Origin of the sequence: Stenotrophomonas sp. FR010, assembly GCF_047520755.2 — a bacterium.
Taxonomy (GTDB): Bacteria; Pseudomonadota; Gammaproteobacteria; order Xanthomonadales; family Xanthomonadaceae; genus Stenotrophomonas; species Stenotrophomonas sepilia.
The window spans coordinates 1-54303 of the sequence record NZ_JAXBQT020000005.1 but is presented as its reverse complement, the minus strand read 5'-3'; the positions used below and the strand labels follow the sequence as shown (position 1 = coordinate 54303).

Genomic DNA, 54303 nt, shown 5'->3' with positions numbered 1-54303 from the left:
CGACCATGCCCAGGTCGAAGATCGCCAGCCGGCCATCGGGCATCACCCGCAGGTTGCCCGGGTGCGGGTCGGCATGGATCTCGCCATGCACGAAGATCTGGTCCAGGTAGCCGCGGATCAGCGCCGCTGCCAGCGGATCCATGTCCTGCTCGGTGCGGCGCACGCCAGAGATCGCATCCACGCGCACGCCGGTGGCGAGCTCCATGGTCAACACGCGCTGGCTGCTGTAGTCCCAGATCGGCTGCGGTACCCACAGGCGGCGGAAGGGCCGCAGATGCCGTCCGAAGCGGGCCAGGTTCTCGGCCTCGGTGTGGTAGTCCAGCTCCTGCATCAGGGTCTTGGCGAACTCGTTGAGCCAGTCGCGCAGGCGCACGCGGCGGCCCACCTGGGTCAGATGATCGGCGGCCAGCGCAAAGCTGCGCAGCGCTTCCAGGTCCGAGCGCAGCTGCGCGGCCACTTCAGGCTTCTGCACTTTCACTGCCACCTGGCGGCCATCGTGCAGCACCGCGCGATGTACCTGCGCGATCGACGCACAACCCAACGGCTCGGGATCGAACGAGGCAAACAGCTTGTTCACCCCCACCCCCAGCTCCTGCTCGATGATGGCGTGGATGCGCTCGACCGGGATCGGCGCCACCTTTTCCTGCATGCGTTCCAGGGCGGTGGCGAACTCCACCGGCACCATGTCCGGGCGGGTGGACAGCATCTGGCCCAGCTTGACGAAGGTCGGCCCCAGGGCCTCCAGGTCACTGACGAACTGTTCCGGGTTGCCATCGGCGGGCACGTCGGCCTGGTTGCTGGCGGCGTCCAGGTTCATGCCGGAGAACACGCCCGAATGGCGGTAGCGCAGCAGCAGGCGCAGGATCTGGCTGCGCCGGTTCATGCCTGTGACCAGCGGAGGATTGCCATTGGCGGTGGGCGGATTGCTCAAGCGGAACTCCCATGCGGCAAGGACGGTAGTGCCGGCCGCTGGCCGGCAATGTCCGGATTCGGCAGTGTCGCCGGGGGAAGGTGGGCATGCGGTGAACCCCGCAGCTATCGCAGAGGCCGGCGGATCGGTCAGAATCCGCTCATTCCCATTCTTGGACGCCCCATGGCCGGTGCCAGCCTGTTTGCCCTGCTCGACGATATCGCCTCCCTGCTCGACGATGTCTCGGTCCTGACCAAGGTCGCGGCGAAGAAGACCGCCGGTGTGCTGGGCGACGATCTGGCGCTGAACGCGCAGCAGGTGACCGGAGTCAACGCCAACCGCGAACTGCCGGTGGTCTGGGCGGTGGCCAAGGGCTCGCTGGTCAACAAGGTCATCCTGGTGCCGGCGGCGCTGGCGATCAGTGCGCTGGAAGCCTGGCTGCACAGCCGCGGCTGGAACGTGCCGCTGATCGTGCCGCTGATGATGATCGGCGGTGCCTTCCTGTGCTTCGAAGGCGTGGAGAAGCTGGCGCACCGCTTCCTGCATTCCTCCGACGACGATGCCGAGCGCCAGGCCGAACGCCGCAAGGCGCTGGCTGACGCGCAGGTGGACATGGTCGCGTGGGAGAAGGACAAGGTGAAGGGCGCGATCCGCACCGACTTCATCCTTTCGGCCGAGATCATCGTGCTCACCCTGGGCGTGGTCGCCACTGCGTCGTTCACCAACCAGATCCTCACGCTGAGCGTGGTCGCACTGGCGATGACCGTGTTCGTCTATGGGCTGGTGGCGGGCATCGTCAAGCTCGATGACGTTGGGCTGTACCTGTCGCGCAAGGGCGGTGCCATTGCCGCCTTCGGTCGCGGGCTGGTGGCGTCGGCGCCGTGGCTGATGAAGTTCCTGTCGGTGGCCGGCACCATCGCCATGTTCCTGGTCGGCGGCGGCATCCTGGTGCACAACGTGCCGGCCCTGCACCACGCGGTGCAGGCGCTGGGCGGCGAAGGGCAGTGGGGCTGGCTGGTGAGCGCGGTGGGCAACATGGTGGTCGGCATCATCGCCGGCGCCATCGTGCTGGCAGCGGTGACCGGGTTCCAGAAGCTGCGCGGTAAATAAGCCCGTAGACCCTCGGGGTCAGATCCCTTTTCCCGTTGGAAAAGGGATCTGACCCCATTCCACGATCACCCCGCCTGCACGCGGTTCTTGCCCTGCCGCTTGGCCGCATACAGCGCGTCATCGGCGCGCCGCAGCAGGGTTTCGGTATCGTCACCGGGCTGCCACTGCGCCAGCCCGGCGCTGAAATGCACCGGCACGCGCTGGTCCTGCACGGTCAGCACGCGATGGGCCAGCGAGCGCTGCAGGCGCTGCACGGTGGCCATGCTGTCGGCGCCCTGGGTTTCCGGCAGCACCAGCACGAACTCGTCGCCGCCCAGCCGTGCGATGCCGTCGGTGGCGCGCAGCAGCAGCTTGCACACGGCCACCAGGTGCTGCAGCAACGCATCGCCACCGGCATGCCCATGCGCGTCATTGGTCTGGTGGAAATCATCCAGGTCGATCACCGCTACGCCCAGCGGTGAGTTGTTGCGCGCGGCTCGGGCCAGCTCGCGCTCCAGCAGTTCATCCAGGCCACGGCGGTTCAGCGCCTGGGTCAGTGGATCGATGCGTGCCAGGTCACCAGCGGCGCGCAGTTCCTGCTCCAGCTCGGCAATGCGCTGCTCTGCACGCTCCACTTCCTGCCGCGCATTGGCCAGGTGATCGCGGGCCTGTGCGGCCTGCTGCTGCACTTTGCCGGTATCGCGCATCACCTCCTGGAGCAGCTGGTTGAGGTCGGCGATGCTGCGCGCCTCGCGCAGCTGCAACGCGTAGCTGCCGATGCGGTCGTGGTATTCGCCGGTGCTGGTGGCCATGCCATCCATGCGCTCGATGAACTCGCCCATCAACCCGCGCATCGCCGCCTTCGAATCGTCGATGCCCTGGCGCAGCAGGCCCTGCTTGTAGATCACTTCGCGCAACTCGGCGCGGGTGCGCTCGACTGCCTCGGCTTCCAACGGACCGTCCAGCAACTGGCGCACCGCCGCGATCTGGCCCTGCAGCCAGCTGCGGTCATCCAGCAGCTCGCTGACGTTCTCCAGCAGCAGCGCGAACAGCTCCAGCAGCAGCGCCTGCTGCTCCTGCCAGCTTTCGGCACGCACGCCGACCTGGTGGCCAAGTTCGCGCACGCCCTGTTCGATTGGTTCCAGGGCTGTGCCCGGCTGCCATTGGCGCAGGCGCAGGGCCAGCGCCTGCGCTTGCTCGCGCAGGTCCGGGTCGTGCTGCAGCAGGGCCACCACCGCACCGCCCAGCAGCAGCCGCAGCTGCTCGGACAGGCGCAGGCTTTCCGGCTGCCCGTCCGGCGAATGCTGCTCGATGGTGCGGATGTACTTGTCGATCAACTGCCGCATCGCGCGCCCATAGCGAGGCCAATCGGCACTGGCCTGTGCCGACTGCAGGCGGTCGCCCATGTCGCCCAACTCGCCGGGCAGGGTGGCCATGCCGTTGGCGAACGCCGCCAGCAAAGGCTCCGGTGCATCGGCGCCTGCGAACAGCTGCTGCAGCGCCACGCCACCGCCGCCCTGCAGCACCACGCGGTCACCCCGTCCATCGTCCACGACAGCGCGCACGCGTGCCGGCGGCCCAAGGGCGGTACCGGGGGCAGGGCGGTGGTCGGGCTGGTCCGTCATGGAGCGAATCCTGGGGCTGGCAGGGACTGGTTCCAGCATATCGGCGCGGCTGCCGATGGCTTGAACGACTAGGATGGGCGACAGGATGCCGCAGTGGAGGTGGTGATGCGCGTGATGTTGCTGGGGGCGACCGGCCTGGTCGGTGGGCTGACCCTTCCTGGGCTGCTGGACGACCCACGCTGCAGCGCCGTGGTAGCGCCCACCCGCCGCCCGCTGGTGTTGACCCACGGGAAGCTGGAGAACCCGGTGCTGGCCTTCGACGCGCTGCCGGCCGCACCGGGGTGGGCGCGCGTGGACGCAGTCATCTGCGCGCTGGGCAGCACCATTGCCCAGGCCGGCAGCCGCGAGGCTTTCCGCCGCATCGATCATGACTACCCGCTGGCGTTCGCGCGGCTCGCACAGGCACAGGGTGCGCAGACTTATGTGCTGAATTCCGCGGCCGGCGCCAACCCGCAGTCGTCGATCTTCTACAGCCGGGTGAAGGGCGAGCTGGAGCGTGACCTGCGCGCGCTGGGCTTCAATTCGTTGACCCTGGTCCGCCCAGGGCTGATCGGGGGCGAGCGCAACGAGGTGCGTCGTGGCGAGCGCCTGGCGCTGACGGTGCTGGGCGCTTTGGGGCCGGTCTTGCCGCGTGCGTGGCGGATCAATCCGGCCACCGAGATTGCCAAGGCGCTGGTCGAGGCTGCGTTGGCCCCGCAGCCGGGCGAGCACGTGGTGGCGTCGAGCACGCTGGTCGGCTGATGTCGCGAGCGCTGCGCCTGACCCAGCTGCTGCAGCTGCTGCGCCGTCATCGACGGCCGGTGGCCGGGCAGGCGCTGGCCGAAGCGCTGGGCATCAGCCTGCGCACGCTGTACCGCGATATCGAGACCCTGCGCGAGCAGGGCGCCGACCTGCGTGGCGAGGCTGGCGTCGGCTACCAGCTGGCGCCGAGCGATACCTTGCCTCCCATGACCCTGCCACCGGCCGAGATCGACGCGCTGGTGCTCGGCCTGCGCTGGGTCGCTGCGCGCACAGAACCGGCGCTGGCCGAGGCGGCGCGTGATGCCCTGGCGCGTATCGCGCATGTGCTGCCGGCAGCGCGCCGCGAGGCCTTGCGTGACAGTGGCCTGCGCGTGGGACCGTCGCGCGCGGGGAGCAAGGTTCCCCCCGCGCGTCTGCAGGCCGTGCGTGAGGCTGTGGGGTCACAGCAGCGCCTGAAGTTCGCTTACGAGGATGCGCAAGGCCGGCGCAGTGAGCGCATTGTCTGGCCGTTCGCGCTGGGCTACTTCGATGAAGTGCCGATGCTGGCGGCGTGGTGCGAGCGCCGCGAGGATTTCCGCCATTTCCGGCTGGATCGCATCCGTCAGGTGCGTGTGCTGGAGGACCGCTACCGCGTGCCGCGCGCTACGCTGCTGCGGCGCTGGCAGAAGGCCCAGGGCATCGCGCCGGACTGGCTGGATCGCTCATAACCACAGCAACAGCCGAGAGCGGGGGGTAGAGTCGACTCTACCGGCAGTCCCCTCTACTGACAGAATGTGTCAGCAGGCCCGTACCACCATGAACGCTCCCAACAACGGAGCTTCCCCATGTTCACGCCCAGCACCCTGCTGCAGTACGTGCGCGACGTCGCCACCAGCGCAACCTTCTACAGTGGCATCCTCGGCAAACCGCCGGTCGAGCAGTCGCCTGGCTTCGCCCTGTTCCTGCTCGGCGATGGCGCCGCACTCGGCCTGTGGCAGCGCGATGGCGTGCAACCGCCGGTGTCCGCGCAGGCCGGTGCCGCCGAACTGGCGATGGTCGTCGCCAACCCCGACGCCGTGCAGCAGATGCACGATGCGTGGCGCGCGCTGGGCGTGCAGATCCTGCAGTCGCCGGTGACGCTGGAGTTCGGCCATACCTTTGTCGGGGCAGATCCTGATGGCCACCGCCTGCGTGTGTACAGCCGCGCCGAGGGCTTGGTCGCGCGCGATTGATCGCTGGCGATCTGTAGCCGAGCCCATGCTCGGCTTGCTTCTTGCCTTCATCCACGCATGACGTGGATACATTGCAACGCAGCCGAGCATGGCTCGGCTCTACAGTAGAGCGGCACAAAAAAAAACGCCGGGCATTGCCCGGCGTTTCTTGTGTTTCAGAGGGGGTGGTCGATCAGCTGGCCAGCGCCAGGTCGTCCATCATCGCGCGCAGGAAGCGGGCGGCTTCGCCGCCGGTCGCCGCGCGGTGGTCGAAGGTGACCGACAGCGGGATTACCTTGTGCGCTTCCACGCCGCCCATCACCGGGGTCATCTGGTGGCGGGCACGGCCGGCACCGACGATGGCCACGCACGGCGGCACCACGACCGGGGTCGCGTAGCGGCCGGCGAACATGCCGAAGTTGGACAGCGAGATGGTGTAGCCGCTCAGTTCCGAGGCGGCGATCGAACGCGATTCCACCTGCTCACGCAGGCGGTTGACGCCTTCGCGGATGCCGCGTGCGTCGAGCATGTCGGCATTGCGCAGGGCCGGCACGAACAGGCCGTCGTCGGTGTCCACGGCGATGCCGATGTCCACCTGCGCGTGCAGGGTGCGGGTCAGTGCTTCACCGTCGAACCAGGCGTTCATGGCCGGCACCTTCTGCGCGGCAACGACAATGGCGCGCACCAGGCGGGCGGTGACGTCGTTGCCCGGCAGCCAGGCGTGGATGTCGGCGTCGTCGTTCAGCGTGGTCGGCACGACCTTGCTGTGCGCATCGGCCATGACGCGGGCCATGTTGCGGCGCACGCCCTTCAGCGGTTCCGGCTGGCCCTTGGCGACCACGCCCGGCGGCTGGGTGCGCATCGGCTTGCCGGCGGCGGACAGCGGGGTGCGGGCTTCGCTCTGCACCGGAGCAGACACCTGCGCCGTGGCCGGCGCGGCATACGCGGCAGCAACCGGTGCCGGGGCGGCGCCGAGTTTGGCGGTGCCGTTGGCGGCGGCCTGCTTGACGTCGGCCATGGTCACCGCGCCATCGGTGCCAGTAGCGGCCACGCGGCTCAGGTCCACGCCCAGCTTGCGCGCCATCGCACGCACGGCTGGCACGGCCTTGACGCCACCGACGGCCAGTGCCTGTTCGGCGTGCACGGCGTTGGAGCTCTGCATCGCGCCGACCACGGTACCGGCGTCATCACGCTCGGCCGCGGCGGGCTTGGCTTCTTCCGCGACCACCGGTGCGGCTGCGGCAGGCAGCGGCGGCGGGGTCGGCGCGGCCGGTGCGGCGTGACCATGGCTGTGGCCGGTGTCCTGGCCATCGGCGCGCTGTGGCAGGTTCGGGTCCAGTTCGAAGCTGGCCAGCACCGAACCGGTCGGGATGATGTCGCCGGCAGCGCCGGACAGCTTCAGCACCTTGCCGGAGAACGGCGAGGGCACTTCCACCACGGCCTTGGCGGTCTCCATCGACACCAGCGGCTCGTCCAGCTTGATCACATCGCCTTCCTTGACGAACCACTCGACGATGGTCGCGTCCGGCAGGCCTTCGCCCAGGTCGGGCAGGTTGAAGTTCTTGGTCTGGCTCATTTGCAGTTCTCTTCCAGCAGTTCCAGTTCGCGGGCCGGCAGCCAACCCGTCGCGCCATTGGCGCGCTCGGACCACCACCACCCGCCGTGTTCGTGATGAAGCTTCACCATCTCGCCGCTTTCCACATCCAGCTCGCGGGCGTCGTAGTCGCACAGGGCTTCGGCGCGACCCTCGTCCAGCAGCTGCAACCAGGCGATGGGCGCCCATCCAGCGCGCCCATCGTTGGTGCGTACCCAGGCAAACGCCGGCCATTCCTCGTCACGTACACCTACTTCGACGATCTGGCCGGTGTGGAACCGGAGCGGGTTGGGATACTGGCTGCGGTAAGCCCCCAGAAGGCGGGCCCGCATGTCAGCCGGCCGCCACCGCGCGCTTGGCCGCCGCCACGATCCGCTCAACGCTCGGCAGGTACTTCATTTCCAGGCGGAACAGCGGAATGTGGGTGTCGTAGCCAGTAACGCGCTCGACCGGGGCCAGCAGGTCGTAGATCGATTCCTCGGCCAGGCGCGCGGCGATCTCGGCGCCGAAGCCTGCGGTCTTCGGGGCCTCCTGCACGATCACGCAGCGGCCGGTCTTGGCCACCGATTCAGCGATGGTGGCGAAGTCCAGCGGGCGCAGCGTGGCCACGTCGATGACTTCGGCACTGATGCCTTCGCCGGCCAGCTTGTCGGCCGCTTCCAGGGCTTCCTTCACCTGCGCGCCCCAGGTCACCAGGGTCACGTCGGTGCCGTCGCGCAGCACGAAGCAGACGTCCAGCGGCAACGCTTCGCCGTCGTTGACGACCACTTCCTTGTACTGGCGATAGATGCGCTTGGGCTCCATGTAGATCACCGGATCCGGCTCGCGGATCGCAGCCAGCAGCAGGCCGTAGGCACGCTGCGGCGACGACGGCAGCACCACGCGCAGGCCCGGCACGTTGGTGAAGATCGCCTCGTTGGCTTCGCTGTGGTGTTCCGGCGCGCGGATGCCACCGCCCCACGGCACGCGCAGCACCATCGGGCAGTGCAGGCGGCCACGCGTGCGGTAACGCAGGCGTGCGGCGTGGCAGACGATATGGTCGACCATCGGGTACATGAAGCCGTCGAACTGGGCTTCGGCCACCGGCTTCATGCCCTGTGCGGCCAGGCCGATGGTCAGGCCGGCGATGGTGGTTTCGTCCAGCGGGGTGTCGAGGATGCGGTCCGAGCCGAAGCGCTGCTGCAGGCCGGCAGTGGCGCGGAACACGCCGCCGTTGACGCCCACGTCCTCGCCCAGCACCAGCACCGACGGGTCGTGTTCCAGTTCCCAGGCCAGCGCCTGGGTGATGGCTTCGATGAGGGTGATCGGGGTGGTGGTCATGCTGTCATCTCCGCGCGCGACCGCAGCGCTGTCGGCGGCGTTGGTGTGCGCGCCGGGCGCGCCGTTCTTGATCTCATCCATGGCGCTTCTCCAGGGCGATCGCCTGGGCACGCTGGGCCAGCAGGTCCGGCGGCGGATCGGCATACAGGAAGTCGAACATCGCCTCGACCGGCTGCACCGGCGTGTTGAGGTACAGGTTCACTTCCTCGTCCACGCGCGTGCCGCACTCGGCGACCCAGGCAGTTTCCTCTTCTTCGCTCCACACACCGGCGTTGATCAGGTACTTGCGCAGGCGCAGCATCGGCTCGCGCTGCCAGGCATCCTTCACTTCGGCGTCGTCGCGGTAGCGGCGCGCGTCATCGGCGGTGGTGTGGTCGGACAGGCGGTAGGTCATCAGTTCCAGCACGGTGCCACCGTCGCCGGCCAGCGCGCGCTCGCGCGCCTGCTCCATGGCCGCCAGCACTGCGATCAGGTCGTTGCCGTCCACCTGCAGGCAGTGCAGGCCACCCGCCAGGCCCTTCTGCGCCAGCGTTTCGGCACCGGTCTGGGCCGAACGCGGGACCGAGATGGCCCAGCCGTTGTTGACGATGCACAGGATCAGCGGCAGCTTGTAGGCGCCGGCCGAGTTCAGTGCTGCGTAGAAGTCGGTCTTGGAGCTGCCGCCGTCGCCGCACACCGCCACGGCGATCTGCGGTTCCTTGTTGAGCTTGAACTTCAGCGCAGCACCTGCCGCATGCAGGCACTGGGTGGAAATCGGCACGCAGAACGGGAAGTCCCTGGCCGCGTTGCCGCCGTAATCGTTGCCGCGTTCGTCGCCGCCCCAGTACATCAGCACGTCGTGCGGGCGTACGCCACGCATGAACATCGCGCCATACTCGCGGTACGAAGGCGCGAACACGTCGTCCTTCTGCATCGCCGCGCCGATACCCACGTGCGCGGCTTCATGGCCCAGGCAGGCGGCATAGGTGCCGAGCTTGCCGGTGCGCTGCAGCGCGATGGATTTGCTGTCGAACGTGCGTACGAACAGCATCTGCTTGAACAGCGGTACCAGCACCTTGGGGTCGCGCAGCGACGCGGGCAGGTCGTCACGGACGAGCGTGCCGTCCGTGTCCAGGTACTGCAGGTATTCGATCTTGAATTCAGCGGCAACCGTCATTGCGTACTGCACCTTCGACAGAGAAGTTACAAATGATATGAATCGCCATGTTAAGGAACGCGTACGGAATAGCCTTCCTGCGCCGCAACACGGAGATTCCCCGTTTTACCCCTGCCGGCGGGTGGGGGGCCAATAACAACAACGTATTCAGTCGTTGCTGCAAAGCATCAGAATACGCCTCTGGCTGACCGCCCGTACAACGGCGCGGACGGTTCCACGCGCAGGCCCGGCATCGGCCGATGCTCCACGGCCAGCCGCACGCCCCGGTATGGACCCGGCGGCTGCCAGCGCGGCGGCAACGCGCTACCCTTGCCGCCCCCGATCTGGTCCCGCCCATGTCCGTCGACAACAACCAACGCGATCTCGAAGCCGGCATCCACACCGACCTGCAGGGACGCCTGACCTACGGCGGCTACCTGCGGCTGGACCAGCTGCTCAGCGCGCAGCAGCCGCTGTCCAGCCCGCCGCACCATGACGAGATGCTCTTCATCATCCAGCACCAGACCTCGGAGCTGTGGCTGAAGCTGCTGGGCCACGAACTGCGTGCCGCGATCGGCTTCCTGCAGCGCGATGAAGTCTGGCAGTGCCGCAAGGTGCTGGCGCGCAGCAAGCAGGTACTGCGCCAGCTGACCGAGCAGTGGTCGGTGCTGGAAACGCTGACCCCGTCCGAATACATGGGCTTCCGCGACGTGCTGGGCCCGTCGTCGGGCTTCCAGTCGCTGCAGTACCGCTACATCGAGTTCCTGCTGGGCAACAAGAACGCGCAGATGCTGCAGGTGTTCGAGCACGACCCGGCCGGGCAGGCGCAGCTGCGCACCGTGCTGGAGGCGCCGAGCCTGTACGAGGAATTCCTGAAGTACCTGGCCCGCTTTGGCCATGCTGTCCCGGCGGTCTACGAGGCCCACGACTGGACCCAGCCGCACGTGGCCGACGACGCATTGCAGCCGGTCTTCGAGCGCATCTACCAGGACACCGACCGCTACTGGCGCGAGTACGCGCTGTGCGAGGACCTGGTGGACCTGGAGACGGCTTTCCAGCTGTGGCGATTCCGACACATGCGCACCGTGATGCGGGTGATCGGCTTCAAGCGCGGCACCGGCGGTTCGTCCGGCGTGGGCTTCCTGGCCAAGGCGCTGGAACTGACCTTCTTCCCCGAGCTGTTCCAGGTGCGCACCAGCCTGCAGGCCGCGCCCCCGGCAGCGCTGGGCTGATCCCCATTCAGCTTGGTTCCCGGCCCGCGGCTGGATCGTTTCAGATGCAAGTTCAGGGAGCAGGCTGCCACCTGCCTCAAACGGCGTGTATTTGACGTGAACGCCAGAAGTCGGTGATCCTCGCGCGTTGCTCCAACTGCACAGCGGACGTGCTCGTCATCCACCGAACCAGGAAATCCGCATGAGCGTAAACGCCACTGCGAACACCCCAGAGCCGGCACTGCCGGACTTCAAGACCACGCTGGGCCACCCGCGCCCGTTGTGGATGCTGTTCATGACCGAGTTCTGGGAACGCTTTGCGTTCTACGGCATCCGCTGGGCGTTGGTGCTCTACATCGTTGCCCAGTTCTACAACGGCAGCGCTGCCGGTGAAGGCGACGCCAGCCGCATCTATGGCGCCTACCTGGCCCTGGTGTACGCCGCGGCCATCTTCGGCGGCTACGTGGCCGACCGGGTACTGGGCTACCAGCGCTCGATCCTGACCGGCGCGATCATCATGGCCGCGGGCCTGTTCATGATCTCGCTGCCGCAGGAGCACATCTTCAAGCTCGGCCTGGCCACGATCATCGTCGGCAACGGCCTGTTCAAGCCCAACATCTCGACCATGGTCGGCAAGCTGTACGGCCTGAAGGACGAGCGCCGCGATTCGGGCTTCACCATCTTCTACATGGGCATCAACATCGGCGCGATGATCGCCCCGGTGCTGACCGAGTACCTGGCCCGCAAGGTGTTCGGTACCGATGCGATGCCGTCCTACAAGGTCGTGTTCATCGCCTCGGGCGTGGGCATGCTGATCTCGCTGGTGTGGTTCTACATCGGTCGTGCCGGCCTGAAGGGCATCGGTGCACCGCCGGCCGGCGCTGAAGGCTTCGGCCGCATCATCATGGTGCTGGCCGGTGCCGTGGTCGCCATCCCGGTCGCGTACTTCCTGCTGGCCACCGGCGCCACCGCGCTGGCCTGGATCCTGGGCGCGATGTTCACCGCCCTGGCCGTGCTGCTGCTGGTCGAGGGCATCCGCGAGGGCAAGGTGCAGCGCGACCGCGTGATCGCGATGCTGATCATCTTCGCCTTCAACGTGATGTTCTGGATGTTCTTCGAACAGGCCGGCAGCTCGTTCACCTTCCTGGCCGAGAACATCGTCAACCGCCAGTTCGGCGACTGGACCTTCCCGACCGCGTGGTTCCAGTCGGTCAACTCGGTGGCCATCATCACCCTGGCCCCGGTCATCGCCTGGATCTGGGTGGCGATGGGCCGCGCCAATCCGTCCATTCCGCGCAAGTTCGGCCTGGGCCTGCTGTTCAACGGCGCCGCCTTCGCGCTGCTGATGTTCGCCCTGTCGCAGATGGTGGTGGACGGCAAGATCCCGTTCTGGACCCTGTTCATGGTCTACGTCATCCAGTCGGTGGGTGAGCTGTGCCTGTCGCCGATCGGCCTGTCGATGGTGACCAAGCTGGCCCCGGTGCGCCTGGTCGGCTTCGGCATGGGTGGCTGGTTCCTGTCCACCGGCATCGGCAACAACCTGTCGGGCATCTTCGCTGGCGTGGTCAGTGGTGAAGGCGGCATGACGGTCGAGTCGGCCCTGAAGGGGTATACCTTCGGGTTCTGGGCCCTGATCGGCTCCGGCGTGGTGCTGTTCCTGATCGCCCCGCTGATCAACAAGCTGATGCACGGCGTCAAGTAATGAAGCGAGGGTAGAAAGCATGCGCAGCAAGCTCGGTGGTGCAATGGTGGTGGTCTGTGCGGCGCTGATCGGCGCCTGTTCCCAACCGCAACCGCCTGCCACCGCCGAGCCCACGCAGCCGCTGGACACCCGACCCACCGAGCCACCGGTCGCTGACCCCAGCGAACCGGTGGCCTCGGGCAACACCCCGGTGGCGGCAGACATCGCCGCCATCGCCGGGCTCGGCGCGCAGTTCGACCCGGCCCGCAACCCCGCCGATGACCTGGCCACCGCCAAGGTGGAAGCCCAGCGCGGCAAGAAGCGCATCCTGCTCGAGATCGGCAACGCCGCCTGTGAGCGCTGCCGGGCGCTGGATGATGTGGTGGAAGGCAACGGCGACCTGCGCCGCTTCCGCGACGCGCACTACGTGTGGGTGAAGGTCAACGCCAGCGACGAACAGCCCAACACCGCCTTCTTCGCCCAGTTCCCGGTGATGGAGCGCGACTACCCGCACCTGCTGGTACTGGACGCCGATGGCAGCCTGCTGGTCTCGCAGGCCACTGCTGAGCTGCGCAAGGGCGAAGCCTTCCAGCCTGCGCGGGTGAGCGCGTTCCTCAAGCAGTGGGCACCTGACCGGTAGTGCCGGCCGCTGGCCGGCACTGATGCCGGGTCGCATCCACGCATGGCGTGGCTCTACTGCGCGCGCCGTCACACTCCCTGAATCGGCATCTCAACTTCGCAACGCGCTCGCCGTTACCGGCAAGGACCTCAGTCGACATCCCGTCGATGCTACCTACCGGAACGCCCATGCACAGCGACCACGCCGAACGATTGCCCGAACCTGCCAGCGGTCTGGTCGACGGCGGAGCCGGCGATGGCGTGACCTTGCCGGCGCAGGAAGCCCTGTTGGACGACGCCGGCACCGGCGAGGAAACCGTCGAACTGGCCCCGCCGCGCCATCGCCTGCCGCAGATCGCGTTGCCCGACAACGTGGTGTTGAAGGGCGCGGTACAGAAGCTGGTCGAGCAGAAGGCGCGCCTTGATGCGCTGGCCGCCGAAGGCCAGCTGGCCGGGCTGCTGCCGCCGGAATGGCAGGGCCATGGCGCGCGCGCGATCGAGCTGTCCACCTTCATCCAGGGCGTGCTGCCGTTCCTGCAGACCGGGGAGCGTGGCGAAACTGCGCCTGCCCGTCTGCCGGTGCGGCACGTGCTGGGGGATGACAGCCGATGGGGCCTGGAGGATGTCGCCGAGCCGAAGTCGTTGGCGTGGTACCTGGCCAGTGACGAGCGCGCCACGGCGGGCAGCAAGGACGTCGCCGAGGCCTGGCTGGTCGGCGCGCTGGGCCTGGCGTGGATGCAGGAAGGGCGCAGCCGCCCGGGCTTCCTGCGTGCGATGGGCCAGGACAGTCTGGCGGCGCGGGTGACCATGCTGGGTTATCCGCCCGCCAACGAACTGGCGCTGTACAACGTCACCGCGCAGGGACAGCCGCAGATCTGGTGCGTGCATGGCCGCCGCCGCATGCGCCCGCTGGTGGCGCCGTGGCTGAGCGTGCCGCTGCTGACCGCTTACGGCGTGCCCGCCCCGGTGGCGTGGCCGTCCAGCTTCCCACCGGTGGAGGCCGTGGCCGAAGTGCTGGCGACCGCCCGCCTGGGGCGCGCGCTGCCGGAAGTGGATCTGGCCAAGGCCGTGGCGAAGATCACCGAAGAGGCCGCATCTGAAGCCTGGCAGCCGGTCAGCCTGCTGCAGCTCAATACCTGGTCACCGCGCTGGCATTTCTTCCTGGGCACCTTCGTCGGCCTGCCGTCGCTGCTGCTGGTGGCTGCGGCGCTGGCGCTGCCCGGGGCCGTCGAAGCCGCCACGGTTGCCGCCTCGCTGGGCTTCGCCGGCGGCGCCATCGCAGCACTGGCCGTGCCGTGGATCCACGCAAGGCGCAAGCACCTGAGCTGAAAAAAGGGGACGGAGGGGATTAAGTCGTTTCAGGCACACCTGTGCTCATTACGACTTAATCCCCTCCGTCCCCTTTTTCGTTCAGACCCCTTCGCCCATCCGCTCCAGACCTTCGCCGGCCAGGCGCAGGATCAGCTTTTCCAGCAGTTGTTCTTCCTCGTCGCTCAGCACTGACATCAGCTTGCGGGTGATCTCGATCACCATCGGCGCGATGGTCTCGTACACCTCGAAACCGGCGGCCGACAGCGCCAGTACCGAGCGGCGGCGGTCGTCGCCATGCGTCTCGCGCTTGATGAAGCCGCGCTCCAGCAGGCGGGCCACGGCGCGGCTGACCGCCACCTTGTCCATCGCCGTGCGGTCGGAGACCTCGCTGGCCGAGGAGCCCGGGTACAGCGCCAGGATGGTGATCACCCGCCACTCGGGGATCGCCAGACCGTAACGATCGCCGTATAGCTTGGCGATGTTGCCGCTGACCCGGTTGGACAGCACGCTCAGCCGGTACGGCAGGAACTGTTCCAGGTCGAGCAGGACGTGCGAGGCACGCAGGCGGGTCGAGGCAGGATCGGCGGGGCTCATGTTGCGGTGCACCTTGCTGGTGGTTTCAAGTGTAACTATAAGGGGTGGGTCCAGACCCTGCATTCTCGCCGGGTCCCTACCTGCCCGCACCTGGTTTGTACCGATGCGGTACCGATTCGGAGCCACGCCATGAATACCGCAGTCCCGACCGCCTCGCATCCCAACCCCGGCATGCAGGTCACCACCTTCGAGAACCCGATGGGCATCGACGGCTTCGAGTTCGTCGAATTCGCCGCCCCGGCCGGCCGTGGCCAGGAGCTGCACGAGTACTTCCGGAAGATGGGCTTCAGCGCGGTGCTCAAGCACAAGCAGCGTCCGATTACCGTCTATCGCCAGGGCGACGTCAACTTCCTGGTCAATGAAGACCCCGATTCGTTCGCTTCGGACTTCGCCGAAAAGCACGGTCCGTGCGCCTGCGGCTTCGCCATCCGCTTCAAGAAGCCGGGCCAGGAGGTCTACCAGACCGCGCTGGGCAACGGCGCCGAAGCCATCGCCTTCAAGCCGGACAGCAAGGCGGTCAGCGCCCCGGTCATCAAGGGGATCGGCGACTGCATGCTGTACCTGGTCGATCGCTACGGCGCGGCCGGCAGCATCTACGACGGCGACTACGAGCCGATCGCCGGTGCCGACCTGCACCCGGTGGGCTTCGGCCTGACCTTCATCGACCACCTGACCCACAACCTGTACTTCGGCAACATGCAGCAGTGGTCGGACTACTACGAGCGCCTGTTCAACTTCCGCGAGATCCGCTACTTCGACATCAAGGGCCTGAAGACCGGCCTGGTGTCCAAGGCGATGACCGCGCCGGACGGCATCGTGCGCATCCCACTGAACGAATCGTCCGACCCGAAGAGCCAGATCAACGAGTACCTGGACGCGTACAAGGGCGAGGGCATCCAGCACATCGCCTGCTTCACCGAGAACATCTACGACACGGTCGAAGCGATGCGCGCGCAGGGCGTGGACTTCCTCGACACGCCGGAGACCTACTTCGACGTGATCGACCAGCGCGTGCCGAACCACGGTGAAGACGTGCCGCGCCTGGCCAGGAACAAGATCCTGATCGATGCCGATCCGGAAACCCACCAGCGCAAGCTGCTGCAGATCTTCACCCAGAACTGCATCGGCCCGATCTTCTTCGAGATCATCCAGCGCAAGGGCAACGAGGGCTTCGGCGAAGGCAACTTCACCGCGCTGTTCGAGAGCATCGAGCGCGACCAGATCCGCCGCGGCGTGCTGTAAGGTCCTGGGCAGCGCCGGGTCACGCCCGGCGCCTGCTTGCCTGTAGAGCCGAGCCATGCTCGGCTGCTTTCCGTTCCGGTCTTGCCGTTTTTCAGGAGCCCCCATGTCCCCCGCCATCACCGCCCGCGGCTACCAGTCCGGCTTCGGCAACGAATTCGCCACCGAGGCCGTCGCCGGCGCGCTGCCGGTCGGGCAGAACTCGCCGCAGAAGGTGGCCCACGGCCTGTACGCCGAACAGTTGACCGGCACCGCGTTCACCGCGCCGCGCGGCAGCAATCGCCGCAGCTGGCTGTACCGGATCCGTCCGGCGGTGACCCATGGCGAGTTCACCCCGTTCGCGCAGTCGCAGCTGCAATGTGATTTCGGCGCACAGCCGGCCTCGCCGAACCAGCTGCGCTGGAGTCCGCTGCCGCTGCCGGAGCTGCCGACCGACTTCGTCGAAGGCCTGTACACGATGGGGGGCAACGGTTCGCCCGACGCGCATGCTGGCGTGGGCATTCACCTCTACGCTGCCAACCGCGACATGGTCGGCCGCTACTTCTACGATGCCGACGGTGAGCTGCTGATCGTGCCGCAGCTGGGCGCGCTGCGCCTGCTGACCGAGCTGGGCGTGATCGAGATCGAGCCGCAGCAGATCGCGGTGATCCCGCGCGGCGTGCGGTTCCGCGTTGAACTGCCCGATGGCCCGAGCCGCGGCTACATCTGCGAGAACTACGGTGCGCTGCTGAAGCTGCCCGACCTTGGCCCGATCGGTTCCAACGGCCTGGCCAATCCGCGCGACTTCGAAACCCCGCACGCGGCGTTCGAGGATGTCGATGGCGATTTCGAGCTGATCGCCAAATTCGAGGGCCGCCTGTGGCGTGCGCCGATCGACCATTCGCCGCTGGACGTGGTGGCCTGGCACGGCAACTACGCGCCGTACCGCTACGACCTGCGCCGCTTCAACACCATTGGCTCGATCAGCTACGACCACCCGGATCCGTCGATCTTCCTGGTGCTGCATTCGCCCAGCGACACGCCGGGAACCAGCAACATGGATTTTGCGATCTTCCCGCCGCGCTGGCTGGTGGCGCAGAACACGTTCCGCCCGCCGTGGTTCCACCGCAACATCGCCAGCGAGTTCATGGGCCTGGTGCATGGCGCGTACGACGCCAAGGCCGAAGGCTTCGTGCCGGGCGGCGCATCGCTGCACAACTGCATGAGCGGCCACGGCCCGGACGCACCGACCTTCGACAAGGCGTCCAATGCCGATCTGTCCAAGGCGGACGTGATCAAGGACACGATGGCCTTCATGTTCGAGACCCGCGCGGTGATCCGCCCGACCGCACAGGCCCTGGCCGCCGGCCACCGTCAGGGCGACTACCAGCAGTGCTGGAACGGCCTGCGCAACAACTACCGCTGACCCGAAAAAGGGGACGGAGGGGATTAAGTCGTTTCATGCACACGTGTGCTGATTGCGACTTAATCCCCTCCGTCCCCTTTTTCTTCAGGCCACCTCGGCGAACGCGTCGCAGTGCTCCAACGGCAGCGCTTCCAGCAGGCGTTGGCGTACACGCTGGCAATAGCCTTCCGAAGTCAGCCCGGGCAGCATCCGCATCGCCGAGTGCAGCACCTGCAGTACTTCACTTTCGGCGCGTGCCTGCTGCAGGTCGCGGAACAGCGCCGCCGCCTGCGGGTGGCGCTGCATTTCCAGGATGCCCAGCACATAGATGCGCGCAGCCACCAGCGAGCGGCGGCGTTCGACCGCTGTGGCCGCGGCTGCGGCAGGTGTTGCGGGCTGCGGCGCTACCGTGGCTGCCGGCGGCGGTGGCGGGGCTGCGGCACCGGTACCGGTACCGGTGCTCAGGTAGCCGGCCTGCACCAGCTGGATGACCATCGCGGGCGCATCCTGGCCGAGCAGGCCGGTAAGGTCGGTGATGCTGCGTTGGCCGTCGCACAGGATCAGCAACCGGCGCTGGCGCATGTCCAGCGGCGCGCGATGGGCCTGCAGCGCGGTTCGGGCGAGTTCGGTCTTGCGCGGTTGCATGGAAGGGACAGCCAGGTCGGTGCACGCCGAGCCTGAACGAGGGCGATGAAACCGCGATGACAATGCAGCATCTGCACGCGCGCTGCGCTAGCGTGCAGCTACCTTCGTGCCAGGGAACCGCACCGATGAAGCACCTCCCGATTGCTGGTCTATTGCTCCTTTCGCTCGCCGCCTGCAGTGGCGGCCCCGACAAGCAGGGCGCCGCCGGCAGCGGCAGCGACACCCCGGCGGAAACCGCCTCGGCGACCGGTCCGGCCCAGTCGACGGATCCTGATCTGGCGGCCCGCCCGGCGAACGACCTCCGCAAGGACAGTCCCGCCCGCCTGGACGGCTTCGCGGGTGCGAAGCTGGGCACCGGCATCGCCGAAGTCCGCAGTGGTTTTGGCACGCCACTGCAGGGGCTGGGCACCGATGCCGCCGGCAAGCCGCTGCCCGCCGACGACGGCAACGACGGCTGCTACTTCCTGCGCCCGCAGGATGCCGAGGACCCGCGGCTGATGATCGAAGGCCGCAAGCTGGTGCGCTACGACGTGCGCAGCGCCGCCATCACTGCACCGGGCGGCGGCAAGGTCGGCATGACCCTGGGCGAGCTGCAGGTGCTGTATCCCGAGCGCGCTGACGTCGGTCCCGACAAGTACGACGAGAAGGCCCAGCACCTGCGCGTGCGGCCGGCGCAGGAGGGCGGGGCAGTGATCGACTTCGCGCTCGGTGCCGATGGCCGGGTGGGGGCCTGGCGGGTCGGGCAGACCCCGCAGGTCGACTATGCGGAAGGCTGTGGCTGATCCTTGATCCACCGCCCAGCCATGCGCTCGGGCCAAGCGTAGAATCGCGCCACCACTGCTGGGGAGTGCTCGATGATCGCCATTGCCATTGCCTGGTTCCTGCTCGGCCTGCTGCTGCTGGCACTGGGCGGGGACTCCATCGTCAAGGCCGTCTCTGGCCTGGCCCAGCGCTTCGGGGCCAGCCCGTTCACTGCCGGGCTGCTGCTGCTCGGCGTGACCACCTCGTTGCCGGAACTGGCGGTCAACGCACGTGCGCTGGCGGTCGGCCAACCGGAGCTGGCACTGGGCAATGCCGTGGGCAGCAGCATCGTCAATCTGGGCTTGACCCTGGCGGTGGCCGCCGTCGCCGCCCCCCTGCTGCTGCGCGCGCGCCTGCAGGCGGTGCTGTGGTGGTCGCTGCTGGCGGCCGGCGTGTTGCTGATCCTGTTCGGCCTGGATGGTCGCCTGGTGCGCTGGGAAGGCGGCGTGCTGGTGGCGGGCTTCATCGTCATGCAGGTGCTGCTGCTGCGCCGCAGCTGCGTCGAGAGCGCCGAGGTGCAGGCAGCCATCGCCGAATCCGCGCTGAGCCGCACCAGCCTGCCGTTGAACGTGCTGCGCGTGCTGATCGCCGCACTGACCCTGTACTGGGGCGCGCGCCTGGTGGTGGGTGCTGCGGCCGACTTCGGTGTCGCACTGGGCTGGACGCCGTTGCTGGTCGGCCTGTTGCCGGTGGCGATCGGCACCGCACTGCCCGAGGTGGCCACCGCCATTGCCGCCTCGCGTCGCGGGCATGGTGACATGGTGCTCGGCCACGTACTGGGTTCCAGCGTGGTCAACCTGCTGCTGGTGATCGGTGCGATGGCGGTGTTGCAGCCGTTGGCCTTGCCGGCCTCGTTCGTGCGCCTGGAACTGCCGGCGCTGTTGGCGTTTGCGCTGGTGCTGTACCCGATGCTGCGCGGCGACCTGAAGATCAGTCGTGGCGAAGGCGGGATCCTGCTGGTCGCGTTCGTAGGCTGGTTCGTGCTGGAGCTGCTGCTGGTCGGCGCACCGGCGCTGTAGAGCCGAGCCCATGCTCGGCTGCTGTTCGTGCCGACCAGCGGTCGGCACTACCGGTTCTGCGTGGTTTCTTCTTCCCGCACCGGTTCCGGCGGCGGCAGCTGCTCCTCGGCGGCCGGCTCGTTGCCCGGCAGGCTGGGGCGGGTTTCCATCAGCAGCGACAACGCGGCCTTGGCCATCATGTGCGCGCTGATCGGTGCGGTGATGAACAGGAACACGGTGATCAACAGCTCGCGTGGCTGCGGGTCCTGGCCGAGGAAGATGTGGTAGCACACCGAGCACACCAGCACGCACCCCACGCCCAGTGTGCTGGCCTTGGTCGGTGCGTGCAGGCGCTTGAAGAAGGTGGACAGCTTCACCAGGCCCAGTGCGCCGACCAGGATGAAGAAGCAGCCGAACAGCAGCAGGATCGACAGGACGATCTGGATCGCGGTGATCATTCGACGATGTCCCGGCGCAGCACGAACTTGCTCAGCACCACGGTGCTGCCGAAGCCGAGCATGGCGATGATCAGCGCCGCCTCGAAGTAGATCGGTGAGTTGAGGTACATGCCGAACAGCATCAGCTCAGCGATCGCGGTCACCGACAGCGTGTCCAGCGCGAGGATGCGGTCGGGCACGGTCGGCCCGCGCAACAGCCGCCAGGTGGCCAGCAGCATCGCCAGGCCGACCACGTGCATGCACACCACCAGGGTGGTCTGGATGACTTCAAAACCGGTCATGGGAAGATCTCCATCAACGGCGCCTCGTAACGGCGCTTGATCGTATCGATCAGGTCCTGCGGGTCCTCCAGGTGCAGCACGTGCACCAGCAGGTACTTGCGGTCGTCGCTGAGCGCGGCCGAGACCGTGCCCGGGGTCAGCGTGATCATGCTGGTCAGCGCAGCGATGCCATGGATGTTGGCGATGTCCAGCGGCAGCCAGATGAAACCGGGGCGGATGTTCTTCTCCGGCCCCAGTACCTGCAGGGCGACACGGATGTTGGACATCAGGATGTCCCACAGGGTCACGCACAGCAGTTTCGGCAACGGGCGCAGGGTACCGATGCGGGCGAACTCGCGGTCCAGGCGTGCGGCGAACAGCGGCACCACCACGCCCAGCAGCAGGCCCAGCACGATCTGGCCAAGGGTGAAGCTGTCGGACATCAGCAGCCAGAACGCCACCACCATGATGCTCAGCATCGGCGACGGAATCAGGCGACGGAACAGGGAGCGCTGGGCGGTCATGGCTGGCGGATCTCCGGTGCAGTCGCACGCAGCTGCTGCACGTACTCGCTGGGGTGCAGCAGCTGCGCGGCGGTGGCGTCGGTGTAGCGCATCAGCGGTGCTGCGGCCAGGGTCATGCCGATGCCGTAGGCCAGCAGGATGCAGGCCGCGTACAGCTCGACCCGGCGCAGCCGCGCCTTGCGCGGTACCGGCGCTTCCGGATCGACCGGCGGCACGCGCCAGAACAGGCGGATGCCTCCCCGGGTCAGGCCCATGATCACCAGCAGGCTGCTGACCAGAACGGCGGTCCAGACCGGGCCGGTGTACTGCGCCGGCATGCCGGCCAGCAGCGCAGCCTTGGCCAGGAAGCCGGACAGCGGCGGCAGGCCGGCCACCGACACCGCGCCGATCAGGAACAACACGGCGGGCGTCTCCTTGCCCGGCATCGGCGCGACCACTTCCTTGCGGTCGCTGGCGCTACCGCGACGGCGGCGGATCAGATCGGCAACCAGGAACAGCGCGGCAGCGACGAAGCTGCTGTGCGGCAGGTAGTACAGGCCAGCCGAGAGCACCTGGGGCGTGCCCACCGAGAAGGCGATGAACAGCGTGGCCGCCGACACGATCACCAGGTAGGAGATCAGCACGCGCAGGCGGGTGGCGGCCAGTGCGCCGAGGCCGCCCAGCACCAGCGTTGCGACGCCGGCCCACAGCAGCCAGTCGCGGCCATAGCCGGCCATCGCGCCGGCATCGTCGCCGAACCACAGCATCTGGATGCGCAGCACCGAGTACAGGCCGACCTTGGTCATGATCGCGAACAGCGCCGCCACCGCCGCCGGTGCGCGCGAATAGGCTTCCGGCAGCCACAGGTACAGCGGCATCAGCGCGGCCTTGGCGCAGAACACCAACAGCAACAGGCCCATGGTCGCCTTCACCAGGGTCAGCTGTGCCGGCGGTACCTCGGCGATGCGCTGCGACAGCTCGGCCATGTTCAATGAGCCCAGCGAGGCATACAGCAGGCCCAGCGCGACCAGGAACAGGGTCGAGGCGGTGACGTTGAACACCACGTAGTGCAGGCCGATGCGCATGCGCAGGCCGCGGCCACCACTGAGCAGCAGGCCGTAGGAGGCGATCAGCATCACTTCGAAGAACACGAACAGGTTGAAGATGTCGCCGGTCAGGAACGCACCGTTGAGACCGACCAGCTGGAACTGGAACAGCGCATGGAAGTGCGGCGCGCGGCGGTCCCAGCCCGAGCAGGCGTGCAGCAGGCAGGGAATGGCCAGCAGCAGGGTGGTCAGCAGCATCCACGCCGACAGCCGGTCGGCTACCAGCGCGATGCCCAGCCGCGACGGCCAGTCACCCAGCAGATAGACGTTGATGTCACCGCTGGCCGTGGTGGCAAACAGCAGCCCGACCGCCAGCGCCAGCGCCGACAGCGCGGTCCAGGCCACCGCCCGCTGCACCCTGGGGCCATAGCGGCGGTGTTCGACGAACAGCGACAGCGCCGCACCCAGCAGCGGAATCAGGATCGGCAGGATCACCAGATGGTTCATGCGCGGTCCTCGCCCTGGTGCGGCGGCACACTTCCATCCTGCAGGTCGTCATCCGGCTCGTGGGCATCCACGTGGTCGCTGTGGTTGTCGCTGCGGCTGCGCATGGCCAGCACAATGCTCACCGCGGTCATCGCAAAGGCGATCACGATCGCGGTCAGCACCAGTGCCTGTGGCAGCGGGTCGGTGTAGTTGCCCAGGTGGCTGTCCACGCCTTCCTGCAGCACCGGCGCCTTGCCCAGCACCACGCGGCCGCCGGCGAAGATCAGCAGGTTGGTGGCGTAGGACAGGAAGGTCATGCCGAGGATCACATCGAAGCTGCGCGCACGCAGCAGCAGGTAGATGCCGATGGCGGTCAGCACGCCGATCGCGGTAGCCAGGGCCAGTTCCATCAGTGCATCTCCCCGGTGCGTGCCGAGCGGCGTTGCAGGTCGATCTCACCCTTGCGGGCAGTGCGGGTACGCGACGGCTTGATCGTGCCCATCATCGACAGCATCAGCATGGCGCCGCCGAACACCACCAGATAGACGCCGATGTCAAAACCGATCGCGCTGGCCAGCGGTACGTCGCCGATCAGCGGCAGGTGCAGGTCGAGATGGCCGCTGGTCAGGAACGGCACGCCGAACAGCATCGACGCGCTGCCGCTGAGCAGGGCGATCAGCAGGCCCATGCCGATGCAGCGGATGTAGTCGAAGCCGAAGCGAGACTCCACCGATGCAGTGCCCTGGATCACGTACTGGATCAGCAGCGGCACTGCCAATACCAGGCCGGCGATGAAGCCGCCACCCGGTGCGTTGTGCCCGCGCAGGAACAGGAAGATCGACACGGTCAGGGTCAGCGGGAACATGATCTGCGCCAGATCGGCCGGCACCGGCAGCTTGATCGGCGGGCCGGGCATGATCTGCTCCGGCGCCATCCGCGTACGCCGCAGCAGCGCATGCACCACCAGCGCGGCGATGCCGAACACGGTGATCTCGCCGAAGGTATCGAAGCCGCGGAAGTCGACCAGGATCACGTTGACCACGTTCTGGCCGTAGGCCTCGGGCAACGCGCGGGCGAGCAGCTCGCCGGCCATGGTGTTCGGCGGCAGGGTCATCGCCGAATAGGCCAGCGCGCCAAGCCCGGCACCGGCGATGATCGCGATCACCGCGTCGCGGCGCTTGCGCCAGCGCGGCCGCTCCGGGCCGGACTGCGCAGGCAGGTAGTTCATGCCCAGCAGCATCAGCACCAGCGTCACCATCTCCACCAGCAGCTGGGTGAGGGCCAGGTCGGGCGCGGACAGGAACACGAAGGTCAGCGCTACCATCAGGCCGACGCCGCCGACCAGCAGCACCGCCAGCAGGCGCTGCTTGTAGATGCGCAGGGTGGCGACCGCGCAGGCCATCATCACCAGCCACAGGGCCCAGCCCAGCAGCGGAATCGGCTGCGGCGCGGTCCAGTTCGGCGAGGCTGGGTTGGCCACGAACGGCGCAGCGGCAACCACGATCGCCACCAGCACCAGGCCCAGCAGCATGCGCTGCAGGCTGCCATTGGCGATGCCGCTGGTCAGGCGCATGGCCAGCGCGGACACGGCGTCCAGCTGGGCGTGGAACACATTGCGGCCCGTGCTGACATTGGTCACGGCATGCAGGTTGATCAGCCTGCGCAGGCCGAAGTACAGCGCCACGCCACCGACCACGCCGATCGCGCTCATCGCTAGCGGCAGGTTGAAGCCGTGCCACACCGCCAGGCTGTATTCGGGCATGGCGGTGCCGAGGATCGAGGCCGCAGCGGCGTGCAGCACCGGCGCGACGGTCAGTGCGGGTGCCACGCCCACCGCCACACAGATCACCACCAGCAGCTCCACCGGCACCTTCATCCAGCGCGGCGGCTCGTGGGGCACGCGGTCCAGGTCGTGCGGGCCAGCGCCGAAGAAGGTGTCGTGCACGAAGCGCAGGCTGTACGCCACGCCGAACACGCCTGCCAGCAACGCAGCGATCGACACCGCCGTGCGCATGATGCCCGGGCCGCCGGCCGTAATCGCTTCGGCGAACAGCATTTCCTTGGACAGGAAGCCGTTGAGCAGCGGGATCCCGGCCATCGCCAGCGAGGCGATGATCGCCAGCGCGCTGGTGAACGGCATCAGCCTGCGCAGCCCCCCCAGCTTGCGCATGTCGCGGGTGCCGGTTTCGTGGTCGATGATGCCGGCGGCCATGAACAGCGAGGCCTTGAAGGTGGCGTGGTTGAGGATGTGGAACACGCCGGCGACCACCGCCATCGGCGTGGACAGGCCGAACAGCAGGGTGATCAGGCCCAGGTGGGAAATGGTCGAGTACGCCAGCAGGCCCTTCAGGTCGTGCTGGAAGATCGCGTTCCAGGCCCCGATCAACAGGGTGATCGCGCCGATGCCGCTGACCGTGTAGAAGAACAGGTCGCTGCCGGCCAGCGCCGGATGCAGCCGCGCCAGCAGGAACACGCCGGCCTTCACCATGGTGGCCGAGTGCAGGTAGGCCGAGACCGGGGTCGGCGCCGCCATCGCGTGCGGCAGCCAGAAGTGGAACGGGAACTGCGCGCTCTTGGTGAAGATGCCGGCCAGCACCAGGAACAGGGCGTACGGATACAGCGTGCTGGCGCGGATCTGCTCGCCGGCGGCCAGCACCACATCCAGGTCGAAGCTGCCGACGATACGGCCGATCAACAGCACGCCACCGAGCAGGGCCAGGCCGCCGCCGCCGGTGATCACCAGCGCCATGCGCGCGCCTTCGCGTGCGTCCTGGCGGTGCGACCAGAAGCCGATCAGCAGGAACGAGCTGATGCTGGTCATTTCCCAGAAGATCATCAGCAACAGCAGGTTGCCCGACAGCACCATCCCCAGCATCGCGCCCATGAACAGCAGCAGGTAGCAGTAGAAGCGGTGCGCGTTGTCCTGCTGGCTGAGGTAGTAGCGCGCATACAGCACCACCAGGGCGCCGATGCCCAGCACCAGCCCGGCGAACATCCAGGCCAGCCCGTCCAGGCGCAGGGTGAAGTCCAGGCCGATCTGTGGAAGCCAGGGGACCAGGGTGCGGACCACCTGGCCATCGAGCACCGCCGGGGTCAGCCAGCCGAGGATGGCCAGCCCGCCCAACGGCGCCAGTGCCGCCAGCCAGGCAGCAGTCGAGCGCGAACTACGGGGGAAGGCCGCAACAGCCGCTGCCATCAGGAACGGCAGGGCCAGCAGCAGGGGCAGGCTGGAGAGCATGCAGGGAATCCATGATTCACGAGCAGGTCAGGGAGAATAACAGGCTGCGAAATGTCGCCGAAACCCATCAAACAGCGATCAATTGCATGTAACGTTCGCTGATTCATTTTTTCTGCGGCGCAACCTCACGTTCCTGCGGTCCCTCCCGGTTGCCTTCGGGGGACACCCTACGCCCACGCAGGGAGACCGCAGGCCCTGTCGCACAGGGGCTGCCGTCAACGGACGGGAGGCGGGGAGCGGGTCACCGGCGCAGGCTGGCAGGGCCGCCGTGGAGTGTGGGTGATGGAATTCGCCCGTTCAGGAAACGACGGCCGCTGTCGGCCGCCGGCGATCAGTAGCGCCAGTCGAGCTTGCGATAGAACTTGGCCATCACCCAGGCCGGGCCGATCAGCAGGTAGGTCAGGTCGGTCAGGAAGCTGGGCTTGCGACCCTCGAACGTGTGGCCGATGAACTGCGCGATCCAGGCCACCACGAACACGCCCACCGCCAGCCAGCGCAGCGCATGCAGGCCGATCTCGGCCTCCAGCAGGCGGCACAGGCAGCCGAATACGAAGAACTGGACGAGCATGCCGATGCCCAAGGGGCGCGACAGCTTGTTGTAGAAGCACCAGGCGCTGAACATCGCGAACGCCGACCAGATGCCGTACTGGAACCAGGTGATCAGCGGCGGCAGGCACCACAGCAGGGCCACCACCGACCACAGGATCGCCGGCACCGCCACCACGTGGATGCGCTGGTTGATCACGTTGCGGTGGTCGTCGGAGTAGCTGGCGAAATAGCGGTCGATCGGCCGCGCAAGCTCGGTGGATGTCTGCATGCTGCGTCGCTTCCTCGGACAACGGTAGTGCCGGCCGCTGGCCGGCAAACCAGAGCATAGCCGAGTTCGCGACGTCGCCGGCCAGCGGCCGGCACTACCAGGACCAGGCCATGCCTCGCTGCAGGTTCACCGAAGCGCCGGCCAGCGGCCGGCACTACCGAACGCGCCCCCAGCCTTTCCGGCCAGGGGCGCAGGCGGATCAGTCGACGCTGATCCCGGCCAGGCGCTGCAGCGCCTCGGCGTACTTGGCGCGGGTGCGCTCGATGATGTCGGCCGGGATGTTCGGACCCGGGGCGGTCTTGCCCCAGTCCAGCGTCTCCAGGTAATCGCGCACGAACTGCTTGTCGTAGCTCGGCGGGCTGGTGCCCACTTCGTACTCGTCGGCCGGCCAGTAACGCGAGGAATCCGGCGTCAGCATCTCGTCCATGATGTACAGCCGGCCATCGGCGTCGGTACCGAACTCGAACTTGGTGTCGGCCAGGAGGATGCCGCGCTCGCGGGCGTAATCGGCGGCGAACTTGTAGATGCGCAGGGTGGCGTCGCGCACCCGCTCGGCCAGTTCCGCACCGACCTGCTTCACCATCGCGTCGAAATCGATGTTCTCGTCATGGTCGCCGACCGCGGCCTTGGTCGAGGGTGTGAAGATCGGCTCGGGCAGCTGTTCGGCCTGGCGCAGGCCGTCGGGCAGGTCGATGCCGCTGACCTTGCCGGTGCGCTGGTAATCCTTCCAGCCGCTGCCGATCAGGTAGCCGCGGGCGATCGCTTCCACCGGCACCGGCTTCAGCTTGCGGGTGACCACCGCGCGCTTGGCGTACAGCGCCGGGTCCACGCCTTCGGGCAGCACGCTGGCCACGTCGATGCCGGTCAGGTGGTTGGGCATCAGGTGCGCGGTCTTGGCGAACCAGAAGTTGGAGACCTGGCAGAGCATCTCGCCCTTGCCCGGGATCGGGTCGGGCAGGACCACGTCGAACGCCGACAGGCGATCGGTGGCGACCATCAGCAGGTAGTCGCCCGGCGGGGTTCCGGCTGGCAGCCGCTCGCGCGGGATATCGAACACATCACGCACCTTGCCGCGATGGCGCAAGGGCAGGCCGGGGAGATCGGATTGCAACAGCGTGGTTGGCACGGGCACTCCTGGGGCGTTGTCGATACGGCTGCTGCCCAACGGACCCGGCGGGCCCGCTGACCAGCGGGCGGCCTAGTGTAAAGCCGTCCGGGCCCGCTGTGACGTAAAATGAGCGTCCATTTCGTCGGACCACCCCGGAGCGCCATGCGCTGGTACGGAAAACTGCTCGGATTCATCGCCGGCGCCCTGCTGTTCCGGCCCAATCCGCTGTTCGGCGCGGTGGTCGGCCTGCTGATTGGCCACGCCTTCGATTCGGACTGGTTCCGCCTGAACAAGGAGAACCCGTACCGGGAGCTGGGGCTGACCTCCGAGGCCACCGATGCCGAGATCGAGCGCGCCTACCGCAAGCTGATCTCGCAGTACCACCCCGACAGGCTTGGCGGCGCCGCCCCCGAGCTGCAGCAGCAGGCCGAGCAGAAGTCGCGGCGGATCAATGCCGCCTACGACCGCATCAAGACCCTGCGCAAGCGCTGACCCACTTTCCCCTCGTTGCAAGGCCCGGCCATGTCCCACTGCCTCATCGCCCCCTCCATCCTGTCCGCCAACTTCGCCCGCCTCGGCGAGGAAGTCGACAATGTCCTCGCTGCCGGTGCGGACTGGGTCCACTTCGACGTGATGGACAACCACTACGTGCCGAACCTGACCATCGGCCCGATGGTCTGCCAGGCCCTGCGCAAGCACGGCGTCACCGCGCCGATCGACGTGCATCTGATGGTCGAGCCGGTGGACCGCATCATCCCGGACTTCGCCGAGGCCGGTGCCACCTACATCAGCTTCCACCCGGAGGCCAGCCGCCACGTGCACCGCACCATCCAGCTGATCCGCTCACTGGGCTGCAAGCCGGGCATCGTGCTCAATCCGGCCACCCCGGTGGACATCCTCGACTGGGTGCTGGATGACCTGGACCTGGTGCTGCTGATGTCGGTCAACCCGGGCTTCGGCGGCCAGGCCTTCATCCCCTCGGCGCTGGACAAGCTGAAGGTGGTGCGCAAGATGATCGATGCCAGCGGCAAGGACATCCGCCTGGAGATCGACGGTGGCGTGAAGGCCGACAACATCGGTGAGATCGCTGCCGCCGGCGCCGACACCTTCGTTGCCGGTTCGGCCATCTTCAACGCCAAGACCAGCTACCAGGACGTGATCGCGCAGATGCGCGCGAACGTCGCTGCGGCACGGGGCTGAGCCATGAGTACGGTGGCCGTGTTGAACATCCGCCCGGCCACCGTGGCCGATGCTGGCCTGATCCTGCATTTCATCCGCGAGCTGGCGATCTACGAGAAGGCCGAGCATTCGGTGCAGACCGATGAGATCGGCATCGCCGAGAGCCTGTTCGGCGCCGACGCCACCGCCCGCGCGCTGATCTGCGAGGCCGACGGCGAGGCCATCGGCTATGCGGTGTACTTCTACAACTACTCCACCTGGCTGGGCCGCAAGGGCATCTACCTGGAAGACCTGTACGTCAGCCAGGAAAAGCGCGGTGCCGGTGCCGGCAAAGCGTTGCTGAAGTACATCGCACGCCAGGCCGTGGCCGAGGGTTGCGGCCGTTTCGAATGGTCGGTGCTGGACTGGAATACCCCGGCCATCGAGTTCTACACCGCCGCCGGTGCCACGCCGCAGGACGAGTGGACCGTGTACCGGCTGCAGGGCCGGGCGCTGCACGATTTCGCCAACGGGTGAGGCGTAGGGCAGCCACGCATGGCGTGGCTCTACCGGGTCCACACCTCAACCGGTTGTGGTGGGTGCGAACCGCAACCCGGTGGGTGCGGTTCGCACTGCCTGTGCACCCCCAAAAAAAAAGCCGCGCCAATCCCCGGCGCGGCTTTGCTGCATGCGTGGGAGGCTGATCCTGCCTCCATCCATCATCCCTGCTATGGCCTTCCATTCTCCGGGCCATCGGTGACAGCCTGATGACAGGGTGTCGCCAATGCCCCTGCGGCGAGCCGTGCACGGGCACTAGAATGGAGCGATGGAAAATGATGCGGATGTTGTTGCGCTGCTTGAATCCTGGTTTCAGTTTGCGGCAGAAGATGCACTGGTCATCGACCCTGGCTGCATCACTGCGGAGGCACGAGGGAATCTCTGCGCGTTCTCCCCACCGCCAGACACCTTTCTGGACGTTGCACCAGTCGTAGCCTTCGTTCACCGGGTTGCCGCGTACCGCGCCGCGCAGGTCGCAGGCCACGCCATGACGTTCTACTGCTGGCACGACGCCATGGTGCGCCAGCTGCGCCTCAGCCTGGTGTCTTCCCAGCACGGGCATCTGCCATTCGGCTGCCACCATGTGGCAACGACGGATGTCCGCAGCATTGTGCAGGCCATCGTGGTCGACGATTGGAACAACCCTCGATGCCTGTGTCTTGAAGACCGCGATGGCATCGACGCAGCCGGTGCCAACGCAGACGGCCCGATGTACACCGAGGAGCGGCCCTTGAGGGTCGCGGTCATCCCGCTCGGCTGAACGGCTTCACCGGCTTCACCAGACCCGACATCGGGCGCTGCTAGCCTTGGGCGTCCCCCCTCCCGGAAGCACTGCATGACCACCCCGCGCTGGCGCATGATCCTCAACGGCAAATCCGCAGGCGATGACGACCTGCGCAGTGCCGTCGGCCATTGGCGGCAGCAGGGCGTACAGCTGGAAGTGCGGGTGACCTGGGAAGAGGGCGACGCTGAGCGTTACGTGGCCGAAGCCATCGACCATGGCGTGGACGTGATCGTGGCCGCCGGCGGCGATGGCACGCTCAGCGCCGTGGCCGAAACCCTGGCCCATCGCGATGAACCGGCCGAGGCGCTGCCCTCGCTGGCGCTGGTGCCGATGGGCACGGCCAATGATTTCGCCACTTCCGCCGGTATTTCCACCGAACCCCAGCAGGCCTTTGCATTGATCGGGCAGGCCTCCGCGCGCGCTGTGGACCTGCTGCGCGTGGACGCCGACGGGCGGACCTGGTGGTGCGCCAACCTAGCCAGCGGCGGCTTCGGTACCCAGGTGACCGTGGAAACTGATGCAGGCCTGAAGAAGATGCTGGGCGGGCTGGCTTATGTCATCACCGGCATCGCCAAGCTGGGCCGCATCGAGCCGATCACCGCGCGCCTGACCGGTCCGGATTTCGCCTGGGAAGGCGGGTTCATCGCCCTGGGCATCGGCAACGGCCGCCAGGCCGGCGGTGGCCAGCAGCTGTGCCCGCAGGCGCTGATCGATGACGGCCTGCTGGACCTCACCGTGGTACCCGAACTGGACGGCGAGGTCGCCGCAACCCTGGGCCAGATGCTGACCGGTGGCAAGGAGGCGGCATTGGAGCGCGTGGCGAACCGCGCACAGCTGCCGTGGCTGCAGATCGACGCGCCGCAGGCACTGACGTTGAACCTGGACGGCGAGCCGGTGCAGGCGCAGCGTTTCCGCATCGACTGCGTTGCGGGCCGGGTGCGCATGCACCTGCCGGCGGATTGCGAGCTGCTCTCCGCCCGCTGAGGCGCGGGCTACAGCAGGGGGATGTCTTCTTCCCTGCTCGGGAACTTGAAGGCCTCGCGCTTCCTGCGGATGTGTTCGGGCATCGGCGGGCGCGGGATGTTGCGGTCAGCCAACCACTGTTGGCACTTCTTCTGCCAGGGCAGGTTGTCGGGCGTGGTGATTTCCCAGTAGATGTCTTCGACCATCAGTTGACGCGCAGTCTTGCCCGATCCCTCCTGTACAGGCTGGGAGATGGTGGGATCTGCGCCGTGCTCCAGCAACCAGTAGGCGTAGTCGAACCCACCTCTTCCTGTGTACCAGCTCAGGACGGTGTCGCTCCCGAGGCTCCTTAAGTTGGATTCGTTTACATCGGCCCCGTTTTCGACCAGAACCTGCACGTTCTTCCACTGATTTCCGCTGAGAAACGCCTGCAGCAGCAACGTCTCATTGTTGATGTTGCGAGTATTGGGATCACCACCGTGTTTCAGTAAGAGATCGAGATAGCGCGGGTCGTCCATTTTCGCCGCGTAGACCATCGCGTTGTCGAAGTTGATCAACTGCCCGTTCATCTGCCTGGACTCGCGGGCGTTGGGGTCTGCACCGCTGATCGGGCAGCAGGCGAGCATCGCGCCCGCCGCTGACGGCCGACAGGCCGGCAGCACCACGGAGCCTGGCAAACCTGCGATCGGCATCGATCATCCTGCCCACGCCGGCAATAGCCTGTTCCTCGGCGCCCAGGCCGGCGTCCACGCCCTGGACCGCGCCCACAACCGCGTGCCCGACCTGCAGAGCGACCAGCTGGCCGGTGCGCTGGCCGCCCAAGCCAACCGCGAAGGCCTGCAGTCCATCTCCCATGTGGTTCTCAGTGACGACCGCGCCCGGGTGTTCGCTGTCGACACCGCCGACCTCAATGCCCCGCACCGACGCCATGCCCATGTCGAGGTGGCCCAGGGCATGGCCCAGCCGCTGGCCGTGAGCACGGCCCAGGTCGACGCCCTCAACGCCGGCCGCGCCGCCGCCCTGGACGCCGGGCTGGCCCAGCAGCAGGTGGAGGAGTCGCAGGAGCAGGCGCGACGCATGGGGTAGCGAGGGCGGGGTTCCCCTCCCGCCGATCCTGCGATACAGTCAAAGGGTGTCCAGCCTGACGACCCCGCATACTCTTTCTTCCGCACGCCGTTGGTGGCGATGGTGGCCCGTTGCCGTCGTCCGCCCCCATAACGCTGTGTCCCGGAAGGAAAGTCGTCTTGAACTCGCACGCTCAGTTTCAGCAGCAGGCCGCTGAAGGCCACACCCACATTCCCGTCGTCCGCGAAGTGCTGTCCGACCTGGACACGCCGCTTTCGGTCTATCTGAAGCTCGCCGACGGCCCCAATACCTACCTGTTTGAATCCGTCGAAGGCGGCGAGCGCTTTGGTCGTTACTCGATCATCGGCCTGCCGGCGCGCCGCGTGTATGCCTTCCACGGCCACACGCTGACCGTGCGCGAAGACGGCCAGGTGGTGGACACCCGCGAGGTAGCCGATCCCTTCGCCGAAGTCGAGGCGCTGCGCAGCGCCCACTCGGTGCCCAAGCTGGAAGGCCTGCCGGGCTTCACCGGCGGCCTGGTCGGCTGGTTCGGCTTCGAATGCATCGGCTACATCGAGCCGCGCCTGGCCCCGCCGGCTGGCCGTGATGAGCTGGGCACGCCGGACATCCTGCTGCTGGACTCCAACGAGCTGGCGGTATTCGACAATCTCAAGGGCCGGCTGTACCTGATCGTGCACGCCGACCCGCGTGTCGACGGTGCCTTCGAACAGGCGCAGGCGCGCCTGGATGCCCTGACTGCGAAGCTGCGTGCGCCGGGTGCCGGCTATCCGGCGCCGCTCAACAGCGACGTGCTGGACGAATCGGATTTCGTCTCCGGCTTCACCCGCGAAGGCTTCGTCGATGCGGTCCAGCGCAGCAAGGAATACATCCGCGCCGGTGACATCTTCCAGGTGGTGCTCAGCCAGCGCCTGAGCGTGCCGTTCAAGGCGCGCCCGGTGGATGTGTACCGCGCGCTGCGCGCGTTGAATCCCTCGCCGTACATGTATTTCCTCGATGTCGGCGACCTGCAGGTGGTCGGTTCCTCGCCGGAAATCCTGGTGCGTTTGCAGGATGGCGAAGTGACCGTGCGCCCGATCGCCGGCACCCGCCCGCGTGGCGCCACGCCCGAGCTGGACCTGGCGCTGGAAGCCGAGCTGCTGGCCGACCCGAAGGAACGTGCCGAGCACCTGATGCTGATCGACCTCGGCCGCAACGATGCCGGGCGCGTCTCCAGGGCCGGTACCGTGGAAGTGGGCGAGCAGTTCGTGATCGAACGCTACAGCCATGTCATGCACATCGTCAGCGAAGTGACCGGCCAACTGCAGCCGGGCCTGAGCTATGCCGACGTGCTGCGCGCCACGTTCCCGGCCGGCACCGTCAGCGGCGCGCCAAAGATCCGCGCGCTGGAAGTGATCCGCGAACTGGAACCGATCAAGCGCAATGTCTACGCCGGCAGCATCGGCTACATCGGCTGGCACGGCGATGCCGATACCGCGATCGCGATCCGCACTGCGGTCATCAAGGATGGCCGCCTGTACGTGCAGGCCGGCGCCGGCATCGTCTACGACTCGGACCCGGACAAGGAATGGGACGAGACGATGAACAAGGGCCGTGCGCTGTTCCGCGCCGTCGCCCAGGCCGCCAAGGGCCTGTGACGCTCCCCGTGCCGTGGCCTGCGCCGCGGCATCTTCCGCTGTTCCCATTGAAGACAAGGAGTACCGCATGAAGCTGCTGAGCGCATTGCTGTGGTCGTCGCTGCTGGCCACGATGGCCCCGTCTGCGTGGGCGCAGGCCAACACCATCCCCTCGCAGCCGCACCTGCTGGTGAAGGGGCAGGGTACCCGCACGGTGACGCCCGACCGCTTCGGCCTGCAGTTGAACATCGAAGAGACCGACATGGACGCCGACGCCGCGCGGCGCCGCGTGCAGGGCAACGTGGCCCGCGTGCTGGCGCTGTTCAAGCAGCACAAGGCGGTGGAGGGCAGCGTGCGTGCGGACAACCTGCGGATCGGCCCGGCGACGCGCTATGAGCAGAACCGGCAGGTCTTCATCGGCACCCGCGTGTCGCGCCAGCTGCGCGCCAGCTTCGCCAGCGTGAAGGCGATGCAGGATGTGCTGGGTGCGTTGAAGGCCGACGAGAACGTACAGGTCAGCAGCCTGGCGCCAACCTATTCGGGTGAAGTGGCGCTGCGCCGCGAACTCAAGGGTGAGGCGGCGGCCCAGACCCGCGAGTCCGCGCAGGGCCTGGCCAAGGCCTACGGCACCCGGCTGCGCGGCCTGTACAGCATTTCCGACGTAGCGCCGAACTTTGCTTATGGCATCCAGGCCGGCAGTTGGCCGAGCAGTGGGGATCTGGTGACGCCGCCTTCGCCGCCCGCGCCCGAGGCACCGATGAACAGCATCGAGACCACGGGCTCCCGCCTGCCCGAGTCGGTCGAAGCCGGCCCCATCACCTACACCGAAAACGTGTACGCCATTTTCCTGATAAGCGACGGAACCTGACCATGTTGTGGATGATCGACAACTACGACAGCTTCACCTACAACCTCGTGCAGTACCTGCAGACGCTGGGCGCCGAGGTGAAGGTGGTGCGCAACGATGCGATGAGCGTGGACGAGATCGCCGCGCAGAAACCCGAGCGCATCGTCATCTCGCCCGGCCCGTGCACGCCCAACGAAGCGGGCGTGTCGCTGGAGCTGATCCAGCGGCTGGGCCCGACCACGCCGATCCTCGGCGTATGCCTGGGCCATCAGGGCATCGGCCAGGTCTACGGCGGCACCGTGATCCGCGCCGGCAACATCATGCACGGCAAGACCTCGCCGATCCGCCATGAAGGCAAGGGCGTGTTCGCCGGCCTGCCGGACCGCTACCAGGCCACCCGCTACCACTCGCTGGTGGTGGACAAGAACAGCCTGCCGGACTGCCTGGAAGTGACCGCCTGGACCGAGAACGAGGACGGCTCGATCGAAGAGATCATGGGCCTGCGCCACCGCCAGTTCCCGGTGGAAGGCGTGCAGTTCCACCCCGAGTCCATCCTCACCGAACACGGCCACGCCCTGCTGCGCAATTTCCTGCAGCGCCCGGCGGCCTGATCCAAGGAGCATTCCCATGAGCTTCTCCCCCCAGGAAGCCCTGCAACGCACCATCGAGCACCGCGAAATCTTTTTCGACGAGATGGTCGACCTGATGCGGCAGATCATGCGCGGTGATGTCTCGCCGATGATGACCGCCGCCATCCTCACCGGCCTGCGGGTGAAGAAGGAAACCATCGACGAGATCGCCGCCGCCGCCACGGTCATGCGCGAATTCGCGCTGGCGGTGCCGGTGGCCGACAGCACCCACCTGGTCGACATCGTCGGCACCGGTGGCGATGGCTCGCACACCTTCAACATCTCCACCTGCGCGATGTTCGTTGCGGCTGCGGCCGGTGCGCGCGTGGCCAAGCATGGCAACCGCAGCGTGTCGTCCAAGTCCGGCAGCGCCGATGCGGTCGAGGCGCTGGGCGCGGCCATCGAGCTGCAGCCAGCGCAGGTGGCCGCTGCCATCGAGCAGACCGGCATCGGCTTCATGTTCGCGCCGATCCATCATCCGTCGATGAAGGTCGTCGCGCCGGTCCGCCGCGAGATGGGGGTGCGCACCATCTTCAACATCCTCGGTCCGCTGACCAACCCCGCCAGCGCGCCGTCGGTGCTGATGGGCGTGTTCCATCCTGATCTGGTGGGTATCCAGGCGCGCGTGCTGCGCGAGCTGGGCACCGAGCGCGCCATGGTGGTCTGGGGCCGCGACAACATGGATGAGATCTCGCTCGGCGCCGGCACCCTGGTGGGCGAGTTGCGCGACGGCAAGGTGCGCGAGTACGAGATCCACCCGGAGGACTTCGGCATCGCCATGTCGGCCAGCCGTAACCTGCGCGTGGACAGCCCGGAGCAGTCCATCCAGATGCTGCGCGCGGTGCTGGACAACGAGCCCGGCCCGGCGCTGGACATCGTCGCGCTCAATGCCGGCGCCGCGCTGTACGTGGCCGGCGTGGCCAGCGACATCGGTGATGGCCTGGCCCGCGCCCGCGCTGCCATCGCCAATGGCAGCGCCCGCCAGCGCCTGCAGCAGTATGTGGAGACCACCCGCGCGCTGGTTGCCTGAGCGCGCGGTTCAGCCTGACCCCATCGATGGCCGATAATGGCCGTCCTCAGCGCCCCCGCACCGAATCGAAGACGATGAGCGACATCCTGCAGACGATCCTGGCCCGCAAGGCCGAAGAAGTGGCCCAGCGCCGCGCCCAGCGCCCGCTCGAGGAGCTGCAGGCCGCCGTGGCCAGCGCCCCGCCGGTACGTGGCTTCGTACGCGCGTTGCAGGCGGCCGTGGCCAACGGCGACCCGGCGGTGATTGCCGAGGTGAAGAAGGCCAGCCCGTCCAAGGGCGTCATCCGCCCCGATTTCCGGCCGGCCGATATCGCGGTCAGCTACGAGTTCGGTGGTGCCAGCTGCCTGTCGGTGCTGACCGACGTGGACTTCTTCCAGGGCGCCGATACCTACCTGCAGCAGGCCCGTGAAGCCTGCACGCTGCCGGTGCTGCGCAAGGACTTCGTGATCGACGCCTACCAGGTGTACGAGGCGCGCGTGCTGGGCGCCGACTGCATCCTGCTGATCGTCGCCGCGCTGGACGACACCCAGCTGGCCACGCTGTCCGAACTGGCGTTGTCGCTGGGCATGGACGTGCTGGTGGAAGTGCACGACATCGACGAGCTGGAGCGTGCCCTGCAGGTGCCGGCGCCGATGATCGGCATCAACAACCGCAACCTGCGCACCTTCGAGGTGTCGCTGCAGACCACGCTGGACATGCAGCAGGCGGTGCCGCGTGACCGCCTGCTGGTCACCGAGAGCGGCATCCTCGGCCCGCAGGACGTGGCGCTGATGCGCGATGCAGGCATCCATGCCTTCCTGGTCGGCGAGGCCTTCATGCGCGTGGAAGAGCCGGGCGAGGGCCTGCGTCAGCTATTCTTCGCAACATGACAACGCACTATCCGACGCCGCGCGAGGATGCGCCGCTGGTGGTCTTCGACTTCGACCACACCCTCTACGACGGCGATTCGGGTACCCACCTGTTCGCCTCGCTGATCAAGCGCAACCCGTTGCGCATGCTGGCGGCGCTGCTGGTCACGCCGATTGCCGGGCCGATGGTGGCGATGCTGCCGACCCGTCGCGCGGGCATCTCGGTCTATGTGTGGATCGGCAGCTTCGGCCTGCACCGTGCGCGCGATTTCAACAAGGTGATCGACGCCTACGTGCTGCGCAACCAGGCGCAGATGCGCGCCAAGCTGCTGCCGCAGGCGCTGGAGGTGTTCGCCGCGCACCGCACCAAAGGCGATCGCGTGGTGGTTGCCACCGGCGCGCCGCCGGAGCTGGCCCGCGCGATCCTGGCCTTCGTCGCCCATCAGGACGTACCGGTGATCGGCACCGAGGTCGGCCCGCGGCTGGGCGGCGTCGGTCCCACCCGTCACTGCCACAACGAAGAGAAGATGCGCATGCTGCGCGAGCGCGGCTATGGCGACATCGATATCGCCTATTCCGACAGCACCGCCGACCTGCCGCTGCTGCTGGCGGCCAAGGCGCCGGTGGTGGTGAACCCGAAACCGGGGCGGGTGGCGTTCTTCCGCCGCGTGCTGCCGGCCGGCACCCGCATCCTCAACTGGGGATGCGTGGATCGCGGCGGCGACAAGGCCTGACCCGCGCCTGTTGTAGAGCCGAGCCATGCTCGGCTGCTCTTCGTTGCGGGATCCGTGCGTCCTCAGCCGAGCATGGCTCGGCTCTACAGGGGATGCTTCAGCGGAAGAGGTGCCCGTACACCGCATGCCCGATCTGGAACAGGCTGATGCCCAGTACCAGCACGCCCACGGCCACCAGCACCCAGCGCTCCTTCACCCGCTTGACCAGGATCGCCGCCACCGGAGCGGCCATCATGCCGCCGATCAGCAGGCCGGCAACGATCTGCAGATGCTGCACGCCCATCGACAACAGGAAGGTCGCTGACACCGTCAACGTGACCACGAACTCGGCTGCGTTGACTGTTCCGATGGTGGTGCGCGCCTGGCCGCCGCGGGCGAGCAGGGTGGACGTCGCGATCGGCCCCCAGCCACCGCCGCCGCTGGCGTCGAGCAGGCCGGCGAAGAAGCCCAGCACCGGCACCCGGCGTATCTCGCCCTTGGGCATCCAGCGCCCAGCGGCGCGGGCCAGGATGAGGATCGCCAGCACCAGCAGGTACAGGTAGATCAGTGGCCGGATGATCTCGCCCGGGACCTGCGTGAGCACGTACGCGCCCAGGGCACCGCCCACTGCGCCGGGCAGGGCCAGGCGCACGAACAGGCGTTTATCGACATTTCCGGCTGCGAGGTGCGACACCCCCGAGGCGCCAGTGGTGAACACTTCAGCGGTGTGGATGCTGGCGCTGACCTGTGCCGGGGGCAGGCCCATGCTGAGCATCACCGACGAGGACACCAGGCCGAACGCCATGCCCAATGCACCGTCCACCAGCTGTGCGCCCAGGCCGATGAGAATGAACCACCAGAATTCGCTGCTCAGCTCCATGTACCGAGCCTACCCCAGCGGGCCGCGCAGGGGCCGTGTAGAGCCGAGCCCTTGCGCGGCTGCCTTTGACGTACCGCAGCCGAGCGTCGGCTCGGCTCTACAGGATGGCTCGGCAGCGTTGGGTTGCCTTGCAATCAACGGGTGCCGTACAGCACCACGGTCTTGCCGCGGGCATGCAGCAGGCCGTCGGTCTGCAGCTTCTTCAACACGCGGCCGGCCATTTCGCGCGAGCAGCCGACCAGTCGCGCCAGTTCCTGTCGCGAGACGCGCAGCTGGCTGCCCTGCGGGTGGCTCATCGCCTCCGGTTCCTGCGCCAGGTCGTGCAGGGTGCGCACGATCCGGTCGGTAACGTCCAGGAATGCCAGGCGGCTGGCCTTGCGGCTGGTGTCGAGCAGGCGCTTGGAAATCTGCTGGCCCAGCGCATACAGCAGGCGCGGGGCATCGGCCGACAGCGGGCCGAGGAACAGCTGATGCAGGCGCTCGTAGCTGATTTCAGCCAGCTCGCAGGCGGTACGGGTCCGCAGGATCACCTCGCGGCGGTCCGATTCGACGAACAGGCCCATCTCGCCGACGAACTCGCCGGCACCGAAGTAGCCCAGCACAAGCTCGCGATCGTCATCTTCCTCGGCCATGATCGAAACCGAGCCGCTGATGACGTAATACAGGGTTCCCGCCGGGTCTCCGGGCCGGAAGACGTCGGTACGGGTGGGATATCGCCGCCTGTGGCTGTGCGCCAGGAAACGATCGATTGTGGCGATATCCAGGGCCAGTGGACTGCTAGCTAGGCGCACGGTTGACACGATAGGAGCGCTCCCTCTGCGCATGAACGGATTCACGGGGTCGATAGCGGAGCTTAACCAGCGCAATTGTTAAGGGCAAACAGTGTGCCAGAACTCTTGCGTCTTCACGTTCCCCCCGGGGGCAGTTTGCCCCATAATTCCCCCTTTCCCTTCTTACACAGGAATCGACCGCCGTGGTCAAGCCGTTGCCTCGCCTGAGGCTGCAGGGTTTCAACAACCTCACCAAGGCGCTGAGCTTCAACATCTATGACGTGTGTTACGCGCGCACCGAAGAGGAGCGTCAGCGTTACATTGAATACATCGATGAAGAGTACAACGCCGACAGGCTGACTCAGATCTTGACCGATGTCGCCGAGATCATCGGCGCCAACATCCTGAACGTGGCCCGCCAGGACTACGATCCGCAGGGTGCCTCGGTGACCATCCTGATCTCCGAAGAACCGGTGATCGACAAGAAGCTGGCCGGCAAGGAGCTGATCTCCGACGCCGTGGTCGCGCACATGGACAAGAGCCACATCACGGTCCATACCTACCCGGAAACCCATCCGCAGGAAGGTATCGCCACGTTCCGCGCGGACATCGACGTGGCCACCTGTGGCGTCATTTCCCCGCTGAAGGCCCTGAACTACCTGATCGAGAGCCTCGAGTCGGACATCGTGATCATGGACTACCGCGTCCGTGGCTTCACCCGCGATGTGAAGGGCAAGAAGCACTTCATCGACCACAAGATCAACTCGATCCAGAACTTCCTGGCCAAGAACATCAAGTCGCGTTACGAGATGTTCGACGTCAACGTCTACCAGGAGAACATCTTCCACACGAAGATGCACCTGAAGGACTTCGACCTGGACCAGTACCTGTTCGAGGAAAAGGCCAAGAACCTGTCGTTCAAGGAACGCATGAAGATCGAAGCGCTGCTCAAGCGCGAGATCGAAGAGCTGTTCCACGGCCGGAACCTGTCCGAGTAAGCCCCATGTGCGATGCCCGCAGGCATCGCCACCCAGGCGGGACGACCCGCCCCGTGGAACCAGTGCCCCGCACACGTTACAGTTCCACGGTGATGTACCGACCCACGGCCCGGTGTGAAAACACCGGGCCGTTTCGTTTTTCTCAAGAAAGGTAAGGAGCCCCCACCCATGCCCTGGATCTACCTGCTGCTGGCCGGCCTGTTCGAGATCGGTTTCGCCCTCGGAATGAAGTACTCCGAAGGCTTCAGCAAACCCCTGCCCACCGTTGCCACGGTGGTATCGGCCCTGATCAGCCTGTACCTGATGAGCCAGGCGATGAAGAGCATCCCGGTCGGCACCGCCTATGCGATCTGGACCGGCATCGGTGCCATGGGCGTGGCTGTGCTCGGCATCCACCTGTTCAATGACAGTGCGTCGCCGGCCCGCCTGGCCTGCGTGGGCCTGATCGTGGCCGGCGTGATCGGCTTGAAGCTGGTGTCGCCCAACTGATGGATGGCCCGACCAACGGTCGGGCCCCACCGTCGCCCCCCGCACCTCCTGATAGGCCCGCACCGTTGGTGCGGGCGACCCTTCAAATGCGGTAGGCGATGGTCTTCATCACCCTGGAGGCCAGCGCCATCACGCCCGGGATCGGGAACGGCAGGCGGCGTGCGCCGGCCTGCTCGGCATGCTCCGCATGGCGGGCTTCGTCTTCCTTCATCACCTGGATGACCGCACGGCTGCGCAGGTCGCCGGCCGGTAGGTCGACCAGGTGCTCGTCCAGATGGGCTTCCACCTGGCGCTCGGTTTCGACCACGAAACCGAGGTTCCAGCCGTCGCCGCGCAGCCCGGCCAGGGTGCCGATGGTGTAGCTGCCGGCGTACCACAACGGGTTGAACAGGCTCGGGCGGCTGCCCAGCTCGCCCAGCCGGGTGGCGCACCACGCCAGGTGGTCGGTCTCTTCCTGGGCCGCTTCCAGCAGGTGTTCACGCGTGGCAGGGTCACGGGCCACGGCGGCTTGGCCGAAATACAGGCCCTGTGCGCAGACTTCGCCGACGTGGTTGATCCGCATCAGCCCGGCCGCGTGGCGGCGTTCAGCGTTGTCCATGCCCGGCTCGCTGGTGTCCGCGGCCGGGTAGGGGCGGGCCGCCGGCGGGTTGCCGAACACCGTGTCCAAGGCGCGCTGCGCTTCGGTCAGCAGGTGGTCCAGCGGTGTGGTCTGGCGGAGCACGGTCATGGCGGCACGCGGTGGGACGGAAGACCCCTCGATTCTCCCCCGGCTCCGGCCCCCTGCCAACCCGGGACATGACCGGCTTGCACCGGGAGCTTGACCCGCGTATAATCCCGCCTCTTACGCTTCACCTTTCACAACGCGTGGCAGAGTTCCGGCGAGCCGTTCGCCGCAATGAGCCCGACCTAACATAGAGTTCTTCATGAGCACTTTCACTGCCAAGAACGAGACCGTCCAGCGCGACTGGTACCTCGTCGACGCCGAGGGCAAGACCCTGGGCCGTCTCGCCACCGAGCTGGCCCGCCGTCTGCGTGGCAAGCACAAGCCGGTCTACACCCCGCACGTTGATACCGGCGACTACCTGGTCGTCATCAATGCAGAAAAGATTGCCGTCACCGGCAAGAAGCTGCAGGACAAGATGTATCACCGTTTCACCGGTTACATCGGCAACCTGAAGACCGAGTCCCTGGCCCAGGCGCTGGAGCGCCACCCGGAGCGCGTGATCGAGATCGCCGTCAAGGGCATGCTGCCGAAGGGCCCGCTGGGTCGCCAGATGTACCGCAAGCTCAAGGTCTACGCCGGCACTGAGCATCCGCACGCCGCACAGCAGCCGCAGGTTCTGGATATCTAATCATGGCTATCACTCAAAACTACGGCACTGGCCGCCGCAAGTCCTCCACCGCTCGCGTGTTCCTGCGCAAGGGTTCGGGCAACATCACCGTCAACGGTCGTCCGCTGGACGAGTTCTTTGGTCGTGAGACCGCGCGCATGATCGTGCGCCAGCCGCTCGAGCTGACCAAGAACACCGAAAGCTTTGACATCCTGGTCACCGCCGCTGGCGGCGGCACCACCGGCCAGGCCGGTGCGATCCGTCTGGGCATCGCCCGTGCTCTGGTCGAGTACGACGAAACCCTGAAGTCCGAGCTGCGCAAGGCTGGCTTCATGACCCGTGACGCCCGTGAAGTCGAGCGTAAGAAGGTTGGTCTGCACAAGGCCCGCCGCGCCACCCAGTTCTCCAAGCGCTGATCTACCGCGCCTGGTTGGGCTCCTTCGGGAGCCCGCTGGATGGGAAAGCAAAAGCCCGGCTTCGGCCGGGCTTTTGTCGTTTCGGGGGGGATGCATTTCCGGGTTGCCGGCCAGCGGCCGGCACTACCCATGGTTTCGCATCTCGGAAGGGGTGGGGTCAGAGCCCTTTCCTTGGGAAAAGGATCCGACCCCGGACCCCTCTCTGGAGGAGAGCCCCCTTGATGTTCAAGGGGGGGCGCGCCGACAGGCGCGGGGATAAGGTGGGGATGCGCGACCAAAACAAAAAAGAAAAAAGCCTGATCTTTCGATCAGGCTTTTTTCTTTTTTGTTTGGCTGCCCCGGATGGATTCGAACCACCGAATGCCTGAGTCAGAGTCAGGTGCCTTACCGCTTGGCGACGGGGCAAAACGTGGAACTATTCTCTCACTTTTCACACTGAAAAACAACTTGATTTTCAATGTGGTGGCTATGGGTGGACTCGAACCACCGACCCCAGCATTATGAGTGCTGTGCTCTAACCGGCTGAGCTACATAGCCTTGGTGAGCCCGCTATTCTGCGGATGTGTATCGGCCCTGTCAACACTTTTGTGCCGTGCTTGTGGGCCGACAGAGGGCATGGGATAGTCCCGACCAGTAGATTTTCTTAGGAGTCCGCATCGTGATCGATCCGGACGGCTATCGACCGAACGTCGGCATCGTGCTGATGCGGCAGGACGGCCAGGTGTTCTGGGCACGACGCGTGCGCCGGGACGGCTGGCAGTTCCCGCAGGGTGGCATGAACACCGACGAGACGCCTGTCGAGGCCATGTATCGTGAACTGCAGGAAGAGACCGGCCTGCTGCCTGAGCACGTGGAAGTGCTCGGGGCGACGCCCGGCTGGCTGCGCTACAAGCTGCCGGCACGGGCCATCCGCCGCAATGAGCGGCAGGTCTGCATCGGGCAGAAGCAGGTCTGGTTCCTGCTGCGCCTGACCGGCGATGAATCGCATGTGCAGCTGGACCATACCGACTCGCCCGAGTTCGACCACTGGCGGTGGGTGGACTTCTGGTACCCGGTGGAGCACGTGGTGATGTTCAAGCGTGGCGTCTATGCGCGCGCGCTGCGACACCTGGCGCCGTTGGCGCGTGGGGTGGCCGGCCAGGGCGTCAGCGCCATGCCCAAGAGTGCCGCCGAGGCCTGGATGCCGGGCCACGCAGCCGGCCACGACAGGCCCCGGAAGCGCACGCCCAAGCGCGGCGGCTACTGGCCGCGCAAGGCCAAGGGGGAGTCCGGGGCGGTTTGAATGGGAGGCCACGCAGGCTGTGGGCCGATCCGTCACAACGCGTCCCCGCCGGCTGTTTCCAGCAGGACCTGGCTGCCCGCCGGGCCGGTCAATCCGACTCTGAACGGTATCGAGAATGGTTCAGTTCTCTGATTGACAACCATTCTCGTTTCCATTGGAATACGCAACAGGCCGCTTCTGGCCTGTCAGCCCGGTCCCCGCCTGTGTACGTCTGCATCTGCAACGGAGTTACCGACCACCAGATCCGCGAAGCCGCCAGCCATGGCGTCAGCACGGTGGCGGAACTGACCATGCGTACCGGTTGCGGTGCCACCTGCGGTTCGTGCCTGGACATGGCCGGCGACCTGCTGGCAAAGGCACGCGCGACGCACGATCTGCCGCTGCCGGTATTGGGCCTCGCCCAGGTCGCCTGATCGTTTCCTCGCGGCCTGTTGACGCCGCGCTTTCGCGTCCTTCACCAGCAACCGCGCAGGCCAATGCGCACGATTCGCGTTCCTTCACCACCGCACGCAAGGCGTTACAGTGCCTGCGTTTTCAGCGTGCAGGAGCATCCCCATGAAGGGCGACACCAAGGTCATCGAATTCCTCAACAAGGTCCTCTACAACGAGCTGACCGCGATCAACCAGTACTTCCTGCACGCCAAGATGCTGAAGAACTGGGGCATCAAGGAACTGGCCGAACACGAGTACAAGGAATCGATCGACGAAATGAAGCATGCCGACATGCTCGCCGACCGCATCCTGTTCCTCGAAGGCCTGCCGAACTTCCAGGCGCTGGGCAAGCTGCGCATCGGCGAGAACCCGACCGAAATCCTGCAGTGCGACCTGTCGCTGGAACGCGATGGCGTGGTCACCCTGCGCGAGGCGGTGGCCTATTCCGATTCGGTCGGCGACTATGTCAGCCGCCAGCTGTTCGTGAAGATCCTCGACTCGGAGGAAGAGCACATCGACTGGCTGGAAACCCAGCTCGACCTTATCGAGCGCATCGGCGAGCCGAAGTACCTGCTGAGCAAGCTGGAAGAGTGAATCAGCGGTCCTGGCCGGCGCGATGCTGTGCCAGGTAGCCCGTCAGTGCAACGCGCGCCCGGGCGAATTCCGCAACCAGCAGCGCCACCGCCACTGCGGGGCGCTGCAGGCTGCCACTACGGGTCTCGTGCTCGATCCGCTGCGCGATCGCCGACAGCGACAACGCCCCCACGTTCGCGCTTGATGATTTCAGGCTGTGCGCGACGGCCTGCATGCGCGGTTCATCGCTGTTCCGCGCGGCCAGCTGCAACTGCTGCACCATCGCCGGCGCATCTTCAAGAAATACCGTGACGATCTGGGTGGCAGCATCGCCGATCACCGCATGCAGTTCATCCAGCACATCGCGGTCGAGCACCGGTTGTGGTGCTGGCGCCACCTGCTTTTCCGGATTCGGTAGAGCCGCGCCATGCTCGGCTGATGGCGTGCGACTGCAATTGGCCGTCAGGCGAGCATCACCCGGCTCCACAGAAGGCCGTGCAGGTGCCGCGGCTTTACCGCCACCCCAGCGCTGCAGCAGCGCATGCAGCGTTGCACGCGCGATCGGCTTGGACAGGTAATCGTCCATGCCGGCCTGCAGGCAGCGCTCGCGGTCGCCGGCCATCGCATTGGCGGTCATCGCGATGATCGGCAGTCGCGCACGCCCGGTTTCCGCTTCTTCGGCGCGCCAGCGGTGCGTGGCGGCGTAGCCGTCCAGCACCGGCATCTGGCAATCCATCAGCACGATGTCCAGCCCGCCTTCGCGAAGGGCGGCCAGGGCCTGTTCGCCATCGGCGGCGTTGCGCACCTCGCACTGGAACACCCGCAGCAGCTGCTCGGCCACCATCCGGTTCACCGTATTGTCCTCCACCACCAGCACGCGCAGATGCAGCGGCGGCAGCGTGGCAGTCGGTTGCTCGTGTTCCGCGCTGGCCAGCAGCGCAGCGGGGCGGGCAGAGGCGACCGGTGCCGCCAGCAGTGCATGCAGGGCGGCGTCGTCGAAGTGGGAGGGCAGCTGGCGCTGGCGGGGGCGTCGCGCAATCGCATCCTCCTGCAGCCACAGTACCTGCAGTGCGTCGTCGTCGCCGCGTTCCCCCAGTGCGAGCTGCAGCGTGGCCTCGCCGTTGCGGCGTGCGCGCGCATCGACCAGCAGCCAGGCGGGTGCCGGTTTTCCGGGCCGCGCCGGAGCGCGCAGGCGCTCGACCACGCTGTCCAGTTGCGCCAGCACCTGCACCTGCAGTCCATGGTGGGCAGCGATGCGCTCGATGCGTGCCTGCAGCGTTGCATCGGCACTGAACAGCAGCAGCGGTGCCGGCGCGCGCGTCATCGCCGGCAGGTCGCCAGGAACCTTCAGCAGCGGGATCTCGAACCAGAACGTAGCACCCTGGCCGGGCGTGGACTGCACACCAATACGCCCGTGCATCAGGTCGATGATGCGCTTGCAGATGGCCAGGCCCAGGCCGGTGCCGCCGTAGATGCGCGTGGTGGATGCGTCGGCCTGGCTGAAAGACTGGAACAGGCGTGCCTGCAGCGCGTCGTCGATGCCGATGCCGGTATCGATGATCTCGAAGCGCAGCTGGTGCTGCGCGGCACCTTCGCCCAGGCGCAGCACACGCAGCTGCACCTGGCCGCGGGCGGTGAACTTGATCGCATTGGCCAGCAGGTTGCTCAGCACCTGGCGCAGGCGCACCGGGTCGCCGCGCACCGGCAGGCGCACCGATGGATCCAGCTGCAGGCCCAGTGCCAGGCCCTTGGCGTCGGCGGCGCGCTGCATCAGCTGCACCACGCCGTCGAGCAGATCGCGGAGGTTGAAGCTGGTGATTTCCAGCTCCAGCGCCTGTGCTTCCAGCCGGGAGTAGTCGAGGATGTCGTCGACGATGCGCAGCAGCTGCTGCGAGCTGGCCGAGGCGGTGGCCAGCATCTGCCGCTGGTCCTCGCCCAGTGGCCCGCGTGCGATCAGCTCCAGCATCGGCAGGATGCCATTGAGCGGGGTGCGGATCTCGTGGCTCATCGTGGCCAGAAACTCGCCCTTGGCAAGCACGGCCGCCTCGGCGGCCTGCTTGGCCTGCAGCAGCTGTTGTTCCAGCTGGCCCTGGCGTTCAGTGGTATGGCGTAGCTGGTCCCGTTCAGCGGCCAGCGCGCCGTGCGTGCGCTGCAGCTGCGCCAGCGCACGGTCGCGCGCACGAAGCCGCAGGCCCAGCACCATCAGCGCGATGGTGGCCGCGGCGAGGGCAACCAGCAGCACGCCCCACAGCGGCACGTCAGAGCACCGCGTTGTGGAAGTCGAAGTTCAGGTCGCTGCCGGCCGACTGCACCATGTTGCCCTGGATGTAGTCGACGCCGCCAACCCACATCGCCGCCGCAGCCTGCGGATCCTCGATCTGCTGGCCGATGATCTGCAGCCCGGCGGCATGGGCCTGATCGATCGCCTTGCGCAGCTCCTCGCGCGTGGCCGGATTGGCGTGGCTGCTGGAAAAGCGCGCAGCCATGCGCACGAACGACAGCGGCAGCTGGTTCAGCAGGGCATCGGCCTCGCCGCTGGGTTCGAACTGGCTCAGGCAGAAGCGCACCCCGGCACTGGCCATGCGCTGGCAGAACTGCTGCAGCGGCACGGTGTGGATCAGTGCGTCCGGCAGGCGCACGTCGATCACCAGTGCACTGCCCGGCAGGTCGCGCTGCTGCAGTGATTCCAGCAGCCAGTCGGCGAAGGCGTCGCGCTGCAGGGTGCGCAGCGACTGCGAGACGAACAGGTTCAGTGGCTGCGTCGCGTGGCGGTACAGGTCCAGCAGCCCCAGCGCGTGGTCCATCACCTGCTGATCGAGATCGGCGATGCGGCCTGCGGCTTCCGCGGCCGGGATTACCTGCCCGGCCGCCAGCACGGTGCCGTCGGCCTGGCGAAGGCGCAACAGTAACTGGTACTGCGCGGTGTTGCCGCCGGCAACAGCGACGATCGGCTGATAGGCCAGTTCCAGCTGTCCTTCCAGCAGCGCCAGGTGTTCCTGTTCGGTGACTGCCTGCCGGTGCACATGGCCGGCCACCCCGGCGCTGAGCAGGCGCGCCTGCAGGGTGGTGCGCTCGACGGCTTCCAACGCACTGTTGGCATCGTCGAAGCCCGGTGACAGCGGTGCGTAGCCAACTACGCCGCGCAGGTGCACGGATTCGTCGTCGCGGATCACGAAGGCACGTGCCGACAGCTGCTCGCGCAGGCTGGCAGCGATGCTGTCAAGGGCGTCCTCGTCGGCGCTGCGGGCCAGCAGCAGGAAGCTGTTGTCGTTCAGGCGTGCCAGCAGGTGCGGATGGCCGGCTTCGGCCAGGCGCTGCCCGGCCTGCACCATCAGCCGTTCAAACGCGGCATAGCCATAGCGTTCGCGCAGGCCCAGCGCGCTGGCCACTTCGATGAAGAACACGCCGCCCTGATCGCGGTGGGCGAGTGCGGTGTTGAGCTGCTGCAGCACGTGGTGGCGCGTCGGCAGGCCGGTTTCCGGATTGCTGGTGGCCGGTGCGCCGGTGGCGCCGGGGAGGGTGGCGGCCTGGGCTCGTGCGCGGCGGATGCGGTTGGCCACCGCTGCGATCAGGTGGCGGGGCCGGATCGGCTTGCTCAGGTAGTCGTCCGCGCCGCTGTCGAGGACTTCGAACTGGCGCTCCGGATCCGGATCACCGCTGAGGAACACGATCGGAAGCAGCTGCAGGCCGGGCTGCTGGCGGATCAGCGCGGTCAGGCGCATGCCGTCCAGGCCGGGCAGATGAAGATCCATCAGGATCAGGTCGGGGCGGTGCTCCTTGATGGCCTGCAGCGCGGCATCGGCATCGTTGTGGACGATCGCCTGCATGCCGGCGCCGTGCAGCACGCTCTGCGCGAACAGGGCCTGCGCGCGATCGTCTTCAACGATCAGCACGCGGTAGGGCGAGTCCGATGGCGACGGGGCCAGATCGTTGTTGCCGGCGTCGGCCAGTGCGACCGGGCCGGGCAGCGGCGGCGGCGCGCTGTTGGCCGGCGTGGACGCATCGGCCGCGACAGGGGATGGGGGCGCCGCCATCGGTGGGTCCACGGCCGGAGGTGCCGTCTCGGGGGCCCAGCGTTGCCAATGGTCGGCCGGAGGGGTTTCAGCGCGTCCCGGGCGGGCGCCCGCGGGGGATTCGTTTGCGGCCATCGGTGCTCCTGGTGTTCGCGTCCATTATGCGACAAGCCCGGCGCTCAGCCGGTACCGGTGTGCCCTGGCGGTGCTGCCGATGCACCGCGCGCCAGCCAGCGCACACCCTTCCACAGGGCGCGCCAGACCAGCCACACCAGCAGCGCACCGGCCAGGCTGCAGGCCAGCACCACGATCAGCGCGATCCACGGGTGTGCCAGGGCGAGGGCCAGGCCACCGATCACGACGGTGTCTTCGGCCGCAGAGGCGACCCAGTTGCTGGCCGGTTCCGGCGAGGTGTTGAGCAGGGCGCGGGTACCGGCCTTCAGGCCATGGCTGGCCAGGGCGACGCCGGCACCGGCGGCGAGCGCACCGGTGCCCAGCTGGCCATCCGGCGACAGCGTGGCCGCCGCAAGGAATGCGCCGGCGGGTACGCGCGCGAGCGTCTGCACCAGGTCCCACACCGAATCCACGCCAGGGATCTTGTCGGCGAAGAACTCGGCCACCGCCAGCGCCGCCGAGGTGCCCAGCACCCACCATGATTCGGTGGCCTGCAGGGCGGGGGGCAGATCGACCCAGCCAAGCAGCCCGGCCAGGCCGACACCGAACACGGTGAGGTAGACGCGGATACCGGCCAGCCAGGCCAGCAGGATGCCGATCACGAACAGGTGGGCTTCGGTCATGGCGATGCTCCGGCGACGGAACTGTGCAGGGGGCCACACTATCGACGATGGCGTGCCTGAACGCCACCGACCGTGGCCGGCCGCTGCGCAGGAAACCCACCCGTCCTGTCATACACTAGCCCGTCGTTTGCCACAGGGGCCGTACCGGTGTCGCCCTTGCGATACCCCGGAAACCACCCATGACCAACCGTCCTCCCATGCGCGTGCAGGTCCGCCTGCCCGGCGCGCCGCAACCGCCTGCCGACCGTCGCCGCCTGCTGGTGATCGGCGGCATCTGGCTGCTCAGCCTGGTGCTGGCGGTGCTTGGCGGCTGCTGGATGGCCACCCCGCGCGATGCCCAGGGCCAGCGCCTGCAGGCCGCCGAAAAGCGTGCCGAGGCGCTGCAGGCGCAGCTGACCGAGCTGCGACAGAAGCAGGCCACGCTGGAAGCCTCCGACCGCATCAGCCGTGCCGCCAATACCGAGGTGCAGTCCTCGTTGGCCGAGCGCGATGAGGAAATCGCCGGGCTGCGCGCCGATGTTGCCTTCTATGAGCGGCTGGTCGGCTCGACCAGCCAGCGCAAGGGCCTGAACACCCATTCGATCGAGTTCAGCCCGGAAGCGGCCGGCACCTGGCAGTACACCGCCGTGCTGACCCAGAACCTCAACCGTGGGGCCATCAGCCAGGGGCAGATGCGCTTCACCGTGGAAGGCGTGAAGAACGGCAAGCTGGCCACGATCAGCTGGGATGATCTGCACCAGCGCAGCAAGGTGCCGGGACAGGACTACTCGTTCCGGTACTTCCAGCAGCTCACCGGCAGCGTGATGCTGCCGGCTGACTTCACCCCGCAACGCGTGCGGGTGACATTGGGGAGTGGTACGGGGGGTACCACCCAGGTATTCGACTGGAAACAGGCCGGTGCGCCGGCCAGCAAAGGGGAGTAGGCAGATGTTCGGAAGCAGCAAATCCAACCGTGAAGGCCAGCTGGTGGTGGATGCCCTGATCGGCAACCAGGTGGTGATCCGCGGTGATGTGGAATTCAGTGGGGGCCTGTATGTGGAAGGCCGCATCCACGGCAAGGTGATCGCCGCCGAAGGCGCCAGTGGTGCGACCCTGACGGTTGCCGAGCACGGCGTGATCGAAGGTGAGATCCGGGCCCAGGTGGTGGTCATCAGTGGCCGCCTGGACGGCGATGTACACGCTACCGAGAAGGTCGAGTTGACCCCGAGCGCACGGGTCAATGGCAACGTCCATTACCAGGTGGTGGAGATGAACGCGGGCGCGCAGCTGAACGGCCGCCTGATCCATGCCAGCGCCCCGATGGCAGCCTTGCCGGCGCCGGAAGGCGAAGACGCCCATGATGGCAAGGGCGATACCGCCGCGCGTCGCAAGCTGGCCGAGGCGATGGCTTGAAAGCCGTCGTCGGCACCCCCATGCTGGCAGCATGAGCACGCTAGTCTCCCTGCCCGGCGCCACCCCGGTTGCCGCGCCCGATTACCAATCGCTGGAGCGCCCGCTGAACTTCACCGAGTCGGCGGCCGCCAAGGTCAAATCCCTGATCCAGGAAGAGGGCAACCCCGACCTGGCCCTGCGTGTGTACATCGAGGGAGGCGGCTGTTCGGGCTTCCAGTACGGGTTCGAGTTCGACGAGAACCGTGCCGAGGATGACCTGGCGGTACAGACCAGCGGTGTGACCCTGCTGGTCGATCCGCTGAGCCTGCAGTACCTGATGGGCGCGGAGGTGGATTACACCGAGAGCCTGACGGGTGCCCAGTTCGTGATCCGCAACCCGAACGCAAAGACCACCTGCGGCTGCGGCAGCAGTTTCAGCATGTAAGCAGGGCGCGGGGCCTGTGTCCCGCGCGACAAGGTGTGTGGAGCAAGCTCCACACCCACAGACGGTTTCCGCAAAGCCTGCGGCTTGCCACCTGCATCGATTGGCGGCACGCTTGGCGGATGCCCAATACTCCTTCGCCGCTTTCCGGTTTTGCCTTCGTTGGCGAACCGTTGGAGCGCGCCGATGCCCTGCGCGAAGATGCCGATGCACTGGCGCGCCTGTGGCCGGGCGCGCGCATCCTCGTCCTCGATCACGATGGCAGCGCCTTCACCGGCGATGACGACCAGCCGCTGGCGCTGACCGGCGCCGACGTCGGCGGTGGCCCGGGCGCCGCAGTTTTCCTGGGGCTTCGCGGTGATCAGGCATGGTTCTCGGTCGAAGCCACCCATGTCACCGTGAGCGCGCCACGCCGACTCGATCTGCGCCAGGCTGCATTGTTGTGGCCGATGGCCGATGCCACCGCTTTCAGCTATGCCCGTGGCATGTCCTACTGGCACTCGCGCACCCGCTTCTGCGGCGTATGCGGCGGCGCGGTGGCGTTTGCCCGTGGCGGCTTCGTCGGCCGTTGTGCGCAGTGTTCCACCGAACACTATCCGCGCGTCGATCCGGCGGTGATCGTCGCCGTGGAAAACCAGGGCCGGCTGCTGCTCGGCCGGCAGTCGAACTGGGCCCCGCGCCGTTACTCGGTGCTGGCCGGCTTCGTCGAACCCGGCGAGACCTTCGAGCAGACCGTGGTGCGCGAAGTCCATGAGGAGAGCAAGGTGCGGGTGACCGCCTGCCAGTACCTCGGTTCGCAGCCGTGGCCGTTCCCCGGCGCGCTGATGGTCGGCTTCCGTGCACAGGCGCATGACGACCTGCCGACCGTGGATGGCGAGCTGGAAGACGCGCGCTGGTTCAGTGCCGACGAGGTCGGCGCCGCGTTGGCGCGCGATGTGGAGGACGACGGCCAGGGCATCCGCCTGTCGCCACCGATCTCGATTTCGCGGGGCCTGATCGAACACTGGTACCGCCAGCAGCGAGGCTGAGCCGGCGTTTCGGCCGGGCCGGTCGTGGCAGCTGTATTGCCGCCACCTGAACACGGCCCGGGTTACAGTCCGGTTCACCCGCGAGGGCACCGCTGCGACAGGTAAGGTAGCGGCGCCGAGCGTTCTGTTTCGTAGGGAGACCTGCCATGTTCACCACTCTGGCCGCCGTGCTGGTGGCGCTGGCCCTGGGCCACGTTGCCCCGGCCGCTGCCGCCTCGATGCGCCGTTTCGACGGCTTCCGGCGCTGGCTGGGCTGGCTGGACGCGCGTGGTGGCAAGGCCTGGCAGGGACCGGCTGGAGTGGCGCTGGCGCTGCTGCCGCCGTTGCTGCTGATGGGGCTGCTGGCGTGGCTGCTGCGCGGAGTGCTGTTCGGCCTGCCGTCGCTGCTGCTGGGTGTGGCCGTGCTGGCCTGGTGCTGGGGGCCGCGCGACCTGGATCGTGATATCGAAGCGATCATTGATGCGGACGACGCCGCGACGCGGCAGGCAGCCGTGCGCAACCTGCAGGCCGCCGGTGGCAGCCTGCGCGAAGACGTGCCGTCGCTGGTCGAGGCGACCGTGCTCAATGCGCTGCGTCGCTGGTTCGCGGTGCTGTTCTGGTTCCTGCTGCTGGGCCCGGCCGGTGCGCTGGGCTACCGCTTGCTGGCGTTGATGGCGGAAAGCCCGATGCGTGCACGCGTGCCGGTGGAGCCGCTGGCGCTGGCGCAGCGCCTGCTGGGCTGGATCGAGTGGCCGGTAGCGCAGCTGATGGCGTTCTCGATGGCGCTGGTCGGCAACTTCGATACGGCGTGGAAGGCCTGGCGCCAGGCCCATGGCGAACGCCTGGCCGGCTCCATCGGGTTCCTGGGCGCGGTGGCGCGGGCCAGCGTCAACGCCGAGCTGCGCGAGGACGCGCACGATTACACCGAGGCGGGGCTGTTGCCGGTGTGGCAGCGGCTGCCGGACCTGCGTGATGCGATGAGCCTGGTGTGGCGGATGCTGCTGCTGTGGCTGGCGATCCTCGCGTTGCTGGTGATTGCAGGCTGGGTGACGTAGTTGTTGTGCAGGGCTTGCAGCCCTGCACCTGCAGAGGCCAACGCCAAAGCCAAAGCGGCTCTGGGTTGCTGAGGGTTGGGCGGGGCGGTGTGGGGCTGCAGGACACGCCGTAAACCCCCAAACCGGCCCAGCCGCTGGCGGCTGTGCGTTCGGGCGCTTGCGAAGCAGTGCTTCGCAAGCAAAGCGCCCTCACCCCTGGGGGCTCGATGGCGCCAT

Annotated in this window: 58 protein-coding genes, 2 tRNA genes and 1 pseudogene (1 of these 61 only partly in view); 36 read left to right on the top strand and 25 right to left on the bottom strand. The window is 67.2% G+C overall.

The window, feature by feature from the left end; all coding sequences use genetic code 11:
* Positions 1-886, bottom strand: a pseudogene (locus ACM0PK_RS06250) (ABC1 kinase family protein) (its annotated part extends 761 nt beyond the left edge of the window); the annotation flags it as partial.
* A gap of 207 nt (positions 887-1093) precedes the next feature.
* Between ACM0PK_RS06250 and ACM0PK_RS06245 the strand changes: the two are divergent.
* On the top strand, positions 1094-2020 hold the full coding sequence (locus ACM0PK_RS06245) for a DUF808 domain-containing protein (RefSeq protein ID WP_061480242.1): 927 nt from the start codon (positions 1094-1096) through the stop codon (positions 2018-2020).
* Positions 2021-2085: 65 nt separating this feature from the next.
* On the opposite strand, the gene ACM0PK_RS06240 is transcribed toward ACM0PK_RS06245, so the two are convergent.
* The gene (locus ACM0PK_RS06240; protein WP_005419936.1) at positions 2086-3624 is read right to left on the bottom strand and encodes a GGDEF domain-containing protein; all 1539 of its coding nucleotides are present in this window, start codon (positions 3622-3624) and stop codon (positions 2086-2088) included.
* Between the two features lie 105 nt (positions 3625-3729).
* Between ACM0PK_RS06240 and ACM0PK_RS06235 the strand changes: the two genes are divergently transcribed.
* The 3 genes from ACM0PK_RS06235 (at position 3730) to ACM0PK_RS06225 (ending at position 5576) form a co-directional block, all read left to right on the top strand.
* Positions 3730-4365, top strand: a complete 636-nt coding sequence (locus ACM0PK_RS06235) for a Rossmann-fold NAD(P)-binding domain-containing protein (RefSeq protein ID WP_414607513.1) — start codon at positions 3730-3732, stop codon at positions 4363-4365.
* Positions 4365-5072, top strand: coding sequence for a helix-turn-helix transcriptional regulator (locus ACM0PK_RS06230; protein WP_180883793.1), 708 nt, complete (start codon positions 4365-4367; stop codon positions 5070-5072). Before ACM0PK_RS06235 ends, ACM0PK_RS06230 begins: the two co-directional genes overlap by 1 nt.
* 117 nt (positions 5073-5189) lie before the next feature.
* Positions 5190-5576, top strand: a complete 387-nt coding sequence (locus ACM0PK_RS06225; protein WP_134972902.1) for a VOC family protein — start codon at positions 5190-5192, stop codon at positions 5574-5576.
* Positions 5577-5748: 172 nt separating this feature from the next.
* Here the strand turns inward: ACM0PK_RS06225 and ACM0PK_RS06220 are convergent, their stop codons facing one another.
* The 4 genes from ACM0PK_RS06220 to pdhA are packed head-to-tail and all read right to left on the bottom strand — an operon-like array spanning position 5749 to position 9625.
* A complete protein-coding gene (locus ACM0PK_RS06220) occupies positions 5749-7131 on the bottom strand; it encodes a dihydrolipoamide acetyltransferase family protein (protein ID WP_180883797.1) in 1383 nt (460 codons plus the stop codon).
* The gene (locus tag ACM0PK_RS06215) at positions 7128-7481 is read right to left on the bottom strand and encodes an SH3 domain-containing protein (RefSeq protein WP_005411349.1); all 354 of its coding nucleotides are present in this window, start codon (positions 7479-7481) and stop codon (positions 7128-7130) included. The genes ACM0PK_RS06220 and ACM0PK_RS06215 overlap by 4 nt, the downstream gene beginning before the upstream one ends.
* A 1-nt stretch (position 7482) precedes the next feature.
* Positions 7483-8550, bottom strand: coding sequence for an alpha-ketoacid dehydrogenase subunit beta (locus ACM0PK_RS06210; RefSeq protein WP_005419896.1), 1068 nt, complete (start codon positions 8548-8550; stop codon positions 7483-7485).
* Positions 8543-9625 (bottom strand): pyruvate dehydrogenase (acetyl-transferring) E1 component subunit alpha, encoded by a 1083-nt coding sequence (pdhA, locus tag ACM0PK_RS06205; protein ID WP_010482685.1) that lies wholly within the window; start codon positions 9623-9625, stop codon positions 8543-8545. The genes ACM0PK_RS06210 and pdhA overlap by 8 nt, the downstream gene beginning before the upstream one ends.
* Before the next feature lie 335 nt (positions 9626-9960).
* Here pdhA and ACM0PK_RS06200 point away from each other — a divergent pair, with 335 nt between their 5' ends.
* The 4 genes from ACM0PK_RS06200 to ACM0PK_RS06185 all read left to right on the top strand — a co-directional run bounded on the left by ACM0PK_RS06200 (position 9961) and on the right by ACM0PK_RS06185 (position 14443).
* A complete protein-coding gene (locus ACM0PK_RS06200) occupies positions 9961-10836 on the top strand; it encodes a tryptophan 2,3-dioxygenase (protein ID WP_005419892.1) in 876 nt (291 codons plus the stop codon).
* 181 nt (positions 10837-11017) lie between these two features.
* Positions 11018-12517 (top strand): peptide MFS transporter, encoded by a 1500-nt coding sequence (locus tag ACM0PK_RS06195; protein WP_005411345.1) that lies wholly within the window; start codon positions 11018-11020, stop codon positions 12515-12517.
* Between the two features lie 19 nt (positions 12518-12536).
* Positions 12537-13136, top strand: a complete 600-nt coding sequence (locus ACM0PK_RS06190; protein ID WP_072168899.1) for a thioredoxin family protein — start codon at positions 12537-12539, stop codon at positions 13134-13136.
* Between the two features lie 167 nt (positions 13137-13303).
* Positions 13304-14443 carry a hypothetical protein gene (locus ACM0PK_RS06185; RefSeq protein ID WP_180883799.1) on the top strand — a complete coding sequence of 380 codons (1140 nt, stop codon included), beginning with the start codon at positions 13304-13306 and terminating at the stop codon, positions 14441-14443.
* A gap of 81 nt (positions 14444-14524) precedes the next feature.
* Here the strand turns inward: ACM0PK_RS06185 and ACM0PK_RS06180 are convergent, their stop codons facing one another.
* The gene (locus ACM0PK_RS06180; RefSeq protein ID WP_072168901.1) at positions 14525-15019 is read right to left on the bottom strand and encodes a MarR family winged helix-turn-helix transcriptional regulator; all 495 of its coding nucleotides are present in this window, start codon (positions 15017-15019) and stop codon (positions 14525-14527) included.
* A 129-nt stretch (positions 15020-15148) separates the two neighbouring features.
* Here ACM0PK_RS06180 and hppD point away from each other — a divergent pair, with 129 nt between their 5' ends.
* Both hppD and hmgA read left to right on the top strand, forming a co-directional pair.
* Entirely contained in the window at positions 15149-16261 is a 1113-nt protein-coding gene (gene hppD, locus ACM0PK_RS06175; protein ID WP_180883801.1) for a 4-hydroxyphenylpyruvate dioxygenase, read from the top strand.
* A 103-nt stretch (positions 16262-16364) separates the two neighbouring features.
* The gene (gene hmgA / locus ACM0PK_RS06170) at positions 16365-17663 is read left to right on the top strand and encodes a homogentisate 1,2-dioxygenase (RefSeq protein WP_032957134.1); all 1299 of its coding nucleotides are present in this window, start codon (positions 16365-16367) and stop codon (positions 17661-17663) included.
* Between the two features lie 84 nt (positions 17664-17747).
* On the opposite strand, the gene ACM0PK_RS06165 is transcribed toward hmgA, so the two are convergent.
* Positions 17748-18287 carry a hypothetical protein gene (locus ACM0PK_RS06165; RefSeq protein WP_180883803.1) on the bottom strand — a complete coding sequence of 180 codons (540 nt, stop codon included), beginning with the start codon at positions 18285-18287 and terminating at the stop codon, positions 17748-17750.
* A gap of 125 nt (positions 18288-18412) precedes the next feature.
* On the opposite strand from ACM0PK_RS06165, the gene ACM0PK_RS06160 reads away from it, so the two are divergent.
* Both ACM0PK_RS06160 and ACM0PK_RS06155 read left to right on the top strand, forming a co-directional pair.
* Complete coding sequence (locus ACM0PK_RS06160; protein WP_053497705.1) at positions 18413-19069, top strand: hypothetical protein; 657 nt, start codon at positions 18413-18415, stop codon at positions 19067-19069.
* Positions 19070-19141: 72 nt separating this feature from the next.
* Complete coding sequence (locus ACM0PK_RS06155) at positions 19142-20107, top strand: sodium:calcium antiporter (RefSeq protein ID WP_180883805.1); 966 nt, start codon at positions 19142-19144, stop codon at positions 20105-20107.
* Positions 20108-20154: 47 nt separating this feature from the next.
* On the opposite strand, the gene ACM0PK_RS06150 is transcribed toward ACM0PK_RS06155, so the two are convergent.
* From ACM0PK_RS06150 to ACM0PK_RS06115, 8 genes are all read right to left on the bottom strand, one after another.
* The gene (locus tag ACM0PK_RS06150; protein ID WP_005419868.1) at positions 20155-20544 is read right to left on the bottom strand and encodes a Na+/H+ antiporter subunit G; all 390 of its coding nucleotides are present in this window, start codon (positions 20542-20544) and stop codon (positions 20155-20157) included.
* Positions 20541-20825 (bottom strand): K+/H+ antiporter subunit F, encoded by a 285-nt coding sequence (locus ACM0PK_RS06145; RefSeq protein WP_005411334.1) that lies wholly within the window; start codon positions 20823-20825, stop codon positions 20541-20543. The genes ACM0PK_RS06150 and ACM0PK_RS06145 overlap by 4 nt, the downstream gene beginning before the upstream one ends.
* Positions 20822-21328, bottom strand: coding sequence for a Na+/H+ antiporter subunit E (locus ACM0PK_RS06140; protein ID WP_111202306.1), 507 nt, complete (start codon positions 21326-21328; stop codon positions 20822-20824). Before ACM0PK_RS06140 ends, ACM0PK_RS06145 begins: the two co-directional genes overlap by 4 nt.
* Positions 21325-22860, bottom strand: coding sequence for a monovalent cation/H+ antiporter subunit D (locus ACM0PK_RS06135; RefSeq protein WP_134971110.1), 1536 nt, complete (start codon positions 22858-22860; stop codon positions 21325-21327). Before ACM0PK_RS06135 ends, ACM0PK_RS06140 begins: the two co-directional genes overlap by 4 nt.
* Positions 22857-23249 carry a Na+/H+ antiporter subunit C gene (locus tag ACM0PK_RS06130; RefSeq protein WP_049438879.1) on the bottom strand — a complete coding sequence of 131 codons (393 nt, stop codon included), beginning with the start codon at positions 23247-23249 and terminating at the stop codon, positions 22857-22859. The genes ACM0PK_RS06135 and ACM0PK_RS06130 overlap by 4 nt, the downstream gene beginning before the upstream one ends.
* On the bottom strand, positions 23249-26077 hold the full coding sequence (locus ACM0PK_RS06125) for a monovalent cation/H+ antiporter subunit A (protein WP_180883809.1): 2829 nt from the start codon (positions 26075-26077) through the stop codon (positions 23249-23251). Before ACM0PK_RS06125 ends, ACM0PK_RS06130 begins: the two co-directional genes overlap by 1 nt.
* A 331-nt stretch (positions 26078-26408) precedes the next feature.
* Complete coding sequence (locus ACM0PK_RS06120; protein WP_053497697.1) at positions 26409-26894, bottom strand: Mpo1 family 2-hydroxy fatty acid dioxygenase; 486 nt, start codon at positions 26892-26894, stop codon at positions 26409-26411.
* Between the two features lie 199 nt (positions 26895-27093).
* Positions 27094-28020 (bottom strand): phosphoribosylaminoimidazolesuccinocarboxamide synthase, encoded by a 927-nt coding sequence (locus ACM0PK_RS06115; RefSeq protein ID WP_061478205.1) that lies wholly within the window; start codon positions 28018-28020, stop codon positions 27094-27096.
* 144 nt (positions 28021-28164) lie between these two features.
* Here ACM0PK_RS06115 and ACM0PK_RS06110 point away from each other — a divergent pair, with 144 nt between their 5' ends.
* The 5 genes from ACM0PK_RS06110 to yegS all read left to right on the top strand — a co-directional run bounded on the left by ACM0PK_RS06110 (position 28165) and on the right by yegS (position 31486).
* Complete coding sequence (locus ACM0PK_RS06110; RefSeq protein ID WP_065186520.1) at positions 28165-28494, top strand: J domain-containing protein; 330 nt, start codon at positions 28165-28167, stop codon at positions 28492-28494.
* Positions 28495-28524: 30 nt separating this feature from the next.
* Entirely contained in the window at positions 28525-29202 is a 678-nt protein-coding gene (gene rpe / locus ACM0PK_RS06105; protein ID WP_134971114.1) for a ribulose-phosphate 3-epimerase, read from the top strand.
* A gap of 12 nt (positions 29203-29214) precedes the next feature.
* Positions 29215-29697: a GNAT family N-acetyltransferase gene (locus ACM0PK_RS06100; RefSeq protein WP_134971136.1), complete on the top strand. Its 483-nt coding sequence runs from the start codon at positions 29215-29217 to the stop codon at positions 29695-29697.
* A gap of 289 nt (positions 29698-29986) precedes the next feature.
* Entirely contained in the window at positions 29987-30478 is a 492-nt protein-coding gene (locus ACM0PK_RS06095; RefSeq protein ID WP_134971116.1) for a hypothetical protein, read from the top strand.
* 75 nt (positions 30479-30553) lie between these two features.
* Complete coding sequence (gene yegS / locus ACM0PK_RS06090; protein ID WP_134971118.1) at positions 30554-31486, top strand: lipid kinase YegS; 933 nt, start codon at positions 30554-30556, stop codon at positions 31484-31486.
* Positions 31487-31494: 8 nt separating this feature from the next.
* On the opposite strand, the gene ACM0PK_RS06085 is transcribed toward yegS, so the two are convergent.
* Positions 31495-32022: an ankyrin repeat domain-containing protein gene (locus ACM0PK_RS06085; protein ID WP_134971120.1), complete on the bottom strand. Its 528-nt coding sequence runs from the start codon at positions 32020-32022 to the stop codon at positions 31495-31497.
* On the opposite strand from ACM0PK_RS06085, the gene ACM0PK_RS06080 reads away from it, so the two are divergent.
* The 7 genes from ACM0PK_RS06080 to ACM0PK_RS06050 all read left to right on the top strand — a co-directional run bounded on the left by ACM0PK_RS06080 (position 32006) and on the right by ACM0PK_RS06050 (position 38252).
* Complete coding sequence (locus ACM0PK_RS06080; RefSeq protein WP_235646744.1) at positions 32006-32551, top strand: XVIPCD domain-containing protein; 546 nt, start codon at positions 32006-32008, stop codon at positions 32549-32551. The genes ACM0PK_RS06085 and ACM0PK_RS06080 overlap by 17 nt on opposite strands.
* A 158-nt stretch (positions 32552-32709) precedes the next feature.
* Positions 32710-34185, top strand: coding sequence for an anthranilate synthase component I (gene trpE / locus ACM0PK_RS06075; RefSeq protein WP_065178876.1), 1476 nt, complete (start codon positions 32710-32712; stop codon positions 34183-34185).
* 67 nt (positions 34186-34252) lie between these two features.
* Positions 34253-35032: an SIMPL domain-containing protein gene (locus ACM0PK_RS06070; RefSeq protein ID WP_134971122.1), complete on the top strand. Its 780-nt coding sequence runs from the start codon at positions 34253-34255 to the stop codon at positions 35030-35032.
* 2 nt (positions 35033-35034) lie between these two features.
* Positions 35035-35622 (top strand): anthranilate synthase component II, encoded by a 588-nt coding sequence (locus ACM0PK_RS06065; protein ID WP_005419831.1) that lies wholly within the window; start codon positions 35035-35037, stop codon positions 35620-35622.
* A 16-nt stretch (positions 35623-35638) separates the two neighbouring features.
* Entirely contained in the window at positions 35639-36670 is a 1032-nt protein-coding gene (trpD, locus tag ACM0PK_RS06060) for an anthranilate phosphoribosyltransferase (protein ID WP_049443905.1), read from the top strand.
* Positions 36671-36744: 74 nt separating this feature from the next.
* Entirely contained in the window at positions 36745-37539 is a 795-nt protein-coding gene (gene trpC, locus ACM0PK_RS06055; RefSeq protein ID WP_005419828.1) for an indole-3-glycerol phosphate synthase TrpC, read from the top strand.
* Entirely contained in the window at positions 37536-38252 is a 717-nt protein-coding gene (locus ACM0PK_RS06050; RefSeq protein WP_414607512.1) for a haloacid dehalogenase-like hydrolase, read from the top strand. Before trpC ends, ACM0PK_RS06050 begins: the two co-directional genes overlap by 4 nt.
* 97 nt (positions 38253-38349) lie before the next feature.
* Here the strand turns inward: ACM0PK_RS06050 and ACM0PK_RS06045 are convergent, their stop codons facing one another.
* Together ACM0PK_RS06045 and crp are read right to left on the bottom strand one after the other, a co-directional pair.
* Entirely contained in the window at positions 38350-39111 is a 762-nt protein-coding gene (locus ACM0PK_RS06045) for a sulfite exporter TauE/SafE family protein (protein ID WP_134971124.1), read from the bottom strand.
* Positions 39112-39245: 134 nt separating this feature from the next.
* Positions 39246-39935 (bottom strand): cAMP-activated global transcriptional regulator CRP, encoded by a 690-nt coding sequence (gene crp, locus ACM0PK_RS06040; RefSeq protein WP_010482649.1) that lies wholly within the window; start codon positions 39933-39935, stop codon positions 39246-39248.
* Between the two features lie 149 nt (positions 39936-40084).
* Between crp and speD the strand changes: the two genes are divergently transcribed.
* The gene (gene speD / locus ACM0PK_RS06035) at positions 40085-40879 is read left to right on the top strand and encodes an adenosylmethionine decarboxylase (RefSeq protein ID WP_005411315.1); all 795 of its coding nucleotides are present in this window, start codon (positions 40085-40087) and stop codon (positions 40877-40879) included.
* 168 nt (positions 40880-41047) lie between these two features.
* A complete protein-coding gene (locus ACM0PK_RS06030; RefSeq protein WP_134971126.1) occupies positions 41048-41368 on the top strand; it encodes a DMT family transporter in 321 nt (106 codons plus the stop codon).
* Positions 41369-41450: 82 nt separating this feature from the next.
* Here ACM0PK_RS06030 and coq7 read toward each other — a convergent pair whose 3' ends face one another.
* Complete coding sequence (coq7, locus tag ACM0PK_RS06025; RefSeq protein WP_072168912.1) at positions 41451-42095, bottom strand: 2-polyprenyl-3-methyl-6-methoxy-1,4-benzoquinone monooxygenase; 645 nt, start codon at positions 42093-42095, stop codon at positions 41451-41453.
* A 196-nt stretch (positions 42096-42291) separates the two neighbouring features.
* Here coq7 and rplM point away from each other — a divergent pair, with 196 nt between their 5' ends.
* A complete protein-coding gene (gene rplM, locus ACM0PK_RS06020) occupies positions 42292-42720 on the top strand; it encodes a 50S ribosomal protein L13 (RefSeq protein ID WP_005414692.1) in 429 nt (142 codons plus the stop codon).
* Between the two features lie 2 nt (positions 42721-42722).
* Positions 42723-43115 (top strand): 30S ribosomal protein S9, encoded by a 393-nt coding sequence (gene rpsI, locus ACM0PK_RS06015; RefSeq protein ID WP_005411311.1) that lies wholly within the window; start codon positions 42723-42725, stop codon positions 43113-43115.
* Between the two features lie 330 nt (positions 43116-43445).
* Here the strand turns inward: rpsI and ACM0PK_RS06010 are convergent.
* Positions 43446-43520, bottom strand: a tRNA-Gln gene (locus ACM0PK_RS06010).
* Positions 43521-43575: 55 nt separating this feature from the next.
* Positions 43576-43652 (bottom strand) — tRNA-Met (locus ACM0PK_RS06005).
* Between the two features lie 121 nt (positions 43653-43773).
* On the opposite strand from ACM0PK_RS06005, the gene ACM0PK_RS06000 reads away from it, so the two are divergent.
* The 3 genes from ACM0PK_RS06000 to bfr all read left to right on the top strand — a co-directional run bounded on the left by ACM0PK_RS06000 (position 43774) and on the right by bfr (position 45423).
* A complete protein-coding gene (locus tag ACM0PK_RS06000) occupies positions 43774-44397 on the top strand; it encodes an RNA pyrophosphohydrolase (protein WP_005419809.1) in 624 nt (207 codons plus the stop codon).
* Between the two features lie 203 nt (positions 44398-44600).
* Positions 44601-44810: a (2Fe-2S)-binding protein gene (locus ACM0PK_RS05995; protein WP_005411309.1), complete on the top strand. Its 210-nt coding sequence runs from the start codon at positions 44601-44603 to the stop codon at positions 44808-44810.
* Between the two features lie 142 nt (positions 44811-44952).
* Positions 44953-45423 carry a bacterioferritin gene (gene bfr, locus ACM0PK_RS05990; protein WP_005419804.1) on the top strand — a complete coding sequence of 157 codons (471 nt, stop codon included), beginning with the start codon at positions 44953-44955 and terminating at the stop codon, positions 45421-45423.
* Between the two features lies 1 nt (position 45424).
* Here bfr and ACM0PK_RS05985 read toward each other — a convergent pair whose 3' ends face one another.
* From ACM0PK_RS05985 to ACM0PK_RS05975, 3 genes are read right to left on the bottom strand one after another with little or no spacing between them, the layout of a single operon-like run.
* Positions 45425-47659, bottom strand: coding sequence for an ATP-binding protein (locus ACM0PK_RS05985; protein ID WP_134971130.1), 2235 nt, complete (start codon positions 47657-47659; stop codon positions 45425-45427).
* Between the two features lies 1 nt (position 47660).
* Positions 47661-49550 (bottom strand): EAL domain-containing protein, encoded by a 1890-nt coding sequence (locus ACM0PK_RS05980; protein ID WP_111201849.1) that lies wholly within the window; start codon positions 49548-49550, stop codon positions 47661-47663.
* Between the two features lie 44 nt (positions 49551-49594).
* On the bottom strand, positions 49595-50212 hold the full coding sequence (locus ACM0PK_RS05975; protein WP_005419792.1) for a DUF4126 domain-containing protein: 618 nt from the start codon (positions 50210-50212) through the stop codon (positions 49595-49597).
* A gap of 179 nt (positions 50213-50391) precedes the next feature.
* On the opposite strand from ACM0PK_RS05975, the gene ACM0PK_RS05970 reads away from it, so the two are divergent.
* The 5 genes from ACM0PK_RS05970 (at position 50392) to ampE (ending at position 54087) form a co-directional block, all read left to right on the top strand.
* On the top strand, positions 50392-51135 hold the full coding sequence (locus ACM0PK_RS05970) for a DUF6776 family protein (RefSeq protein ID WP_005419791.1): 744 nt from the start codon (positions 50392-50394) through the stop codon (positions 51133-51135).
* Positions 51136-51139: 4 nt separating this feature from the next.
* Positions 51140-51604: a bactofilin family protein gene (locus tag ACM0PK_RS05965; RefSeq protein ID WP_053497672.1), complete on the top strand. Its 465-nt coding sequence runs from the start codon at positions 51140-51142 to the stop codon at positions 51602-51604.
* Positions 51605-51635: 31 nt separating this feature from the next.
* Complete coding sequence (erpA, locus tag ACM0PK_RS05960) at positions 51636-52028, top strand: iron-sulfur cluster insertion protein ErpA (protein ID WP_005419789.1); 393 nt, start codon at positions 51636-51638, stop codon at positions 52026-52028.
* A 119-nt stretch (positions 52029-52147) separates the two neighbouring features.
* Positions 52148-53053, top strand: a complete 906-nt coding sequence (nudC, locus tag ACM0PK_RS05955; protein ID WP_111201850.1) for an NAD(+) diphosphatase — start codon at positions 52148-52150, stop codon at positions 53051-53053.
* A gap of 146 nt (positions 53054-53199) precedes the next feature.
* Positions 53200-54087, top strand: coding sequence for a regulatory signaling modulator protein AmpE (gene ampE, locus ACM0PK_RS05950; protein ID WP_005419787.1), 888 nt, complete (start codon positions 53200-53202; stop codon positions 54085-54087).
* The last annotated feature ends 216 nt before the right edge of the window (positions 54088-54303 follow it).

Coding starts and splice junctions, on each gene's coding strand:
- ACM0PK_RS06245 (WP_061480242.1), top strand. CDS start 1,094: ATGGCCGGTGCCAGCCTGTTTGCCCTGCTCGACGATATCGCCTCCCTG.
- ACM0PK_RS06240 (WP_005419936.1), bottom strand. CDS start 3,624: ATGACGGACCAGCCCGACCACCGCCCTGCCCCCGGTACCGCCCTTGGG.
- ACM0PK_RS06235 (WP_414607513.1), top strand. CDS start 3,730: ATGCGCGTGATGTTGCTGGGGGCGACCGGCCTGGTCGGTGGGCTGACC.
- ACM0PK_RS06230 (WP_180883793.1), top strand. CDS start 4,365: ATGTCGCGAGCGCTGCGCCTGACCCAGCTGCTGCAGCTGCTGCGCCGT.
- ACM0PK_RS06225 (WP_134972902.1), top strand. CDS start 5,190: ATGTTCACGCCCAGCACCCTGCTGCAGTACGTGCGCGACGTCGCCACC.
- ACM0PK_RS06220 (WP_180883797.1), bottom strand. CDS start 7,131: ATGAGCCAGACCAAGAACTTCAACCTGCCCGACCTGGGCGAAGGCCTG.
- ACM0PK_RS06215 (WP_005411349.1), bottom strand. CDS start 7,481: ATGCGGGCCCGCCTTCTGGGGGCTTACCGCAGCCAGTATCCCAACCCG.
- ACM0PK_RS06210 (WP_005419896.1), bottom strand. CDS start 8,550: ATGGATGAGATCAAGAACGGCGCGCCCGGCGCGCACACCAACGCCGCC.
- pdhA (WP_010482685.1), bottom strand. CDS start 9,625: ATGACGGTTGCCGCTGAATTCAAGATCGAATACCTGCAGTACCTGGAC.
- ACM0PK_RS06200 (WP_005419892.1), top strand. CDS start 9,961: ATGTCCGTCGACAACAACCAACGCGATCTCGAAGCCGGCATCCACACC.
- ACM0PK_RS06195 (WP_005411345.1), top strand. CDS start 11,018: ATGAGCGTAAACGCCACTGCGAACACCCCAGAGCCGGCACTGCCGGAC.
- ACM0PK_RS06190 (WP_072168899.1), top strand. CDS start 12,537: ATGCGCAGCAAGCTCGGTGGTGCAATGGTGGTGGTCTGTGCGGCGCTG.
- ACM0PK_RS06185 (WP_180883799.1), top strand. CDS start 13,304: ATGCACAGCGACCACGCCGAACGATTGCCCGAACCTGCCAGCGGTCTG.
- ACM0PK_RS06180 (WP_072168901.1), bottom strand. CDS start 15,019: ATGAGCCCCGCCGATCCTGCCTCGACCCGCCTGCGTGCCTCGCACGTC.
- hppD (WP_180883801.1), top strand. CDS start 15,149: ATGAATACCGCAGTCCCGACCGCCTCGCATCCCAACCCCGGCATGCAG.
- hmgA (WP_032957134.1), top strand. CDS start 16,365: ATGTCCCCCGCCATCACCGCCCGCGGCTACCAGTCCGGCTTCGGCAAC.
- ACM0PK_RS06165 (WP_180883803.1), bottom strand. CDS start 18,287: ATGCAACCGCGCAAGACCGAACTCGCCCGAACCGCGCTGCAGGCCCAT.
- ACM0PK_RS06160 (WP_053497705.1), top strand. CDS start 18,413: ATGAAGCACCTCCCGATTGCTGGTCTATTGCTCCTTTCGCTCGCCGCC.
- ACM0PK_RS06155 (WP_180883805.1), top strand. CDS start 19,142: ATGATCGCCATTGCCATTGCCTGGTTCCTGCTCGGCCTGCTGCTGCTG.
- ACM0PK_RS06150 (WP_005419868.1), bottom strand. CDS start 20,544: ATGATCACCGCGATCCAGATCGTCCTGTCGATCCTGCTGCTGTTCGGC.
- ACM0PK_RS06145 (WP_005411334.1), bottom strand. CDS start 20,825: ATGACCGGTTTTGAAGTCATCCAGACCACCCTGGTGGTGTGCATGCAC.
- ACM0PK_RS06140 (WP_111202306.1), bottom strand. CDS start 21,328: ATGACCGCCCAGCGCTCCCTGTTCCGTCGCCTGATTCCGTCGCCGATG.
- ACM0PK_RS06135 (WP_134971110.1), bottom strand. CDS start 22,860: ATGAACCATCTGGTGATCCTGCCGATCCTGATTCCGCTGCTGGGTGCG.
- ACM0PK_RS06130 (WP_049438879.1), bottom strand. CDS start 23,249: ATGGAACTGGCCCTGGCTACCGCGATCGGCGTGCTGACCGCCATCGGC.
- ACM0PK_RS06125 (WP_180883809.1), bottom strand. CDS start 26,077: ATGCTCTCCAGCCTGCCCCTGCTGCTGGCCCTGCCGTTCCTGATGGCA.
- ACM0PK_RS06120 (WP_053497697.1), bottom strand. CDS start 26,894: ATGCAGACATCCACCGAGCTTGCGCGGCCGATCGACCGCTATTTCGCC.
- ACM0PK_RS06110 (WP_065186520.1), top strand. CDS start 28,165: ATGCGCTGGTACGGAAAACTGCTCGGATTCATCGCCGGCGCCCTGCTG.
- rpe (WP_134971114.1), top strand. CDS start 28,525: ATGTCCCACTGCCTCATCGCCCCCTCCATCCTGTCCGCCAACTTCGCC.
- ACM0PK_RS06095 (WP_134971116.1), top strand. CDS start 29,987: ATGGAAAATGATGCGGATGTTGTTGCGCTGCTTGAATCCTGGTTTCAG.
- yegS (WP_134971118.1), top strand. CDS start 30,554: ATGACCACCCCGCGCTGGCGCATGATCCTCAACGGCAAATCCGCAGGC.
- ACM0PK_RS06070 (WP_134971122.1), top strand. CDS start 34,253: ATGAAGCTGCTGAGCGCATTGCTGTGGTCGTCGCTGCTGGCCACGATG.
- ACM0PK_RS06065 (WP_005419831.1), top strand. CDS start 35,035: ATGTTGTGGATGATCGACAACTACGACAGCTTCACCTACAACCTCGTG.
- trpD (WP_049443905.1), top strand. CDS start 35,639: ATGAGCTTCTCCCCCCAGGAAGCCCTGCAACGCACCATCGAGCACCGC.
- trpC (WP_005419828.1), top strand. CDS start 36,745: ATGAGCGACATCCTGCAGACGATCCTGGCCCGCAAGGCCGAAGAAGTG.
- ACM0PK_RS06050 (WP_414607512.1), top strand. CDS start 37,536: ATGACAACGCACTATCCGACGCCGCGCGAGGATGCGCCGCTGGTGGTC.
- ACM0PK_RS06045 (WP_134971124.1), bottom strand. CDS start 39,111: ATGGAGCTGAGCAGCGAATTCTGGTGGTTCATTCTCATCGGCCTGGGC.
- crp (WP_010482649.1), bottom strand. CDS start 39,935: ATGCGCAGAGGGAGCGCTCCTATCGTGTCAACCGTGCGCCTAGCTAGC.
- ACM0PK_RS06030 (WP_134971126.1), top strand. CDS start 41,048: ATGCCCTGGATCTACCTGCTGCTGGCCGGCCTGTTCGAGATCGGTTTC.
- coq7 (WP_072168912.1), bottom strand. CDS start 42,095: ATGACCGTGCTCCGCCAGACCACACCGCTGGACCACCTGCTGACCGAA.
- rplM (WP_005414692.1), top strand. CDS start 42,292: ATGAGCACTTTCACTGCCAAGAACGAGACCGTCCAGCGCGACTGGTAC.
- rpsI (WP_005411311.1), top strand. CDS start 42,723: ATGGCTATCACTCAAAACTACGGCACTGGCCGCCGCAAGTCCTCCACC.
- bfr (WP_005419804.1), top strand. CDS start 44,953: ATGAAGGGCGACACCAAGGTCATCGAATTCCTCAACAAGGTCCTCTAC.
- ACM0PK_RS05980 (WP_111201849.1), bottom strand. CDS start 49,550: ATGGCCGCAAACGAATCCCCCGCGGGCGCCCGCCCGGGACGCGCTGAA.
- ACM0PK_RS05975 (WP_005419792.1), bottom strand. CDS start 50,212: ATGACCGAAGCCCACCTGTTCGTGATCGGCATCCTGCTGGCCTGGCTG.
- ACM0PK_RS05970 (WP_005419791.1), top strand. CDS start 50,392: ATGACCAACCGTCCTCCCATGCGCGTGCAGGTCCGCCTGCCCGGCGCG.
- ACM0PK_RS05965 (WP_053497672.1), top strand. CDS start 51,140: ATGTTCGGAAGCAGCAAATCCAACCGTGAAGGCCAGCTGGTGGTGGAT.
- erpA (WP_005419789.1), top strand. CDS start 51,636: ATGAGCACGCTAGTCTCCCTGCCCGGCGCCACCCCGGTTGCCGCGCCC.
- nudC (WP_111201850.1), top strand. CDS start 52,148: ATGCCCAATACTCCTTCGCCGCTTTCCGGTTTTGCCTTCGTTGGCGAA.
- ampE (WP_005419787.1), top strand. CDS start 53,200: ATGTTCACCACTCTGGCCGCCGTGCTGGTGGCGCTGGCCCTGGGCCAC.